Genomic DNA, 57,671 nt, shown 5'->3' on the forward strand with positions numbered 1-57,671 from the left:
CTCCAGCCGGCGCCAGTGCAGAGCGTACCCAGGCGGTCGTCGACCAGATGCGCGAATACCTGCTTACCGAAGAGACTGAAACGGTCAAGTCAGTGTTCACCGTCACCGGCTTCAACTTCGCCGGCCGCGGCCAGAGCTCGGGCATGGCCTTCATTATGCTCAAGCCGTGGGAAGAGCGTCAGGCTGAGGGTCAGAGCGTGTTCGACCTGGCCCAGCGCGCTCAGCAGCACTTCTTCAGCTTCCGCGATGCCATGGTCTTCGCCTTCGCTCCGCCGGCAGTGATGGAGCTGGGTAACGCCACCGGCTTCAACTTCTTCCTGCAAGACCGCGCCGGCGTCGGTCACGAAGCACTGAATGCCGCGCGTGATCAGTTCCTCGAGCTGGCAGCGAAGAACCCGGTGCTCACCCGCGTGCGCGCCAACGGCCTGCGCGACGAACCGCAGTACCAGTTGCTGATCGACGACGAGAAGGCCCGCGCCCATGGCGTGTCCCTTTCTGACATCAACAACACCGTGTCCATCGCCTGGGGCGCCAGCTACGTCAACGACTTCATCGACCGTGGCCGGGTGAAGAAGGTCTACCTGCAAGGTGAACCCGAAGCGCGCATGAACCCCGAGGACCTCAGCAAATGGTACGTGCGCAACGACCAGGGCCAGATGGTGCCATTCAGTGCCTTTGCCAGCGGCGAATGGATTTACGGCCCCCCCAAGCTGTCGCGCTACAACGGCGTGCCGGCAGTGGAAATCCTGGGTGAGGCTGCCCCAGGCTACAGCTCGGGTGAAGCCATGGCCGCGGTGGAAGAGATCGCCGCCGAACTTCCGGCTGGCGTCGGCTACTCCTGGACCGGCCTCTCGTACGAGGAACGCCTATCCGGCGCCCAGGCACCGGCGCTCTACGCACTGTCGCTGCTGGTGGTATTCCTTTGCCTGGCGGCGCTCTACGAGAGCTGGTCGATCCCGTTCTCGGTGATGCTGGTGGTTCCGCTCGGGGTGATCGGCGCGCTGCTGTTCACCAGCATGCGCGGCCTCTCCAATGACGTGTTTTTCCAGGTCGGACTGCTCACCACCATCGGCCTATCGGCGAAGAACGCGATCCTCATCGTCGAGTTCGCCAAGGAACTGCACGAACAGGGCAAAAGCCTGTTCGAAGCCGCCGTGGAAGCCTGCCGCATGCGCCTGCGCCCGATCATCATGACCTCGCTGGCGTTCATCCTCGGCGTGGTGCCCCTGGCCATTTCCAATGGCGCCGGCTCCGGTAGCCAGCATGCCATCGGCACAGGGGTGATCGGCGGCATGCTCACCGCCACCGTACTGGCGGTCTTCTGGGTGCCGTTGTTTTACGTGCTGGTCTGCTCGCTGTTCAAGGACAAGGCGAGCAAGGCCGCGATCAAGAAGGAGGTGCTGCAGTGAAGCAGTCCCTGTTGTCCCTCGCCATTGCCGCCACCCTGCTCGGCGGCTGCTCGATGATCCCCGAGTACCAGCGCCCCGAAGCGCCGGTGGATGCTGCCTGGCCGCAGGGCCAGGCCTATGAGATGGGCACTGCGCAAGTCACCACGCTCGCCGCCGACCTCGACTGGCGCGAATTCTTCCAGGACCCGGCCCTTCGCCAGCTGGTGCAAACCGCCCTGGAGAACAACCGCGATTTGCGCACTGCTGCGCTCAATGTCCAGGCTTATCAATCGCTGTATCGCATCCAGCGCTCCGAGCTGTTCCCGGGCATTTCCGCTGACGGTGGCGCCACCCGCCAGCGTATGCCGGGCATCATGAGCCAGAGCGGCCAGGCCGATACCAGCAGCACCTACAGCGCTACCCTCGGTACCAGTGCCTGGGAGCTGGACTTCTTCGGTCGACTGCGCAGCCTCAACCAGCATGCGCTGGAGCAGTATTTCGCCACCGAACAGGCCCGCCGCAGTACCCAGATCAGCCTGGTCGCCTCGGTCGCGACCGCCTATCTCGACTGGCAGGCTGACCAAGCCCTGCTGAAGCTGACCCAGGAGACTCTCAAGACCTACGAGCAAAGCTACGCCCTCACCCAGCGCAGCTTCGACGTCGGCGTCGCCGATGCGCTGGCCCTGAGCCAGGCCCGCACCGCAGTGGAAAGTGCCCAGGTCAGCCTGGCGCAATACACCCGCTTGGTGGCCCAGGACCGCAACGCGCTGGTCCAACTCATCGGAACCGGCCTGCCGGCCGACCTACCCAAGGGCCTGGCCCTGGATGCCGACTTGCTGGCGGAAGTGCCCGCCGGGCTGCCCTCTGACCTGCTGCAACGGCGGCCCGACCTGCTTCAGGCCGAACACCTGCTCAAGGGCGCCAATGCCAATATCGGTGCGGCGCGTGCAGCGTTCTTCCCCAGCGTCAGCCTGACCGCCAACGCCGGCAGTATGAGCAACGAGCTGTCCGGGCTGTTCGACGCCGGTTCCGGCAGCTGGTTGTTCCAGCCGCAGATCAGCCTGCCGATCTTCACCGCCGGCCGCCTCGAGGCGAACCTCGACTACGCGGAGCTGCAGAAGGACATCCAGGTGGCGCAGTACGAAAAGGCCATCCAGGTAGCCTTCCAGGAGGTCGCCGACGGCCTCGCCGCCCGTACCACCTACCAGCAGCAACTCGGCGCCCAGCGCGCGCTGGTCAGCACCACCGCCGAGTACTACCGCTTGGCCGAACGTCGCTATCGCACCGGCGTCGACAGCTACCTGACCCTGCTCGATGCCCAGCGCCAGCTGTTCAGCGCACGTCAGCAGCTGATCAGCGATCGACTCAACCAACTCGCCAGCGAAGTGAACCTGTACAAGGCACTGGGTGGCGGCTGGAAGGAGCCAGAGGGCAAGGCTCCGCAGGCTTGACTTGAAAAGCCTCGGCGTTAAGGCCGAGGCTCCTTTGTGGGTGCGAATTCATTCGCAAAGCAGGCCACTGGCCTGCCCTTGGACCCCATGGGGCAGCCACGCTGCCCTTTGCGAATGAATTCGCACCCACACCCCAATCAAAACTGTTCGCCCGGTCAGTTTTTTCACCCGACTCCGCGCAGCCTCCTGGCTCCAGCAATCGCTGAATTTCGGCAAAATTCGCATAAGCGCTTGAAAAACCTTGTCTTCCCCCGATAATCGCGCGCCCGTTCGAAGCGCTGCGAAACGTGGTGCCGTCATTGCCCCGGCAGAACATTCTGACCAAAAAGACAAGATCTGCACCGATAGACACCAAGACACTTGGAGCCCATTTGATGAACCGCCCCCTCTCCTCCCTGATGCTTGCTGGCAGCCTGCTGGTCAGCGGTCAGGCTGCGGCCGATGACCTGCTGCTGTGGCAGGACAACAGCCTCACCTACCTCTATGGCAAGGATTTCACGATCAATCCGGAAATCCAGCAGACCGTCACCTTCGAGCATGCCAGCGGTTGGAGTTTCGGCGACCTGTTCATCTTCGTTGACCAGATCAACTACAACGGCGAGGAGGACCCGAACCTCGGCAAGAACACCTATTACGGCGAAATCTCGCCGCGCCTGTCCTTCGGCAAGGTCTTCGATCAGAAGCTCGAATTCGGCCCCATCAGCGACGTGCTGCTGGCCGCCACTTACGAACGCGGCGAAAACCACAACCAGAATTACTTGCTCGGCCCGGGCTTCGACCTGAAGGTCCCTGGCTTCGACTACTTCCAGCTGAACTTCTACTACCGCAAGCCCGACGGCATCACCAACAACCCGTCCGGCCAGTGGCAGGTCACCCCGGCGTGGTCCTACACCATTCCGGTGGGCAACTCGGACCTGGTCGTCGACGGCTTCATGGACTGGGTGTGGAACAACAAGGACGCCACTTCCAGCCGTCCCAACGATCTTCATGCCAACCTGCACTTCAACCCGCAGATCAAGTACGACCTGGGCAAGGCCATGGGCTGGAGCGTGGTCAAACACTTCTACGTCGGCATCGAGTACGACTACTGGAAAAACAAGTACGCCATCGACGACAACAGCTTCCTCGGCGGCGAAATTCTCGGCGGCAGCGACCAGAACACCTTCAGCCTTCTGGCCAAGGTGCACTTCTGATCCAATCGGCCCGGCACCCGCCGGGCCCTCTGTCTTGCGCCTTTCGCGAGCGACGTGAAAAAATGCGCGCCAGCCCCCCTCCCTGCAAGACAAGGAACCGCCCGATGGCCCGCGTCGATCCCCAAGCCTCTCGGCGTCCTTTGGGTGAGCGCCTGGTATCTGCCGGCTGGGCCGCTATCGGCCTCGCCATCCTGGTGAGCTTTGCGCTCTCCGACGAGCCGTTCAATTTCTCCTACTTTCTCGCCCTGCTGTCCCTGTTGACGCTGTGCGCAGGCCTTGCCTGCTGGCCGAGACTGTTCCTATCCCCCATCAGGTACCGCAGCTTTGCCGACAGCATGCCCCGCCCCACTCTGATCGCCATGAGCACCTTCGTCGGCCTCACCGTGCTCCGCGCCATGGTCGAACTGGTGGCCTGAAGGGCCGACGCCCTCTTTGTGCGCACGAAAAAAAGGGCGGCCCCGACATTGCGGGCCGCCCTAAATCACGGAGTTGCTTACATCGCGTGGCCACGATGACTTGCAGCCACAGGTATTGGATTACTTTTCCAGGATCGCGGTCACACCTTGACCGCCTGCTGCGCAAATCGAGATCAGTCCGCGCCCTCTCCCCGCCACCGACAGCAGCTTGGCCAGGTTGGCGACAATGCGTCCGCCGGTGGCGGCGAAGGGATGGCCGGCAGCCAGCGAGCTACCCTTGACGTTCATCCGGCTGCGGTCGATTGCGCCCAGCGGCTTGTCCAGACCGAGGCCGGTCTTGCAGTACTCGGCGTCGTTCCATGCCTTGAGGGTACAGAGCACCTGGGCGGCGAAGGCCTCGTGAATCTCGTAATAATCGAAGTCCTGCAGGCTCAGGATGTTGCGCGCCAACAGCCGCGGCACGGCGTAGACCGGCGCCCTGCGCTGACCGCGTGCAGGACTGGACCCGCCCCCTGGCTGGCAAGCGCGCGCTGGTCGCCGGCGCTTCACGCGGGATCGGCGCCGCCCTCGCGGAAACCCTGGCACGCGACGGCGCCGACGTAGTGCTGCTGGACGTCCCCCAGGCCAAGGAGGCCCTGCCCGAGGGCGTAGACATCCTTTTGCACAAGCTGGCATCACCCGTGACAAGACCCTTGCCAAGATGAGCGACGACTTCTGGAACTCAGTGATCAACGTCAACCTGCGCGCCCCGCAGGTGCTCACCCAGTCACGACTGGACGCCGGCAAACTGCACGACAACAGCCGCGTGGTGCTGATCGCCTCGATCAGTGGCATCGCGGGCAACATGGGCCAGACCAACTACGCAGTCAGCAAGGCCGGAGTGATTGGCCTGGCCCAGGCCTGGGCGCCGGTCCTGGCCAAGCGAGGCATCAGCATCAACGCCGTCGCGCCGGATTTCATCGAAACTCAGATGACCGCCGTCATTCCCTTTACCATCCGCGAAGCCGGCCGCCGCATGAACTCCATGAACCAGGGTGGCCTGCCGCAGGACGTGGCCGAAGCCGTGGCCTTGTTCGCCCAGCCGAATTCCGGCGCCCTGACCGGCCAGGTGCTGCGGGTGTGTGGGCAGAGTCTCATCGTGGCTTAAATGGCCGCCTTCCCGCGCCGCCGAAACTCGACCGGCGTCTCCCCCACCCAGCGCTTGAACGCACGGTAGAAGGTGCTCGGCTCGGAAAAGCCGGTGCGTTCGACGATGACCTCGATGCGTTCGTCAGTCTTCAACAACAGCTCCTTGGCCAGGCGACAGCGGTAGTCGGTCACCAGGTCGTTGAAGCGCACGCCGGCCACGGTCAGGCGCTCGCGCAAGCGCCGCGCCGGCATGTTCAGGCGCGTCGCCACCTGTTCCAGGGTCGCGCCGCCATCCACCAGCAGCTCACCGATCAGCTCGCGCACCTGGCGCACCAGGTCCAGGCGCTCCACCTCCGCGAGTTGTCGCCGTGCCTGGGATTCGTGCATGCGCAGCAGGTCCGGCGCGGCGTGGCGGGAAGGTTCGTCGAGCACGGCAGCATCGAAGATCAGCGCAAAACGCTCAGCCCCCAGGCGCGCCGGGCAGCCATAGACGGCCTGATAACGCTCAGCAGGGGCGCCCTCGGCATGCATCAACTGCACCTCCTGCGGCTTGAAGGCACCTTCGGTCAGGGCATGGAACAGGCGGATAGCTGCACCGGCGAGCATCTCCGGAAAGTGTCGGTTGCTTCCCGGATGCTGGCCGAGAGCGAGCATGGCGCGGCCACCCTCGATTTCCAAGCCGGCATCGAGGGTGTCGGAAAGCAGGCGCACATAACGCAGTGCATGGCGCAGGCCTTCGCCGAAAGTACCGCTGGAGAGGAACAGGTATTCCAGCAGCAGGCCGTGGAAGGCAGGCAGATGGCTGGCCAGATACAGACCCACATGCTCTTCGCCGCACTCATCGGCTGCGGCCTTCCAGAACTGGGTTTGGGCAGCATGGGGGAAACGCCCGGCCGGCAAGCCGCCAGGCGGCAGGCCCACGCGCCCGAGCACTTTGTCAGGGTCAGTGCCGCTGGCACGCAGGGCGTCGATCACCGGGCGCATCAGCGCCACGTCGTCGGTCAGATCACGCATCATTTTCGTAGTTTTCTTGTTATCTGCGAGGCGCGGCCATCTTATGCAGCTTTCTCCCCGCCACTCAAGGCTGCAACGCAGGCGGCAGAGCGATTGACTGCCCTGCCAGGGTCTTGGGCCGGGCGGCCAATATGCCGCCCCTACTACTGGCTATGCTGGCTCCATTCGCTTACAGGAGACTGACCATGGCCACCGACTGGCTCAATCTGCCCGCGCGCCCTGCCCGCCGCCGGTTATGACGTGGAGGTGCGCTTCCAGAAACCCGTGCTGCTCCCCAGCGAAGTGACGTTGCTGGCCAGCGATCCAGCGGCCAGCTCGCCCTGTGCGGCAAGAATGACGTGCCACATATGACAGGCAGTTGGAAGCCGATCAGCTAAGGCTTGCGCCAGTACACCTTCAGCAGGAAGCTATGCGGTTCCAAGGAGAGCCGCATGAACCTCGACGAACTCACCGCCCGCCTGCACGCCATCCGCGATCGCAACGACTGGCGGCAATTCCACAGCCCGAAGAACCTGGCCATGGCCGCCAGCGTCGAAATGGCCGAGCTGGTGGAAATCTTCCAATGGCTGACTGAAGAGCAGTCCCGCCAACTGCCCCCGGAAAAGCTCGAACACGCCGGCCAGGAAGTGGGCGACATCGTTCTCTACCTGCTGCTGCTCTGCTCCGAACTCGGCCTGGACATGGAGCAAGTGGTACGCGCCAAACTGGCCGACAGCGAACGGCGATTCAGCTCATGACTGACAGGCACTTCGATGATTTGGCGACGCGTTTCGCCGAGAAAATCTACGGTGGGGCCAAAGGCGCCATTCGCCTCGCGGTGCTCCAGGCCGACCTGGCCGAAGCCCTGCCCGACCGTCCCCTGCGTGTGCTCGATGTAGGCGCCGGTCTCGGCCACATGTCGCTCTGGCTGGCCGAACGAGGTCATCAGGTAACCATCGCCGAACCCGCCGAACCAATGCTTGAAGGCGCCCGCCAGCGCTTTGCCGAGACGGCCCAGCCGGCCACCTTCCTCCAGGCCCCCTGGCAGGAACTGCTGGGCCAACTGACCGAGCCTTACGACCTGGTGCTGTGCCACGCCGTGCTGGAATGGCTGGCCGAGCCCCACGCGATCCTGCCCGTGCTGCACCAGCTCACAACAAAGGGCGGCATGCTATCTCTGGCCTTCTACAACAAGGACGCGCTGATCTACCGCAACCTGCTCAAGGGGCACTTCCGCAAGCTGCGCAAGGAGAAGTTTTCCGGCGAAGGCCAGAGCCTGACCCCGCAGCGGCCGCTCGACCCCCGTGAGCTGGCCACGCAACTCGACGGCCTCTGGCAGGTCGAACGACAGAGCGGTGTGCGCGTATTCCACGACTACATGCCGCAGGAATTCCAGGCCAAGGCCGAACTGGTGGATCTGTTGGAAATGGAACTCGCCTATCGGCGCCACCCCAGTTTCATAGGCGTGGGCCGCTACTTGCACTGGATCTGCCGGCCGCTTTGAAGGGAGGCCCCATGAAACGCCTCGGACTATTGGCCGCCACCGCCATCCTTGGTGCCTGCCAGAGCCCCAATCCGTACATCGCCGAATCCAACCCGCTGCCGCCCGCCCCACCGGGCGCGGCGACCATCTTCGATGCCAGCGCCTACCCCGCCGCACCGCGCGACTATGGCCGTTATCGCGACTGGACCTGGCTCGACGGCCGCCTGCCGGCCGGCAACAACTGGGCAACGCCCGAGCAAATGGCCGAGATGGTCAATTCCGGTCTCGACCAGCACGGCCTGCGCCAGGCCCGCAATGTCGCCGATGCCGACCTCCTGGTGGCCGCCGACCTGCGCTTCGAGCGGCGCCTGCGGCAGTACGATGACTACGGCGGCGCCTACTATGGCAGCGGCCCCTGGCGTGACCAGTACGGTGCCTGGGCCAGCTTGCCCATCGTGCGCACTTATGAACAGGAAGTCGCAGTGGTCTATCTGGAGTTCTTCGACGCCCACAACAACCAACGCGTATGGAGCGGCAGCGCGGAAACTGACGCCATCGGCAACCGCTCCGACTGGGCCAATGCGCTGCGTCAGGCGGTGCGGGAAGCGCTGGATGACTATCCACCGCGTTAAAGTCCGAGCCGGCTCGACCATCACTCATCTTCACTTCGGGGAGAGGGACGGGGGTGAGGGCAGCACCTCCTGACATTCCCCTTGCCCCCTGCCCAGCCTTGCGCTTCGATAAAGGCAATGGCACTGGAGAACGCACCATGATCCGCCATACGCTGCTGCTTCCCCTCCTCCTGTTGCTGGCCGCGTGCCAGACCTACCAGGTCAATCGCGACTACGACAGCAGCCGTGATTTCGCCGCCTACCGCACCTGGAGCTGGAAGGAGCCCGCGGTGCAATACAGCCCGGACGACCCTCGCATCAAGAGCGACCTCACCGGACAACGCATCCGCGAAGCCGTTGGCGAGCAACTGGACCAGCGCGGCCTCCGGCCCGCCACCGATAAACCTGATCTGATGGTGCAATCCTGGCTGATCGTCGACGAACGACAGCAACAATCCAACTACAACTATGGCGGTTACTGGGGCGGTGGATGGAATGGGTATTGGGGCGGACCGGCCTACACTGAAACCCGCATCTACACCTACAAGGTCGCCACCATTCAGGTAGATTTCTTCGACGGCAAGGACGGCAAACTGGTCTGGCGCGGTAGCGCAGAGCAGATCATGAAAGCCTCGCCGCCCAACCCTGCCGAGCGTGAAGCCGCGATCCGCGAGACGGTCGCCAAGGTGATCGCACAGTACCCGCCACAATGAGGACGTGATGACCCAGAACCCCCTGCAATTCCAGCACCGCCCCGCTAGCGCTCAGGACCTGGACGAGGTGGTGCGCTTCCCGCAGGACGCGGACGAGTTGTTCTTCGCCTACCCGAAAGCCAGCTGGCCGCTCACGGTCGGTCAACTCGCCGCTGCCATGGCCGAACGTCGTGGCAGCACAGTCGCGCTACTGGACGGCCGAGTGGCCGGCTTCGCCAACTTCTACCAATGGCAGCACAGCGACTACTGTGCCCTCGGCAACGTGATGGTGGCACCCTGGGCACGCGGCCAGGGCGTAGCCCAGTACCTGATCGAGGCCATGGAGCGCTTGGCCCGCGAACAGTACAAGGCCCGCCTGATGAAGGTTTCCTGCTTCAATGCCAATGCCGGCGGCCTGCTGCTCTACAGCCGGCTCGGCTACCAACCGAGCGGCATTGTCGAACGCCTGGGCCCGGATGGGCAGCGTGTAGCGCTGGTGCAACTGGACAAGTCCCTTGAGCCGGCCCAGTAAGGCACAGCGCGTCCTCATTGTGGTCAGCAGCGGCCCCAGCACGCCCGCCCGCTGCGCCGCGCCCTTCCATACCGCCACCTTGCTGGCCTGCATGGACGCCGAGGTAACCCTTTTCCTCAGCGGCGAAGCCACCCAATTGGCCCGCAGCGACGTGGCCGAACATCTCTGCGCCGTTCCGGGGGGTGAGCCGATACGCTACTTCATCCAGCAGGCCAAGCTGGCCGGCGCGCGCCTGCTGATGTGCCGCGCACCTGGGGTTTCGATCGACGAGGGCGCATTGATTCCCGAACTGGACGAGATCGCCAGCGGCGGCGAACTGGCGCGAATGATCCTGGAATACGACCGGGTGCTAACGCTATGAACATCCATGGACTCGACTTCCCCGACCACCTTCTTTATGCGCCCGACTACAACCTCTGGCTGCACGAGGAAGCCAATGGCAGCCTGACTCTCGGGCTTACAGCCTACGGCTGCGCCATATACGGGCAGATATTCGCCTTCACCCCCAAGCGGGATGGCCAGCATATCGACAAGGACCGCAGCTTCGGCGTGGTGGAGTTCGCCAAGGCTGCCTCTTCGGCACGCAGCCCCCTGGCGGGCGTCATTCAGGCGAGCAACGAAGCGGTAGTTCACCGCCCGGCCCTGATCAATCAGGACTGTTATGGCGCTGGCTGGATGGTACGGATTCAACCTGACGACTGGGCCAGCGCCAGAGCCGACTTTCTTAGCGGCGACGACGCTCTCGCAGCCTTCGCCGAACGCATGCGTCTGGACGGTTATGACCCGGAAGATGAAGGGGTGCAGGCGTTGGGGCGGGACTGAAACGGCGCCCTGGAGACAACACGCATCACGCCGATGCTGATGCTTGCCGAAGCCCGACGCGAGCGCGTGGGCTCCGGTTGCAAATGCACGATCGCTTAGTAGTCGTCGTGGTCGTTCCGGTCGTCGTTCTTCATCGAAGAAGTCGTGGCGTTACGCAAGCCCTTCTCATTGTGGTAACCGGGCGTCGAGGTCGAGATCGAACGCGCCTTGGAAAGACCGGTGGTATCCCGGGACTTGGCCAGGCCCGAAGTGACCGAGCCGTGGCCGTTATCATCGTCGCTGTCGCGACCATAGTGATGGCCGCCATCATCGCGACCGTCGCGACCGTAGTGGTTGCCACTCTCACCACGATCCCGCGACGCCTTGTCAGCGTGGTCGCCGCTCCGGCCATAACCATGACCGCTCCCCAGCCCGCCGCCGAAACCACCACCATGGCCACCGCCGTAACCGCCACCATGGCCGCCGCCGTGGCCACCACCACCGCCACCGCCACCACCACCGCCATTACCACGGGCATAGACGGAGCCAAAGAACGACAGCTCACTCGGCAGCATCGCAGCCGAGCCAAGCATGAACGCGCATGTGGCAAGGGCGATGAGAGACTTCTTGTGTTTGGACATGGTGCCTCCACAGGCAATACAACGAGACAGTCTTAGGACAAGTCCTACTGGCCTTGGTTCTCGATTAACCGACGAAACGACGCGAACTGAGCGACAGTTGGCAAAAGGGTGAAGGCGCTGGGGCCCTCAGCAGGACTGGCCATACTTGACAGGTGCGAAATCATTCGCAAAAGGCCGCAAAGGGACCTCAATCAATAGGCCAAGCAACAGACCTCCGGTCTGCTTGGCGGATGAATTCGACCCTACACTTACAAGAAGCATCGCCTTCGGCTGATGCCGGGCGGGGAGCGGGAGGCTCCTCCTTGTGTGCCGGAAACGCCGGCTGGCTGGGAGCGACAAACCGGCGCCCTGGCTGGAGGTGTCTCATGACCATGGTCACCCAGTTGCAAAGCTGCCTCACGCAGCATAATTCCCGCTATGACGTGCTGTCCCATGCCGCGTCCGTAACCACCCGCGAAGCCGCGCGCCGCGCCGGTGTACCGCCCCAGCAGATGGCCAAGCCGGTGATCCTCGACGACTTCCAGGGCCACTGGCTGATGGCAGTGGTGCCTGCTACGCGCCACGTCGATTTGGAGAAAGTCCACAAACTGACCCACCGCCACTGGCGACTGGCCCGTGAGGGCGATTTCAGCAAACGTTTCGGCGACTGCGAATTGGGCGCCATCCCTGCAGTCGGCAACATCTTCGGCCTGGAAACCCTGATCGACCAATCCCTGACCGAACAGCCGGACATCTACTTCGAGGCAGGCGATCACAACGAACTGGTGCACATGAGCGGACAGCAATATCTGGAGCTGATGCCCGAGGCCAAACGCGGCCGCTTCTGTGAGTGATTGAGGCCAGGTACGAAGGGGAAGCAGGCATTTGGCCTGGGGGGGTGGTTTGGCCCTGATGTCTGCTTCGCCTCTGAACCTACCCACAGGAACAAGTAGCTTGAAATGGACGGAAGGCAGTGGGAGTCGCCCCAGTAAATTGCCTGCCCGCTGCGTCGCAATCCTTGCTATTGCCGGGTTTCCAGCAAACCCGGCAAATTGTTTTAGGGGTATTCGTGTCTTTGATCTCGACACCTTTCCGACACGGGCTCAAGGGTTGTAACGGCTCTGGGCAACGCACCACTTGCTGGACTTGTCGTTCGACTGTTTGCAGTGATTGCGGAACATCACCTGGGCGTGCCGTTGGCAGTTGCGGAACTGCATTGACCCCTTCTCGTTCTTGCTGCAGACGCTGTCGAGGGCAATTTCACCGTTCCGTTCCTGCCAGTTCAGGTAGTAATTCTCGCTATCCGCGTGTGTGACATTGGATTTAGGTGTTGCGGCAAACGCCATGCTTGCCATGAGAACGAGTGCGCTGCCCAGTGCGAATCGGATGACCATATCAGCTCCTAACTAGATGCTCGTGCGTGATGGCGCCTTCTGGAGGGGCCTTTCTCATTTGGTCGGGCCAGGCTCCCTGGCGGGTACGCTCGGCGTAGTGACTCACTTCCCGAAAAACCGACGCGAATAGTGCGCAGCGGCCATAGACGCCGCAAGGGCTCGATACCCACTTGAGGTGACCGCCCGTCGCCACGGACGATTGAGCTCCCAGCGACCGGTCAGGCGACATAAGGGGCATGGGGATCGGAAGTCTTCGTCATCGCTTGCCTGACGTCCCTTCCTCCAGTCCCGGGGCAGGCAAATAAACTGCCCCCTGTTTCGCTCTTTTCTCTCCTCGGTCCCTCAAACGTGACTCAGCGTACGTTCCGACTCATCCACGTGCTCCAGCAGCACCGCCCTCGCCGCATTTCGCAGACTGATTGCCGCCGACCAGCCCGGCCCCTCCGCCACCAATGGCGCGCACAGGCTGACGTGGATCGCGCCCCGCAGCGGGAACCACTGACCATCACGCAACACCGTGCGCGTGCCGCGGATGGCGACTGGGACCAGGGGAACCCCGGCGTTCGAGGCGAGCACGAAGGCGCCCATGTGAAAGGCGCGCAGACCCTGCTCGCGACTGAAGGTCCCTTCCGGGAAGAACACCAGGGACTGGCCAGTCCGCAGCGCTTCGGCCAGGGCCTCGCTGTCCGCGACACTGCGTTGCAGGTCGAAGCGCTCGACGAACCGCGCGCCGAGCTTGCGCAGAAACAGACCAGCGAGCCATTGGCTGGCCAGCTCACGCTTGGCGACGAAGGCGAACCGCGGCGGCAGCGCCGCGCAGAGGATGACACCGTCGAGGTAGCTGGAATGGTTGGCGGCCAGCACGCTCGGCCCGCCCTTCCGCATATGCTCCACGCCCTCGACACTGAACGGCACCCCGGCCAGGCGAACGAACAGCCGCGCGGCCTGCCGGGCGAAGGCGCGGCACCAGCGCTGACGCGGCAGGATCGCCACGCCAAGCCAGGTCAACGGCGCGACCAGCCAGAAAAGCAGCCAGATATAGACGGCATAGAGCAGGCTGCAGACTGACCGCCAGCCGCGTCCGAGATAGCTGTGGATGGCCTGCCCCAACAGCCGCAGCACCTGACGCCATGGCGCCAGACCAGGCCGCCCCACTTCATCACGCTGGTACAGCTCGCGGCAGGCGGCCCGACGGATCTTGCCGCTGGAGGTCTTGAGCACGCTCCGGGGCGGCGCCAGAACGATGTCGTCGGGGGGCACACCGGTGATGTCGACCACGACTCGATTGATCGCCTGGCGCAAACCCTGCCGTGTGGACTTGTCCTTCTCCGCACTTTCCGCCATTACCACCAGGCGATCGGTGCCCGTGGCCGGGTCGGGGCTACCGAACACCGCGATGCATCCCTTGCGCAAGCCCGGGAGGCTGCCGATCGCTGCCTCGACGTCGTAGGGATAGATATTGCGCCCGGCTCGTATGATCAGGTCCTTGGCCCGACCGCTGATGTAGAGCTCACCAGCGGCCATGTAGGCGAGATCGAGCGAGTCCATCCAGCCGTCGCGCAACACCCGTCGGGTCTCCTCCGGGGCGCGGTAATAACCGGCGCTGGTGGACGGCCCGCTGAATTGCAGCCGGCCTTCCCGGCGCTCGGGCAGTTCGATGCCATTGCCGTCGACGATGCGCACCTGATGCCCCGGCAAGGGACGGCCGCAGGAAACGAAGCTCAGGGTGGCGCCGTCGTCAGCTTCAGCGGGAATGGCCTGGCCCCGGGCCTGGAAGGCCTCGCGCTGTACCCGGTCGATCAACAGCCCCCGGCCCAGCGGCGGAAATGCCACGCCCAGGGTACCCTCGGCCAGACCGTAGACCGGTGACAACGCACGGGGATCAAGGCCAAAACGGGCGAAACGCTCGGCGAACCGTTGCAGCGTATTCGGACTCACCGGCTCGGCACCATTGAAAGCCAGGCGCCAACTGCTCAGATCCAGGCCCTCTAGCTCAGCATCGGAGATTTTCCCCAAGCACAGTTCGTAGGCAAAATTGGGGGCCGCCGACAGGGTGCCGCGGAAGCGGTGGATCGCCCACAGCCAGCGTCCCGGCCTGGCCAGGAAGGCCAACGGCGACATCAGCACCAGGCTGAAGCCGTAGTACAGGCTGCCCAGCCAGGCGCCTATCAGCCCCATGTCGTGGTACATGGGCAACCAACTGACGAACACATCCCGAGGCTCCACCTGAAGCGTCGTCCCCATGGCGCGCAGGTTGGCCAGCAGGTTGGCATGGCTCACCATCACCCCTTTGGGTTGGCCGGTGCTGCCTGATGTGTACTGGAGGAAAGCGATATCCTCCGGCTGCCGCGTCGGCGTCATGCAGTCCTGTCCCTCGCCACCCAACTCAGCCACGCTGGCGATGCGCGCAAGGCTCGGGACCTGGGACCGGAGCAACTGGGCGAGAAACTTCGCCTCCGCCACCGTGATCAGTACCCTTGCCTCGGCATTGCACAGGATGCCGGCCTGGCGCCGCAGGTGATCCTCGACCTGTGACAGGCGCAGCGGCGGGTAGATGGGAACCGGGATGCCGCCAGCCAGCAGAATGCCGAAAAAGCCCCGCAGAAAGTCACGGCCGGTCGGCAACATCAGGGCCACGGTCTGTCCGGTGCGCAAACCACCCTTTTGCAACCCCGCCGCCACGCCCCGGGCTTCGCGCTGCAGATCGCCGTAGCTGATGTCCTCCGGCCGGTCGTCTTCACCCAACAGCCGCACGTGGGTATGCCCAGGCTGATAGTGCGCATGCCAGTTCAATACATCGACCAAAGTGCGTGCAGTATCCGGCACCTGCCGCTCCAAGCTGCCAGGCGCGACTGGATCTACCACCCAGGCAGGCTGTTCCGATCGGTCGGCGCCGTCGCCGCCGCGGAGCACGCGCAGCACATCAGCGGGTGTGCTGGCCGAAGCGAACAATTCTTGCGGCAAACGCACCCCGAACTCGCGCTCGATCTGCGACCAGAGTTCGACCCGAGCCAGACTGTCCACGCCCAGGTCCTGGTCCAGCACGCTTTGCAGGGTCACTCGCAATCCTGGCGCCGCCTGTGGACGCAATTCGGCCACAGAGCGCCGGACGACTCGGAGCAGTTTTTCCGCGTCCTCATCAAAGCCAGCAACGGTGCGGGTTTCCGGAGGCGGATGAGGCATCGCAAACCCTCGCCGGGGAAAATCCTCAACTGCTGCGATTATGCGCCCATACACGCGTTTTCGGACCTTCCACTATCGCCGGTTTTTGACACATGGCCGGCTCGGAAAAGCAAAATCCCCTGCAGCTACAGCGGCTGGGCTTGGATATGGCGGGAAGCTAGGAAGTCAAACTCTGAATAACGCAGTCTCGATTCGTCGCAAAGCCTGTCATTGCAAGGCCTCCAGCCAGACGACCAGTTCGTTTCGCGGCAGCCAGTCCCGGGATTTTCGACACTTCATCGACAACGAGGCCCAACCGACCTCGACTGAGACGCTGAAAGCTCCATAAACAGGGGCCTCCAGATCGCGAAATGGCGGAAGGCAGTGGGAGTCGAACCCACCCAGGAACGGCTGCCGTCCCCCACCGGGTTTGAAGCCCGGCCACGCCACCGGGCGTGCTTGCCTTCCTTATTCGGGGTGATCAGTTAGGTGGTCGTTGGGCCAGCGCCGAGTCCTCCCTGATCTTGCGTGCGTTGCCCATGCGGCGGGTGAAGCCGATGCGGTCGAAGTATTCCAGCAACTGGACGCTGCGCTTGCGGCCGATGCCAATGCAGTCGCGCCAGGCGGCAGCCGCGATCAGGCCGTTTTCATCCTGCAGCTGCTGGGCCAGTGTAGCCAGTTGTCTGATGGTCGCATCTGGATAGAACAGGTCTTTTACCACCTGGTGCAGCAGTCCGAGCCGGGCCAGTTTGCGCAGCAGCAGGCGTATTGCGCCTTCGTCCACCGCCAGTTCGCCGGCAAGGTCGCGTACCCAGGGTGGGTCGAATTGGCCGGCCAGCAACAGCGGCCAGAGGCGCGTGCGCATGGCTTCGTCCTGTTCGCTCAATTGCACCTGATGGTCGGGCAGGTGGAGCCAGGGGCCGCTGGCCTGCACGGTATCACCGGCCAGGGCCTGCTCCAGCAGGGTGATGAATACCGGGCGCTCCAGATCGGGCAGGGCGTAACGGCGCAGGCGGTCGCGGTCCGGCCCGAGTTCATCCGGCTGTTCAGCATGGAAGCGCGCCAATCCATCGAGCAGGGTCTGGCCGAGTGCCTGCCAACGAGCCTCATCGAACAGGCGCGGGCCGAGCTTGGTGGCGATTTCGACAATGCTGTCGGGCAGCGCCCAACCCGTACGCGGGCGGTTGAACTGGCGCTCCAGCACCTGCGGGTCGAGGCCGTTGCCGGCACTGGCGAGCAGGGTCCCCAAGGCGGTCTCCAGGCTGCTCCCGCGCAGGGCGTCGAGCTGGGCCAGGCGCTCGGGGGTGCGGCGGTTGCGTGCCGGGGCGAAGGGGTCGAGGACACGGCCGCCGCCGAGGGTGCGCTGGGCGGACTGGTCGCGCAGTACGAGATGGTCGCCGTGCACAGCGTGGGCCGGAGCGTTGAGCAGCAGTTGGGCGAACCCACGCTGGCCTGGCGCGAGACTGGTGCCTTCAAGCAATGCGACCCGGCCAGTGACGTCCTGAGCGCCGAGGTGAACGTGCACCGGTGTCCAGTGGGTCAATTCGTGTCGCTCGCTGGGCAGCAGCTGCAGGTCGATGTCGAGGCGGATACTGGGCGCAAACAATGCGCTCGACAGAAGCCAGTCGCCGCGATGCAGTTGATCCAGGGCCAAGCGTTCGCCGGCTATGTTGAGGGCGACGCGCTGACCAGCCCGGGCGATTTCCGCCTCTCGGTTACTCGCCTGCAGGCCACGCACGCGCACGGTGCGGCCGGAGGGGCTGAGGACCAGTTCATCCCCCACCCGCACGCGCCCGGCGAAAGCGGTGCCGGTGACCACCACGCCCGCGCCGGCCACGTTGAAGGCGCGGTCAATGGGCAGGCGGAAATAGCCTTCGCCGCTGCGCGCCGCCACCGCTGCCGATTCCGCCAGCAAGGCCTGGCGCAGGGCTGCGATGCCTTCCCCGCTTGGGCTGGCCACGGGGTAAATGGCTGCGCTGGCCAAAGGGCCGGACGCCAATAGTGCAGTTACTTCGGCGCGCGCCTCCTCGATGCGCTCAGGGAGCACCCGATCGATTTTGGTCAGGGCCACGATGGCGCGGCGGATGCCGAGGAGCTCGGCGATGGCGAGGTGTTCGCGGGTTTGCGGCATCACGCCATCGTCGACGGCTACCACCAGCAGCAGCAGGTCGATGCCGCAGGCGCCGGCGAGCATGTTGTGGACGAAGCGTTCGTGGCCCGGCACATCGATGAACGCGGTGGTTTGGCCATTGCCAAGATCGGCGTGCAGGTACCCCAGGTCGATGGTGATGCCGCGCTCGCGTTCGGCCGGCCGGCGGTCGCCCTGGAGCCCGGTCAAGGCTTGCAGCAGGGCGGTCTTGCCGTGGTCGATGTGGCCGGCGGTGCCTACGATCACTCGACCTCCGCACTCAGGTGGGACAGCTGGGCAAGGAATGCCGGCTCATCGTCGAGCTGGCGCAGGTCGAGCCAGAGGGCGTCATCGTCAAGCCGGCCGATCACCGGAATCGGCAGGGTACGCAGCGCTTCTTCAAGGGTGCGCAGGGCTCGTCCGCGCAGGCGTTTTGGCTGTTGTGGACGCAGGCACAGGGCAGCGCTGGGCAGACGCGCCACGGGTTGGGCGCCACTGCCGATCATGCCGAGAGCGGGCTCGGCGCGTACCTGCCAAGTAGCGCCGAGTTGCGCGGCCAGCAACGGCGCCAGTCGCTCGGCCTGGGACCGAATCTCGGCCTGCGGTCGGCTGAGCAGGCGCAGCGTAGTGAGTCGCTCGCCGAGGCGCTCCGGATCCCGGTAAAGGCCGAGTACGGCTTCCAGCGCGGCAAGCGTCAGCTTGTCCACGCGCAGGGCACGCTTGAGCGGGTTTTTCTTGATACGTGTGATGAGTTCGCGGCTGCCGACGATCAGGCCCGCCTGCGGTCCGCCGAGCAGTTTGTCGCCGCTGAAGGTGACAATGTCGGCGCCGTCGCGCAGCGCCTCCTGCACGGTCGGTTCCTTGGGCAGACCCCAGCGGGTCAGGTCCACCAACGTGCCGCTGCCGAGGTCCTCCAGCAACGGCAAGCCATGGTTGTGGGCAATGGCCGCCAACTCCGCCGTGGGTACGCTGGCGGTGAAGCCTTGGACGCTGTAATTGCTAGTGTGCACGCGCATGAGCAGGCCACTCCGCGGCCCGATGGCGGTTTCGTAGTCGCGGGGATGGGTGCGGTTGGTGGTGCCGACTTCAACGAGCTTGACGCCGGCGCGGGCCATGATATCGGGGATACGGAAAGCGCCGCCGATCTCGATCAGCTCGCCCCGGGAGATGATGCCTTCCTTGCGCGCGCCTAGGCTGTTCAAGGCCAGCAGCACAGCGGCGGCATTGTTGTTGACCACGGTGACGGCCTCGGCACCGGTGAGCTCGCGGATCACCCCGGTGATGAGATCGTCGCGGTCGCCGCGTTTGCCGCTGGCCAGGTCGAATTCAAGGTTGAGCGGGTAGCGCGCCGCGAGGGTGATGGCGTCGATGGCCTCTTCTGGCAGCAAGGCGCGGCCAAGGTTGGTGTGCAGCACGGTGCCGGTGAGGTTGAAGACGCGCCGCACGCGGCTGGAGTGCCAGGCCGCGAGGCGCTCACCGGCTCGGCCGGCGAGTACGGCGTCGGTCAGTTCGACGGCCGCAAGACGGCCCTCGCGGGCCGGCTCGCGGAGTTCATCGAGCAGGTCGCGCAGGGTTTTCAAAAGTGCGTCGCGGCCATAGCGCTGCTGCAACGGCGCGCAGGCACGGCTGCGCAGCAGCTTGTCGAGGGACGGCAGGCGAGCAGCCGACATGGGCAGTCCTTAGCACAAGGCAGTTCGATCCTTAGATGAGTCTAGGCGCTCATTCGCCTCCGGGGGCCAGTAGCAGGTTGGGCGCGCGTCGAAGGTAGCCTTCCTCGCTCAGGCGCAGGTCCAGGTCCAGGCTGGCCAGGTCGTCGGCCTGGGCTTCGGCCTCGGCGCCGTACTCCAGATAGCACTGCTTGAGGTAGCCCTGGCAATTGGGGCAGGCCTCGGCGCGGATGGCCGCCTGCTCGGCTTTGGCGTCATCGCGCTCCAGGGAGAGGTAGGCAAGATGCTTGCTCTCCTGGCAATGGCTGCATTTCACCCGCACGTAGTGCCACTCGCAGGAGCAGAGCGAGCAGGCCAGATAGCGCAGGCCGTTCTGCTTGCCCCGGTGGCGGATCATGCCAACTACCGGCGGCGAACCGCAGGCTGGGCAGAAGGTCTGGGTATCGGTTTCAACCACAGTGTCTTCCGGCAGGGCCAGTAGCCAGTGGCTGAAGGCGACTTGCAGGGCTGCACCGAGGAACGGCGCCAGCGCTGCCGGAAGCAAGTCGAACTGGCCATTGAGCAGACCGATGCCCCAGGCCTTGCGCTGGCCCTCGTCGGCTTCGGCAAGTTGCCGGAGGGCGACGGCTACGGAGGGGTTGGCCGGAGTTTTGAAATGGGCAAGCAGCGCGTCGAGAGCGGCCAACCAGCCGTCGGCGCGCACCAGGGTTTCGAAGGCCAGCGGCGGCATCCGGTGTTCGCGGCTGCGGGCCAGGGCCTCCGGTGTTGGGCCGGGCAGTTTGGGCGGGTTGTCCAACACCTGCTGCTGCGCCTCGCAGAGGCTGGCGATCAGCAGCAAATAGCCAGCCAGCGGGTGCCCCTCGGCAAGCCGGCGCAGGCGCTCCGCGCGATGCTGGAAGAGATCACGCTCGGGCAGGTTGAGGAAGGGTGGAATGTTCGCCGCGGCTTCGATCTGGCCCGGCTCAAGTATTTGGCCTGACACGCAGGACTCCTTCAGTGGATTGGTCTGGGCGTGTGTAGGGTGGGTGGAGCAACGCGATACCCGCCGTTTGCGCCGAATTGATGGGTATCGCTGCGCTCCACCCATCCTACAAACTGCCATTCACCGCCTTTAGTTCAGTGTTTACCGCCCTCCCCTTTGCTGACTTCCTTGAACCAGGCGGCGTGGTGTTTACGTGCCCAACCTTTGCTGACCCAGCCGGTGAGCATCGCGCTGACTGAGCCTTTGACCCAGATGCCCGCGTAGATGTGGACGATGATGCTGAGGATCAGCACCCAGGCGGCGAAGGCATGCAGCAGGACGGAGAGGCGGATCAGTCCGATGCCGAACAGCTGGCTGAAGTATTCGCGCCAGATGACGAACCCCGTAGCCAGCAGTACCAGCATGCACAGCAGCAGCACCCAAAACAGCAGCTTCTGCCCCGCGTTGTAGCGGCCGACTTCCGGCAGCTTGTCCTCGCGGTTGGCGACGACGTCGCGCCATTGCCGCAGCCATTGGCCATCGGCTTTATCGAGGCGGTTGTGGTGAGCGAAGCGCATGGCCAGCCAGATGAAGAAGACGAACATGGCAACGCCCAGGAAGGGGTGGAGGATGCGCGTCCACGGCCCTCCGCCGAAGAAACTGGTCAGCCAGAACAGCGCCGGGTGGAACAGCGCCAGGCCCGAGAGCCCGGCAAGCACGAAGAGGATGGCCACCATCCAGTGGTTGCTGCGTTCGGAGGGGGTGTAGCGTTCGATGTCTTTGTTCATGTCTGGGGCTCCTGGACGGGTCGGACTTCCCTCAACCCGGCCCTCTCTCGATGGGAGAGGGGGCGATCGGATCAACTCGGCGCCTTGGGGTCGAATTTGTGCACGGACGGGTCGACCTTTTGCACCGTTGCCTCGGCCGACGGCGCTTCGTCCTCCACCACTCGGTTGGGGCCCACGCGCACGTAGTGGAAGAAGCCGAACAGCGCCACTACGCCCATGGCCAGCAGGCCCAAGGGCTTGGTCACGCCTTTCCACAGGCTGACCATGGGGCTGATGCCCGGATCATCCGGCAAGCCGGCGTAGATCGAGGGCTTGTCGGCATGGTGCAGCACATACATGACGTGGGTGCCGCCAACGCCCGGCGGGTCGTAGAGACCAGCGTGCTCGAAGCCGCGGGACTTCAGGTCGACTATGCGTTCGGCCGCGTGCTCCTTCATGTCGTCCTTGGTGCCGAAGACGATGGCCCCGGTCGGGCAGGTTTTTACGCAGGCCGGCTCCAGGCCAACGGAAACGCGGTCGGAACAGAGCGTGCACTTGTAGGCCTTGTGGTCCTTTTGCGAGATGCGCGGGATGTCAAAGGGGCACCCGGTGATGCAGTAGCCGCAGCCGATGCACTTGTCCTGGTTGAAGTCGACGATGCCGTTGGCGTACTTCACGATGGCGCCGGGGCTCGGGCAGGCCGCGAGGCAACCCGGCTCGTCACAGTGCATGCAGCCGTCCTTGCGGATCAGCCACTCCAGCTTGCCGCTCTCGCCCTCATACTCGGTGAAGCGCATCAGGGTCCAGGATTCGGCCGTGAGGTCCGCGGGGTTGTCGTAGGTGCCGCGGTTCTGGCCGACCTCGTCACGCAGGTCGTTCCATTCCGAACAGGCCACCTGGCAGGCCTTGCAGCCGATGCACTTGGACACGTCGATGAGTTTTGCCACTTCATCCATCTGGCGCACGGACGGCATGGGCGTCGTGGTGGCGGAGCGGGCGATGATGTCTTGTGATGCCATGGCTCAGCTCCTCATGCCTTTTCCACCTTGACCAGGAACGACTTGAACTCCGGCGTCTGCGTATTACCGTCGCCGACGAAGGGGGTCAGTGTGTTGGTCAGGTAGCCATTGCGCGCCACGCCGGAAAAGCCCCAGTGCAGCGGGATGCCGACCTGGTGCACGGTCTTGCCGTCCACGGTCAGCGGTGTCAGGCGCTTGGTCACCACCGCCACCGCCTTGATGAAGCCACGGTTGGAGGAGACCTTGACCCGTTCGCCAGGAGCGATGCCCAGTTCCTTGGCCAGCACTTCGCCGATCTCGACGAACTGCTCCGGCTGCGTGATTGCGGCCAGGCGGCAGTGCTTGGTCCAGAAGTGGAAATGCTCGGTCAGGCGGTAGGTTGTTGCCGCGTAAGGGAACTCGTCTGCCGTGCCGAACACCTCCATGTCGTTCTTGAACACCCGCGCGGCCGGGTTGCTGGTGGCCTTCGGGTTTTCCGGATGCAGCGGGTTGCGCCCGATGGGTGTCTCGAAGGGTTCGTAGTGTTCCGGGAAGGGGCCCTCGTTCATCTTGTCCACGGCGAAGAACCGGGCAACGCCCTCGGGGTTCATGATGAACGGGCTCAGGCCCTGCTCCGGAGCGGCGTCGACCTTGTAGTCGGGCACGTCAGTGCCGGTCCAGGCCTTGCCGTTCCACCACACCAGGCGTTTCTTCGCCGGATCCCAAGGCTGGCCCATGGGGTCGGACGAAGCGCGGTTGTAAAGGATGCGCCGGTTCGCCGGCCAGGCCCAGGCCCAGCCGAGGGTCTGGCCCATGCCATAGGGGTCAGCGTTGTCGCGCCGAGCCATCTGGTTGCCCAGGGCCGTCCAGGAGCCGGCGAAGATCCAGCAACCGCTCGCCGTGCTGCCATCGTCACGCAGCAGACCAAAGCCCGGCAGTTGCTCGCCGGCCTTGAGCAGCACGGCGCCGGTCGCCGGGTCGGTGAGATCGGCCAGGGCCTTGCCGTTGAACTCGCGAGCAAGCTCATCCGGACCGGGCTCGTCGGGGCGCAGATAACTCCAGTCGAGGCCGAGGATGGGGTCGGGGAACGCCCCGCCTTCCTTCGCATACAGGTTGCGCAGGCGATGGTACAGGCCGGCCATGATGGCGATGTCGGTGCGCCCCTGACCGGGCGGCTCGGCGCCCTTCCAGTGCCATTGCAGCCAGCGTCCGCTGTTGACCAGCGAGCCGTCCTCCTCGGCGAAGCAGGTGGTCGGAAGCCGGAACACCGTGGTCTGGATACCGGCAGTGTCGACGTCGTTGAACTCACCAGCGTTACGCCAGAACTCGGAGGTGTCGGTGGCCAGCGGGTCCATGATCACCAGGAACTTCAACCGCGCCAGCGCAGCGCTGACCTTGGCCTTGTTGGGGAATGAGCCGATCGGGTTAAAGCCTTGGCAGAAGTAGCCGTTGACCTTGCCCTGGTACATCAGGTCGAAGTAACGCAGCACGTCGTAGGCGGGTACGTCGAGCTTGGGCAGCCAGTCGTAGCACCAGTTGTTCTCAGCGGTGGCCGACTTGCCGAACCAGGACTTCATCAGGCTCACGTGGAACTTGCCGTAGTTCTGCCAGTAGGACATCTGCCCCGGCCGCAATGGCTTGGACGCCCGCTTGTCGATGTAGGCGGCATAGTCCTGCTCGGCATCGCCCGCCAGGGTGAGATAGCCAGGCAGCGAGTTGGACAGCAGGCCGAGGTCGGTCAGGCCCTGGATGTTGGAGTGGCCGCGCAGGGCGTTCATGCCGCCTCCGGGCATGCCGATATTGCCCAGCAGCAACTGCACCATGGCACCGGTGCGGATCATCTGCGAGCCCACGGAGTGCTGTGTCCAGCCCAGGGCATACATGATGGTCATGGTCTTGCCGGGCGCCGAGGTTTCGGCAATCTGCTCCCAGACCTTGAGCATCTGGTCCCGCGGCGTGCCACAGATGCTGCTGACCAATTCCGGCGTATAGCGGCTGTAGTGCTGCTTCATCAGCTGGAAGACGCAGCGCGGGTCCTGCATCGTCGGGTCGACGCGCGCAAAGCCGTCTTCACCCTTGGCATAGGCCCAGGTCGCCTTGGCCATATAGCTGCGCTTCTGCTCGTCGTAGCCGTTGAACAACCCTTCGCTGAAAGCGAAAGCGTCGTCGACGATGAACGAGGCATCGGTGTAGTGACTCACGTATTCGTGCTGGATCTTGTCGTGGCTGATCAGGTAGTTGATCAAGCCGCCCAGGAAGGCGATGTCCGTACCGGCGCGGATGGGCGCGTAGTAATCCGCCACCGAGGCCGAGCGGGTGAAACGCGGATCGACCACGATCAGTCGGGCGTTGTTATGTGCCTTGGCTTCGGTAACCCACTTGAAGCCGCAGGGATGGGCTTCGGCGGCATTGCCACCCATGATAAGGACCAGATCGGCATTCTTGATGTCGGTCCAGTGGTTCGTCATGGCTCCACGGCCAAACGTCGGGGCAAGACCTGCCACCGTCGGGGCGTGTCAGACACGTGCCTGGTTATCGAACCCCAGCATGCCGAGGGAACGCACCACCTTGTGGGTGATGTAGCCGGCTTCGTTGCTCGATGCGGACGCCGCGAGGAAGCCCGTCGTCAGCCAGCGGTTCACCGTCTGGCCTTGGGCATTCGTCTGGATGAAGTTGGCGTCGCGGTCCGCCTTCATCAACTTGGCAATGCGGTCGAGGGCGTCATCCCATTCGATGCGCTTCCACTCGTTGGTGCCGGCTTCGCGCACTTCGGGATACTTCAGGCGATTGGGGCTGTGAATGAAGTCCAGCAGGCCCGCGCCTTTCGGGCAGAGGGTGCCGCGGTTGACCGGGTGGTCGGCGTCGCCCTCGATGTGGATGATGTTCTGCGCGACGTTCTTCGCAGCATCGCCCTGGCTGTACATGATCAGGCCGCAGCCGACCGAGCAGTATGGGCAGGTATTGCGCGTCTCGATGGTGCGCGCCAGCTTGAAGTGACGCACCTGGTCGGCAAAGGCCTTCGGGGGCGCTACCCCCAAGGCCGCCAGGCTCGATCCTCCAAGGCCCACTGCGCAGACCTTGAAGAATTGTCGACGGTTCATATCCATCGTGGTTATCCCTCGTGAGGCTATGCATACCGGGTACTTGGCCGGGCATATCCTTTATAAGGGTAGTCAGCTTCGGGGGATGTGCCAGCCAGGGCGGCTGCGGCCAGCCTCCACCAAGACCAGCACCAAATCCACGTATGGAGCGCTGACGCGTAAAGCGCCAAGGCTCGTCAAGTCTGGATCGCCTCGCTCGGCTAGCGAGACGCGCTGAAACCGGAAAAGCTGATGCCCGGCCATTACCCGGAGCGCAACCACCTGCGCGCCCTGAAGCAGGGAATGCCCAAGGCCGAGGACGCCAAAACGCTAGTCACCGCGTTGAAGCAACGTTACCTGCAGCTGGGCGATGTGGAGAGCCTGGAACTCAGAGCGCCAAGGTCCTCAAAGGGGAGATGCAGGGGCCATGAGCACCACCCAGCTGCTAGCCACGCAGGGGGTCGAGTTCGATCGTCGACGCTGACGCCTCCTGCGGTGGAGTGCGTGGCTCGCCGGAGTGCAGCGGCAAGCACGGGCCCAGCGACTCAGCCGGGACAGTTTCGATTAGTCCGAGAAAGAAAATACGGCATACTGGCGCCCCCTCGAAATTGCCATGGAGATCGCCATGCCACAGGCTTGGTGGCTGCTTGCCTTGCCCTTTGTCGCCGGTGCTTTCCTGCCCTTGCAGGCCGGCATCAATGGCCAGTTGGCCAAACAGATTTCAAGCGTGATGAGCGCGGCTCTGGTGTCCTTCGTGGTTGGCACCATCGCCTTGCTGGCCGTCGTGCTCGTCCAGCGTGAAATGCCCAGCCTCGCCGCCCTCAAGGGGCTGAGCTGGTGGCATTGGAGTGGTGGCCTGCTGGGTGCAGTATTCATCGCCACTGCCGCATTCGCAGGCCCGCGTATTGGCGCCCTGCTATTCATGGCGCTGGTCCTGGCGGGCCAGTTGGGCATGGCGCTGATGCTCGACCACTTCGGCTGGGCCGGCTACCGCGAAGCGCCGATCAGTATTGGCAAGCTGGCCGGCCTGGCACTGATCATCGGCGGGATCTGGCTGATTCGCAGAGGCTGAATGCCGACACAGTGGCGTGGAGACGCGGTGGCATGGCCGCAAGGCGCGACCATGCTGGGCGAGCAGTGGCGTCTCGAGAACTTATAGCCTGAAGCGCCCCACCTGCTGAGCCAGATCACCGGCCAGTCGACTCAGTGTCTGGCACTCTTCCCGACAACCACGCACCTCGTTGGCAGTGGCATGGGCCAGATCGGCAATGCCCTGGACGTTGCGGTTGATCTCCTCGGTCACCGACGACTGCTCCTCCGTGGCTGCAGCAACCTGATGGTTCATGTCACTGATGCGCTCCACCTGATCGGTGATTGCCCCCAACGACAAGCCCGTGCGCTGGCTGGCTTCCACTCCCGTGCCCGTGGCCGACTGGCCCGCATGCATGGAGTGGACAGCGGTTTCAGCGCCGTGCTTCAGGCGCTGGATCATCTGCTGGATTTCATCGGTAGAAGCCTGGGTGCGACTCGCCAGCGTCCGCACTTCATCGGCCACCACGGCGAAACCTCGGCCCATCTCGCCGGCCCGGGCCGCTTCGATAGCGGCGTTGAGAGCCAGCAGGTTGGTCTGTTCGGAGATACCGCGAATTACCGCCAGCACCTGGTCGATGGATGCCACCTGGCTGGCCAGTTCGCCGACAGCCGTGGCCGCCACACCAATCTCGTTGGACATGCGTTCGATATGCCCGACCGAATCGCCGACTACCTGACGCGCCTGCAAGGACTCATCGCGCGCTTGCTGCGAAGCCTGGGCGGCGGTGCCCGCATTGCGAGCGATCTCCTGCACCGTCAGCCCCATCTCGTGCACGGCGGTGGCCACCATGTCGGTCATTTCCTGTTGCTGCACCGCGCGCCCAGCGGTGTTGTCCACCACCTGCGTGACCTGACCCACCACCCTGTGCAGGCGCTGGCTGGTCTCCAGGACTTCGCCGATCAGACTTCGCTGACTCTCCAGGAAGCGGTTGAAGCCACGCGCCAGATCGCCCAGTTCGTCGGCGCGGCGTTCGTCGAGTCGACGAGTCAGGTCACCGCCACCGCCACCGATCTCGACCAGCGCCGAGGTCACCTGGCGAATCGGCCGCACCAGCCCACGCGCCAGCATCACCACCAGAAACAGGCACAGCAGCAGGACGCCCAGCCCCGCGAGGCTGCTGGTCAACGCCGCCTGCCGAGCCTCCGCATAGATCTCCGCTTCTGGTACCTCACTCACCAGTAACCAGCCCGCTGTCTCCAATGGGCGGGCCAACGCCAGGAAGGCCTCGCCCTCGCGACTGAAGTGCACCACCTTGCCATTGGATACCAGCAACTCGCCGGCCGGCCCGGCCCCCAGCACATCTGTCAGGCGTCCACTGCCATTCAACTCGGCTTGCGGGTGTACCTTGATGCTGCCCTTACGGTCGACCAGGAATACTCGACCACGCTCGCCGAATCTGAAGTCGCGAATCATCTCCGACATCGCCTGCAGGCTATAACCCAGGCCCGACACGCCCAGTGTCTTGCCGTCACGGGTAATGCGCTGGTTGATGAACAGCGTGGGCAGCCGCGTGCCCTTGTCGATGTCGATCTCCACCGCCCGATCACGATCGCTGTCCACCAGCCTGTAAAACCATTGGTTCTCCGGTTGGCTGCGGGAGAGGGTCCGGCTCAGGCCCTTGCCGGTGTGGTAATGCCCACTTTCAAGCACCGCAATCGAGGTGGTGAGGGCGTTTTGCTGGGCGCGCACGCCTTCCAGGTAGAGGGCGAAACTCTCCGCCCGGGCCGGGTCCTCGCCGGCGGCCAACCAGTCCTGTACCTGCACGTTCGTGGCGATGGCCGCGTTCGCCGTGATGGGCGCTGTCAGCGCACGTTCCAAGTCATTGCCAATGGCCTCTACCCGAGCCGGCAGGGCCTCATCGAGCAGGAAGCGCTCGGTCAGGCGGTTCATTAGCACCGAATAGATGCCGACCACGATGAGGATGCCAGCGAGCAGGGCTGCGCCCATGCTGAAAATCAGCTGCCACTGAATACTGCGTCGCCAGAGGCGCATGAGTGGTCTCCTTGGATACCCGGAAGCATGAGGAATCTGACCGAAAGGTCAGGGCCACGATGAATTGTATACAGAATGGTCGCTTTATGAATCATGAACTGCCGACAATCCGTATCGGCAGGCATGGGGCGAGGCTTTAAGAGGAATCAGTCGGTAATGCCGAACTCCAGACGAGCGGTCTGACCCGTCTCATCCAACACGCTCAATTGATGGCGCCCCGCTTGCCGAAACACCTGGCTGAAGCCGTCCTCGGCAGCCGTGGTAGCCACCGGCGCGCCATCCAGGAACCACCAGCGCCGGCCTCCGCCGCCTAGGGTCGACAGCCACAAACGCAGTGGCTCGGCGCTGCCCGCAGGCCGGCGTAGCTGGTCACCCTCGCGAACGCCGACGATGGACAGCGGCGCAGCAGCCGGCGGCAATGGCGGCGGGCAGGCCGGGTCGACCGCCGGCAGGCGCGCGCTGCGCCGCTCACGCTTCGGCAGCCAAGGCTCCAGAGGTGCTGGCCAAAACACCAGTTCCTGAGGGCTTGCGCCTGGGCAGCCGGGGGCGACCTGTCGTCCGTCCGGGCCAAGCCAGATTGTTTGCCGAAGCCCCAGCCCCAATGGTTGATCGCCCGCCAGCAGGGTCGGCGGCGTGGTGCCGTCCAGGGTCCAGGCGAAGCGTTGGCGACGGCAGTTGGGGTCGCCCTTGGTCATGATCTGGCCCAAGGGCCAGCAGATGGCGGCAACATCCACCTCCGCCGGCTGCGGCTCGACGGGCTGGGCGATACCACGCTGGGCGTCGCGGTTCACCAGCAGGTCATGCACCTGCAGCAATAGCGGTGCGGCCGATGCCAAGCCGAACTGGCCGGACACAGGCGTACCGTCCGGGCGGCCGATCCAGATGCCGATCAGGTGACGTGGCCCCACACCGATGGCCCAAGCGTCGCGGAAGCCGTAACTGGTACCGGTCTTCCAGGCCAGCACAGGACGCTCAGTCAGCCGTGCGCGCGGGGCACGGTCTGGCCGTGCCTGACCGGCCAGAATGCGCCGCACGACCCAGGCTGCGCCGGGCGACAGCAGACGGCGCTCCTGCAAGGCGTCCTGCGGTTGCAGGCGCAAGCGGGCGACACGCCCCTGCCGGGCAAAGACGCTGTAACCACTGACGAGCTCCTCCAGACGGCTGCCAGTACCTCCGAGTATCAGCGCCAGATTCGGCTCGGCCGCCGCCGGCAGTGCCAGCGGCACACCGACGTTGCGCAACTCCCCGGCGAAACGCTTCGGCCCGTAGGCTTCCAGCAACTGCACCGCTGGCAGATTGAGGGACAGGCCCAGGGCCTCGCTGGCCGACACGGGTCCGGTGAAACCAGCGGCAAAGTTACCTGGGCGGTAATCGCCATAACGCCTGGGCACGTCCTGCAGCAGCGATTCGGAATGAATCAGGCCGGCATCCAGCGCCAGGCCATAAAGAAAAGGTTTCAGGGTGGAGCCGGGCGAACGCAGCGAACTGATCATGTCGACGTGGCCAAAGCGGCGCTCGTCCGCGATATCCACCGAACCGAGATAAGCGCGCACCGCCATCGTCTCGTGCTCCACCACCAGGACCGCAGCGGAGGTGCGCTCCGGCAGGCGCGCACGCCAGCCGAGCAACAAGTCTTCCAGACGGCGCTGTAACGCGGCATCCAACGTAGTGCGGATCAGCGGCGGGCTGTCCGCACGATTCAACCGCCGCGCCAGCAACGGCGCCAAGCTCGGCTCCTGACGCGGAGCCAACAGCACCGGCTCCTCCAGGGCTTCGGCCACTGCACCCTGGGGCCAGACACCGAATTGCGCCAAGCGCCGCAGCACTTTGTCACGGGCAGCCTGAGCCTGCTCCGGGTGGCGGTCCGGGCGAAGCCGGCTCGGTGCCTGGGGCAGCACGGCAAGCAGCGCAGCCTCCGCCCGGGTCAACTGCGACGGTGGCTTGCCGAGGTAGGCCCAGCTCGCCGCTGCCACGCCCTGCAAGGTGCCGCCGAAGGGCGCGCGATTCAGATAGAGGCCGAGGATTTCTGCCTTCGACAGGTGCCACTCCAACTGCGCGGTGCGCCAGAGCTGGCGCAGCTTTCCCCCCAGGCTGCGCGGGTGCGGGTCGAGCAGGCGCGCCACCTGCATCGACAGGGTGCTGCCGCCGGAGAGCACACGCCCCCCGCGCAGGTTCATCCACGCGGCCCGCGCCAGGGCCAGCGGGTTGACCCCGGGGTGCTGGTAGAAATAGCGGTCTTCATAGGTAAGCAGGGCCTGCAGGTAATACGGCGATACTTCGTCCTCGCTTACCGGGTAACGCCAAACGCCTTCAGCATCGGCGAAACGCCAGAGCGGCGTGCCATCTTCGGCCAACACCACTCGCGCCAGATCGTCCTCCGGCAATGGCAGCGGCCAGAAGAGGTCGGCCACCCAGAGCAGCGCCACGAGCAGCAAGGGCACGGCGAGCCAGGCGTGACGCAAGCGGATGAGGATGGCGTGGGCGAGAGGCAATGCCATGGTCTCCGGGTAGGCAGAAACGCAGGATAAGCGGGACAAGGGAAAGTGGGGAGTGGCGCAGACCTACCATCCCCCGACTGCGGAGAAGCGAAGACAAGGAGCAGTCAATAATTCGACAGCCAAACAATTGACTAAAAAATAACCGTTCGTCGCGTTTTTTACCGCCGACTCGGCCCGACTGTTTCCCCACCTTTACAGGTCCTCCAGCCGCTCCTAAACGACTATCAAACTGACATGACAGTGCTTTGGCCGTCGCTGTAGTCAGTCCTTCCCGAACACACGGCCCCCGTCATCATTCCCAGGAGACCCACATGGGTACTCGCAGATTACTGCGTGCCACGCTCAGGCCGGCCACCGTCCAGGGCCCTCTCATGGCAATGACGACGCTCTAGTTCAGTCCCAATTCCAGAAACCTTTCTGCAAGAGGAATGCAGCATGGCCATATCTACTACCTCGTTCAGCAACACACCCCAGGCCACCGGGGACTCCTTTGTCTTTGACAGCCTGGTGTCCGAGGGAGTCGATTACGTCTACCTGGATGTAATGGCCAACGATCTGGGCGGCAAGGCCAAAACACTCTACGCGCTGAGCGACGGAACCAGCGCCGATGGCAGCACCGCGACCAGCGCTGAAATCCAGGCCGACCTGCTGGCCCATGCCACCTCGTGCTTGAGCGCCTACGGTGCTGAGATACGGATCGCCCAAGACTTGGATGGGAAAATCAAGGTCCTCTACGATGCCGGCCTCCTTTACCAGAGTGAGGCCTACCAGCGTCTGTCGGCGACTGAATACCTGACGGACACTTTTACCTACGCCATTCGCCTCGGCAACGGCACACTCAGCTGGGCCACTGCAACGGTCACGATCTTCGGCGCCAACGACGCGCCGGAGTCTTCGGAAGGCTATGGCACGACGGACGAGGACACACCGATCCTCGGCAAGGCCCTGCCCAGCGCCAGCGACGTCGATGGCGACAGCGTCAGCTATGCCCTCGGCGCGACCACCGCCGCCCACGGCAGCGTCACCGTGCATGCCGATGGCACCTTCGACTACACCCCCGACGCCAACTTCAACGGCACCGACAGCTTTTCCTTCATCGTCGACGATGGCCACGGCGGAACCAACGAATACACCTATGAGCTGACCGTCAACCCGGTCAACGATGCCCCGGAATCCGCCAACGGCAGCGGCGCCACCGACGAGGACACCCCGCTCACCGGCGCGCTCCTGCCCAGCGCCAGCGACGTCGATGGCGACAGCGTCAGCTATGCCCTCGGCGCGACCACCGCCGCCCATGGCAGCGTCACCGTGCATGCCGATGGCACCTTCGACTACACCCCCGACGCCAACTTCAACGGCACCGACAGCTTTTCCTTCATCGTCGACGATGGCCACGGCGGAACCAACGAATACACCTATGAGCTGACCGTCAACCCGGTCAACGATGCCCCAGAATCCGCCAACGGCAGCGGCGCCACCGACGAGGACACCCCACTCACCGGCGCGCTCCTGCCCAGCGCCAGCGACGTCGATGGTGACAGCGTCAGCTATGCCCTCGGCGCGACCACCGCCGCCCATGGCAGCGTCACCGTGCATGCCGATGGCACCTTCGACTACACCCCCGACGCCAACTTCAACGGCACCGACAGCTTTTCCTTCATCGTCGACGATGGCCACGGCGGAACCAACGAATACACCTATGAGCTGACCGTCAACCCGGTCAACGATGCCCCGGAATCCGCCAACGGCAGCGGCGCCACCGACGAGGACACCCCGCTCACCGGCGCGCTCCTGCCCAGCGCCAGCGACGTCGATGGCGACAGCGTCAGCTATGCCCTCGGCGCGACCACCGCCGCCCATGGCAGCGTCACCGTGCATGCCGATGGCACCTTCGACTACACCCCCGACGCCAACTTCAACGGCACCGACAGCTTTTCCTTCATCGTCGACGATGGCCACGGCGGAACCAACGAATACACCTATGAGCTGACCGTCAACCCGGTCAACGATGCCCCGGAATCCGCCAACGGCAGCGGCGCCACCGACGAGGACACCCCACTCACCGGCGCGCTCCTGCCCAGCGCCAGCGACGTCGATGGTGACAGCGTCAGCTATGCCCTCGGCGCGACCACCGCCGCCCACGGCAGCGTCACCGTGCATGCCGATGGCACCTTCGACTACACCCCCGACGCCAACTTCAACGGCACCGACAGCTTTTCCTTCATCGTCGACGATGGCCACGGCGGAACCAACGAATACACCTATGAGCTGACCGTCAACCCGGTCAACGATGCACCAACCAATTCACTCCCCGGCAAGCAGACCACCGCCGAGGGGAGTACCAAGACCATCAGCGGTCTGAGTATCGCTGACCCGGACGCCGGATCTGGCAACATGACGGTGAAGCTCCAGGTCGCCCATGGCACCTTGTCCGCACAGGCCCTTGCAGGAGGTGCAAGCATCACCGGCTCTGGCAGTGCCTTGCTCTCGCTGAGCGGCACCCTTGCCCAGATCAACGCAACACTCGCGGCTAACCTCAGCTACATGCCGAGCAGCAATTTCCACGGCGACGACACCCTGACCATGACCACCAGCGACGGTGTCGCCAGCGACACCGATACCCTGACTATCGAGGTAACCCCGGTCAACGATGCACCGGTAGCGGCCAGTGACACGCTTTACGTGTCCAGGAACACCAACGGCATCGTGATATCGGTGGCGGCACTGCTTGGCAACGATACGGATATCGATGGGTCATTCCTGTCGCTAACCGCCCTGGGTGGAGCAACGGGCGCGGTTTCCAATCTCCAGTTCGTCGCGGGATCGAACAACAGCCTGATCAGCTTCGATGCCGGCAACGCGGGCGTGGGCGCGTTCACCTACACACTCTCGGATGGTGCCGGGGGAACGGTCATGGGGAGTGTGACGGTTAACACCGTGTCCACTAACGGGGCTTCCGTCGTCGACCTGTCTACGTTCGCCACTTACCAGGCCTCCTATCTCGACGGTGGCAGCAACCAGGATGGCCTGACTGGCACCGGAGCGCCGGACGTCTTCATTGGTGGAGCTGCCAACGACACCCTCACCGGCGGCAACGGCGACGACCGCCTTCGCGGAGGCACAGGCGACGACACGCTGGACGGTGGCGCAGGTGTCGACCTGCTCGACTTCTCCGATGCGTCAGGCGCGCTCAACTTCACCCTGGTTCAGAGCAGCAGCAACACTGTCGTCAATCTTTCCTCCGTTGGATTGGGCAACGATACGTACAGGAACATGGAAGGCGTTATCGGTTCGGGCAACAACGACACCCTCACCGGCAGCAGCGGCAACGACATCATCCGTGGCGGAGCCGGCAGCGATACGCTGGATGGCGGTGCAGGCAACGACCTGCTGGACCTTTCCGATGCCTCGGCTGCGCTAAACCTCACCCTGGTACAGAGCAATGCCCTCACCGTTATTTCCGCCGGAGGCCTGGGCAGCGACAGCTACAGGAACATGGAAGGGATCATCGGCTCCGCATTCAATGACAGTCTCACCGGCTCCATCGGCAACGATGAACTCCGCGGCGGGGCCGGCAACGACACGCTCAATGGCGGGGACGGCGCCGACATACTGATTGGAGGCCTTGGCGCCGACTCGCTGACAGGGGGCAACGGGGCTGACCTGTTCAGGTTCGGCAACCTCAGCGAGGCCGTGGACAGCATCCTTGACTACAGCCTTGCGGAGGGAGACAAGCTCGATTTCTCGGCGCTGCTCGGCACCAGCGCCCCATCCGGTGGAGTGCTCTCGGAGTATGTCCAGGTGGTGCAGTCGGGTGCTGACATGGTGGTTCACGTGGATGTCGACGGCTTAGCTGGCGGGGTGAACTTCGTCGAGGTGGTCACCATCACCGGCGTCAATCAGATACAGGCCTCGTTCTGGGGCAGCGACCACATACTGCCGAGCTGACAACGCAGGCGGGGGCCTAGTCCCCCGCCCTCTCCCCACCCCACTCCATTTAGGGGAGAGGCGGAGGGCGGGCACCACGTAACAACGCTAGTCCCCTACTTTCCCTTCACCACTAAATCACCCGGCGTTTCGCCGATTGCCTGCCAGTTCGGCCGGTACATCGACTCCACCTGCGGCGGCGGCACGCGATAGCGGCCGGGCGTCACGGCACGGGCAAGGTACAGCAGATGAGTGGTGCCGTAGTCACCGACGTCCAGCGCCGCCACGTAGCGGTCGTCGCGGAACTCCTGGTGCTTGATGGCGGCGTTCTGCATCGACTTCTGCCACTCTTTCACCGCGCTGCTGGCGTTGTCCAGGCTGGCGGCGCTCTGGGCGAGGTTCTGGTTCTCTAGCTCCAGGCCGGCGGGCAGTAGATCCACCACCAGGGCATCGGGAACGCGTTGCTTGGCCTCGATGGCCAGGTGCACCAGCACCAGCTCGCCGCTTTCCAAACCGCCCAGGTTCAGGCGCTGGCCATCCAGGCCGAGGTATTCGCGACGGATGTTCAGGTTTTCACCACTGGCCGTCGGGGCCGCCAGCGGATAGCCGGACAAGGTCAGTTGCTGGTACAGCGGCTCGCTGCCGCTGGAAGCGATGCTCAACGGCTCACTGAGCAGGGCACCTTCCAGTTTGAGGCCGGGCTGCAGGTTGCTCAGCTCGCGCTGCTGCTCACCCACAGTCAGGTTCGCCAGCCAGTTCGGCTCAGGCTTGACCAGGTATCCGCGACCGGCGAGGTAGAGCGCATTGCGCTCCTGAGTCGAAAGCCAGCGTTCTCCCGCCACCAGATCGGCCAAGTCGAACAGTCTTTGCTCGCGGGCACCGGCAGCCAGGTCGTGCTCCTCCAGGAGGGCGAGAATCAGCGCCTGGTCGCGCAGCGGGCTGCCGTAGTCGGCCAGCCAGTCACGGCTCTGGCGCTGCTGGGTCAGGCCCAGTTGCAAGGCCTGCTCGGCGCGTGGGGAGTCGCCCATCAGCCTGAAGGCCACCGCCAGTTGCACCAGGGGTAGCCCCGAGCGGGCGTCGGCGCGGCGCTCCCACAGGCTGCGCAAGGCGCCCAGCGGGGCCTGCTGGCTGCGGGCCAACACGTAGCCGGCGTAGGCCTGCACCGCAAAGCGGGTGTGGTCGGCGTTCTGGCTGTAGCTGATCTCGATCAGGCTGCGCTCCTGCAGGTATCGCAGCAGGCGCTCGCTGGTCTTCTTCAGTGCCTCGGGCGGTACCGCGAAGCCCTGCTCGCGAGCGCGCAGGAGGAAGTCCGTGACGTAGGCGGTCAGCCAGTATTCCTCCTCACCCTCGGCGCCCCAGAGACCGAAGCTGCCGTTGTAGCGCTGCATGCTCAGCAGGCGCTCGATACCCAGCTCGATGGCCTTGCGCCGCTGTTCGTCCGGTTCACTTTCCAGCCCCAGGCGCTTGAGCGAGGCGGCATCGGCATAGAGCGACGGGTACAGGCCGCTGGTGGTCTGCTCGGCGCAGCCGTAGGGGTAAGCCTTGAGTGCGCGAATCTGTTCGCCCAGATTCAGCGGCGGGCGGCTGGAGAGCTGCAGCAATGCCTCGCGGCCATCCGGCTCGAAGGCATCCAGGCTCCCAACTGGCAGATTCCACGTATCGCCCTTGAGCACGGCACGGAACTGCTTGAGCTGGGCTGGATAAGCCGGGCGCATGCCGAGGGTCCATTCGCGGCTGAAGGGCGGCAGGTTCTCGCCGGGCAGTTCAAGGCCATTCACCGTCACCTTGAGCTTGCCCTGCCCGTAGCCGCCGATGGCGCGTACCGGAATGTGCAGGGTGGTGCGCTGGCCCTCGGCAAGCTGGATCGGCGCCGCCTGGCCGCCCGCACTTTGCCCAAGGTCCAGCTGGCCTTCGATACTCAGGTTCACGTCCAGGCGCTGTGGCCTGCCAGAGAGGTTGGTCAGGTCCAGTGCCAGGGTGGTCAGGTCACCGCCGGCGAGGAAGCGTGGTGCGGCTATCTCCGCCACCAGCGGCGCGGCGACCACCGTCTTGGCTTCGGCCATGCCGTAGCGCTCGTCGGTCCAGGCCTGGGCCATCAGGCGCAGCTCGCCATTGAAGTCGGGAATATCCAGGCTTACCTGGCCCCGCCCCTGTTCATCCAGTGTCACCGGGGCGCTTTGCAGGGCGACGATGGTGACGCTGGTCTGCGGCCGCTTGCCGCCACCGGCCAACGCTGCATCACCACCGAAGGCCAGGGAGGCCAAGCGGCCCTGCCCAGCTTCGATCAACTGGCCGTAGACGTCGAGCTGGTCGGCACCGTAGGCCTTGCGGCCGAACAACGCGGCGAATGGATCGGGCGTCGCGTAGCGGGTGATGTTGAGGATGCCCACATCCACCGCCGCCACCAGCACGCGCACCTGCTTGGGAATACTGCCGTCGGCGTTCTTCGCCTGCACCTGCACGCTGAGTGGTTGCTTGGGCCGCATCTTCTCCGGCGCGGTGAGGGTCAGCGCCAGCTTGCGCGGAGCACGCTCCAGCGGCAGGTGCAGCAGACCCACGGCACGCTTGGGCGTGACGCTGGCCTTACGCTCGCCGGGGCGGACCACCAGGGCGCTGACATACAGGTCATGCCGCGCCCAATCCTTGGCCAGCGGGATGTCGAAGGTCCTGCCTTCGACGGGCACGTCGATCGGCTGCCACCAGAGCGGCCCATCGGAAGATTCCACCAGCAGGTAGCCGCTGCCCGGCGCCGGTGGAGTGATGGTGACCTTGGCCATGTCACCCGCGGCATAGGCCGGTTTGTCCAGCGCCAGCTTGACCTGGTCCGGGCGTACCGCGCCGCCTTCGGCGTTGTCCTGCCAGCGGTAGCCGGCCCAGAAGCGCAGGCTACTGGTGATGCCAGTCTGCGAGTCTTCCACCTCCAGGCGATACGGGCCCCACTCCACCGGGAAGCTCACCTTGGCGGTGCCGCCGGCGGCGACCGAGACACTCTCTTCGGCGAGGTTCAGGTACTTCTCGTTGAAGTGGTAGGTCCAGCCATCGCTCTCGGAGTAGTTCCAGTAATAGTCGCGGCGCTCGCGCACCAGGCGCACCTTGAGGTCGTCGGCGGCCAGCTTGTTGCCGGCCGGGTCGGCCACCAGCAGTTCGAACTCGGCGACGCTGTCGGCATCGGTTTCCTCGCCCTCGAACAACGCACGCAGCCCCGGCAATCGCCCGGCCGGCCACACCGGCTGCACCAGCCGGCGGGTGATGGGGCGACCACCGGACTCTTGCAAGCTGGCCTGAAGAATGAGTTGCAGCGGCGACTTGGCATCGCCCCAGCGAGTCTCGATGTCCAGCTGGGTCTTGCCATTGGCATCGAGGGTGGTTTCGTCCAGCTCGATGTCCTGGCTCAGTTCACCCTCGGTCACGGAGCCGAACTGATAGCCGGGCAGCGCCTTCACCGCCTCGCGCAGCGGGCGCACGTAAAGCTGCCCGGTCAGACGGTTGCCGGAAGCTGGCGCGCCATAGAGGTAGCGCCCCTCGATGGCGAATCGGGCGTTGTCAGTGGGGGTGAAAGGTTGGTCGCTGCCCTTGAGGTCCAGCGCCAGGCGCTCGGGAAGGAAGTCCTCCACGAGGAACTCATAGAGCTGCGGCGTGCCGTCACCCAGGTCGAAGAGCAGCTGCCAGCGCCCGGTAGGGGCTTCGCCAGACAGTTGCAATTGGTATTGGTAGAGCCCGCCCTCCCCGGCTTCCCAGACGAAGCGGCGGCTGACCTGCTCGTCTGGGCGGCGCACTTCCACGGTAACCGGCTGGCCCTTCACCTCACGACCATCGGCGTCGCGCAGCAGGGCATTGAGCAGCACGGACTCGCCGGGGCGGTAGAGGTCGCGTGGGCCGAAGACGAAAAATTGCAGGGCATGGCTGGCCGGTCCGGCGATGTCGAACTCAGCCAGATCCAGCGCCGGGGCGGAGAGGCGCAGCAGGCTGGTCTGCTCACCCTGGCGGGCGATCAGTACTTCTGCCTTGGTCGACAGTGGCAATTGGGCATGCCCCTTGGCGTCGGTCTTGCCCTCGGCCAGCACGCGCCCGTCGCCATTCAGCAATTCCAGGGTGATATCGCCTTGGGCGGCGCCGCCCTCCAGGGCTTGGGCGAACACGTCCAGACGGTCGCGATAGCGGTGCGCGGAGAGGCCGATGTCGCTGAGGGTAAAGAGGGTCGCGGGGTTCGAATAGTTGTAGTTGCCGGCCGCCTTCATCACCGCCAGGTAGACACCCGGCTGCTTCATGGGCTCCAGCTCGGCAATGGGGAGCAGCAGGGTTTCGCGCGTATTACGCGCGGGGTTGAGGTCGAAGCGGCCGGTGTAGACCAGGTCGGCCAGCTTAAGCAGCTCGCGAGACTGCCAGATGTCGAGACTGCCGCGCTTGCCCCAGCGGGCAAGGAAGGCTGGTAGCGCCTCGGCCTTGACCCGAAAGAAGTCGACATCGACCTTGTCGACGTTCAGCGCAATCACCGGCAGGCCTTCGGCCAGGCGCGTCGGCAGCAGCGAACCGCGACTGGCGAAACCGACCGTGGCCTGTAGGTCGCGGGTTTCCAGGCGGGTGACGTGCTCCTCGGCGAGCAGCGCGTCATTCACCGCGCGCAGGCCCGGGTCGATGGTCAGCACCAGCTTGCGCTTGGGCTCCAGATGACGCAGGCGCAGCTCCATCAGGTTGTCGGAGAGCTCCCAGGCGCCATCCACCTTACCAATCGTGGTGTCCACCAGGTGCAAGCGGTCGGCGAATTTCTGCTCGGGGTCCAGCGGTACCGAGAAGGTCACCGACAGGGCACTGGCCCCGTCGAGCTGCACTTCGGAAACGTCAATGATCTTGAGCTCGCGGCCGGCATAACGCTTGGCCAGCGTGGCGGTATCGAGCACCGGACGCGCGGCCTGTTGCTCAGCCTGTTGCTCGGCCTGTTGCTCGGCAACGGCCGGAGCCTTACTCACCGGCTGCTCGGGGGTGGAGGAATCGCAGGCGCTGAGCAGGCTCAGCACCACGGCCAGAAGTGGTCCTTTCTTCCGCATGGCAGACTCTCGAATAGAGTGCATTCAAGCCGCGAACTATAGACCAGCGCGTCGCACTGTGGCGTGCGGATAGCACCCTGCCGAGCCCGCTATACTGCGCAGCCGTTCTGGAGCCTTGCATGAATTCGTTCCTCGATGCCTGGCGGCACAAGCCAACCCATCGCAGGGTGTGGTCGATGGCCGCCCCCATGATCCTTTCCAACATTTCCGTGCCGCTGGTGGCCCTGGTGGACAGCGCGGTGATCGGCCACCTGCCGCATGCCCATCAGCTGGGTGCAGCGGCAGTTGGCGGCAGCCTTTATACGCTGCTGGTCTGGGCCATGGGTTTCCTGCGCATGGGCTCCACCGGCTTCGCCGCCCAGGCCGCGGGCCGGGAAGATGGCGGCGCGCTGCGCCAGGTGTTGCTGCAAGGGCTGTTATTGGCCTTCGGCCTGGCGCTGGTGCTCGGTGTAATGGCGGTTCCCTTCACCGGCCTTGCGCTCGGGCTGATGCAGCCGTCTGTCGAGTTGGATGCGCTGGCCCGCGAGTATTTCCACACCCGGCTGTTCGGTCTGCCGGCCGCGCTGGCGAGCTATGCGCTGGTGGGCTGGTTCCTCGGTACGCAGAACGCCCGTGCGCCACTGGCGATCCTTTTGACCACCAACCTGATCAACCTGGTGCTCGACCTCTGGTTCGTGCTTGGGCTCGACTGGGGCGTGGCCGGCGCCGCGCGTGCCTCGGTGGTCGCTGAATGGTCTGGAGCCCTGCTCGGCTTGGCGCTGACCCGCAGGGCCCTACGCCGGCATCCCGGCCACCTCGACCCGACCAGGCTGATGCGCTGGCATAATTGGCGGCCTCTGCTGGCGGTGAATCGCGACATCTTCATCCGCACCCTGGCGCTGGAGTTGGTGTTCTTTCTGATCACGGTGCAGGGCACCCGTCTGGGCGATGCCACCGTGGCCGCCAATGCTCTGCTGCTCAACGGCCTGCTGCTCACCGCCCACGCCCTGGACGGTCTGGCACATGCGGTGGAGGCGCTGTGCGGTCATGCCATCGGCGCGCGCGATCGCCTTACCCTGCGCCGTTCCCTGATCGTCGCTGGGGCCTGGTCACTGCTGGCAAGCCTGTGCTTTGCCCTGTTCTTCATGGTCGGCGGCGGGCTGTTCATCGATTTGCAAAGCGATATCCCGGCGGTGCGCGACGTAGCGCACCGCTTCCTGCCCTACCTTGCAGTGCTGCCGATGGTGGCCGTCTGGAGCTACCTGCTCGATGGCCTGTTCATCGGCGCCACCCGCGCCCGAGAAATGCGTAACGCCATGCTGATTGCCGTGCTGCTGAGCCTGCCTGTCGGCTGGGCACTGCAGCCCTTGGGCAATCACGGCCTGTGGCTGGCCTTTCTGTGCTTTATGCTGATACGCGGCCTCAGCCTCGGCGCCATGGGTTGGCGACTGGGCAAGCGCGATGCCTGGTTCGGCGCGGTATGCTGACCCGGATGGAGAATGAGAAGAATCAGTCCGTGACGACCACAAGGAGATCCCATGGCCCAAGCGATTGCCGCGTACCTGCACTACCTTTCGATATTCGTGCTGTTCTCGCTGCTTACCCTGGAACACGTGCTGTTCCGGCAACCTCTTGATCTGGACCGGGCTCGCCGCCTGGTGCGGGTCGACATCTTCTACGGCATCAGCGCGGGCGTGGTACTGGCCACGGGCCTCGCGCGGGTCTTCTGGTATGGCAAGGGGCTGGACTACTACCTTAACAACAGCCTGTTCCACGCCAAGGTCGGGCTGTTCGTGCTGATCGGGTTGCTATCGAGCCTGCCGACCTTCGTTTTTCTCAACTGGCGCAACCCGCTGAAAGCCGGCCAGGTACCCGAGATCAGCGCGCGCATGGCGAAACTGGTGATCATGACCATCCGCTTGGAGCTGCTGCTGGCGCTGGTCCTGCCGTTGCTGGCGGCGCTGATGGCGCGGGGGTATGGGGTGATCGGGTGAGCTTGAGCACCCCGTCACCACCGACAGCAAAAGACCCGGCGCATGGCCGGGTTCCTTCACCCAATGCCCCGGCTCAGGACGACAGGTACGAAGACCGCGTCAGACCGAGGCGCAGGGCATCGACGAACTGGGTGCGCTCGCGCGGGCTCAGCTTGGCGCTGGAGACCTTGTCGCGGTAATGCGCCATCAGCTCCTCCGGCGATAGATGCACGTAGCGCAGCATGTCTTCGATGGTGTCGTGGGTCTCGATGCCGGCGTGGTACACGCTGCCATCTTCGCGCTGGTAGACGTTCACCGAGTCGGTGTCGCCGAACAGGTTGTGCATGTCGCCAAGGATTTCCTGGTAGGCGCCCACCAGGAACACGCCCAACAGGTAGTCCTCGCCCTCGCGCACTTCGTGGACCGGCAGGCTGGTCTCGATGCTCTGCTCGTCGACGTACTGCTTGATCTTGCCGTCGGAATCGCAGGTCAGGTCCTGCAGTACGGCGCGGCGCAGCGGCTCTTCGTCCAGGCGATGGAGCGGTAGTATCGGCAGCACCTGGCCGATGGCCCAGGTGTCCGGCAGGCTCTGGAACACCGAGAAGTTGCAGATGTACTTCTCTGCCAGCTTGTCGTTCAACTCATCGAGCACCTGGCGGTGAGAACGCTGGCGTGCCTTGAGTTGGTTGTGCAGGCGGCGGCAGATGGCGAAATAGGTCTGCTCGGCCAGGGCCTTCTCAGCGAGGGTCAGCTTGCCTTCAGCGTACTGCGCAGCGGCATCGCTCATGTAGTGGGTGGCGCGCCAGTAGGTCTCGGTGACCATTTCAGCATCCGTCGGGCCCAGCAGTTCGGCCAGCCAGCGGACGATCTCTGGCTGCTCTTCAAGATTGGCGAACTTAGGCACTTCATCGTTGTGGCGCTCGACATCGGTCACCTGCATTACCAGCACCGCGTGGTGCGCAGTCATGGCCCGACCGCTCTCGGAGAAGATGTGCGGGTGCGGCAGGCCCTGCGCGTCGCAGAACTCCTTGAGCATGCCCACTACGACGCCGGCATAGTCGTCCATGTCGTAGTTGATCGAACTGGCGTTGCGCGAGTGGGTGCCGTCGTAGTCCACGCCCAGGCCGCCGCCGACGTCGATGTGATCCACCGGCAGGCCAAGGCTGCGCAGCTCTGCGTAGTAGCGGATGGCTTCCTTGAAGCCGTGCTGGTAGTCCGCCAGGTTGGCGATCTGCGAGCCCATGTGGAAGTGCAGCAGGCGCACACCCTGATCCAGACCTGCCTTGCGGAAGCGCTCGACCACCGAGAGGATCTGCGCGGCGGAGAGGCCGAACTTGGATTTCTCGCCACCGGTGTCGGCCCACTTTGACGACGCCAGGGACGACAGGCGCACGCGCAGACCGACCTGCGGCGCGACCTTGAGTTCGGCGGCAACGTCGATGACGAATTCGACCTCGGCCTCCTTCTCGATGACGATGAAGACGTTGTGGCCGAGCTTCTGGCCCATCAGCGCCAGGCGGATGAATTCGCGGTCCTTGTAGCCGTTGCAGACGATGGTGCCGCCTTTCGGCGCCAGCGCCAGCACCGCCAGCAGCTCCGGCTTGGAGCCGGCCTCAAGGCCAATCGAGACGTTCTGGGTGGCGATGATGTTCTCCACCACCGCTTCCTGCTGGTTGACCTTGATCGGGTAGAGGGCGGTGTAGCGGCTCTGGTATTCCAGGCGCTCGATGTTGGCGTCGAAGGCGCCGGTCAACTGGCGCACGCGCTCCTGCAGAATGTCTGGAAATCGCACCAGCAGCGGCAGGCTGAGACCGGCCTCACGCAGGGCGTCGACCTGCTCGAAGAGGTCGATCGGCGCGCTGCCCGGGCCGCGCGGGCGCACTTCGACGCGCCCCGCCTGGTTGATCCCGAAAAAGCCAGCACCCCAGTGGCGAATGCCGTAGACACTGCGGCTGTCGGCTACGGTCCAGCTGCTGCCATCGTCCTTGCGCGTGCGTCGTGCAGACATCGGTTTCCCCCTGTGGGATAGAAAAGGGCCAGGCCCGCCGGATCTGGCCGGGCGGGCATGAGCAAGTTAATTCGGTCGTATGACGTTGGAGTGTTGACCGCACTGGTAGCGGTCAGTTTAGAAAGCCGTGGCTCAGCCGCCGGATTTCTTGGCCTTGAAGCCGCGCTTGGCGAGCTCTTCGAGCAGCAGGTCCACGTGGTCGCCCTGGATCTCGATCACGCCGTCCTTCAATGCTCCACCGGTACCACAGCGACGCTTGAGTGCGCTGGCCAGCTCCTTCAGGGCGTCTTCGGCCAGCGGCACGCCGCTGACGCTGGTGACGGTCTTGCCACCCCGCCCCTTGGTTTCCCGGCGTACGCGGGCAATGCCATCGCCAGCAGGCACGACTGCTTGCTTGCAGATACAGGCATCTATGGGCTGGCGGCATTCCGGGCAGTGCCGGCCGCTGTCTGTGGAGTACACCAGGCCGCTGAGGGCGGCAAAGGACGAAGCTTTCTTGACCACCGGCTTTCCTCGTAGGGGTCAGGATAGCGACTGGCCGGCAGGAGCCGACCGCGAAGCCCCACTCTGGCAGGGGCAGCGCAACCTGGCCGGGAAGCCAGGGTTGAAAGGCGGCGAAATTTAGCAGCAATCGCGGCAAATGCTAAGTACGAAAATGCGCCATTGATCGACAAAATGGCGACCCTGTGCAGCATTCCGCACGAAATCGCCGGGAATCCTGCACAAAGCCGCGCCCGGCGTGGGTTTGGCGGGATCATTGACCGATGAAAACAGCCCCGAACTGTAGGAGCGCGCTTGCTCGCGAAGGGCTTGCCTCCGTATTCGCCAGCAAGAGCTCGGCGTCCCTCTGACTCTCTACAGGGATGCCACTATGAGCACGAAGCCAGGTACAGCTTCAGCGCCTTGAGCGAATCCGGGCAGCAAGGCTGCTGCAGCTGCGCCTGATCGACCGTCATGAAGCGTGCTTCCAGCACTTCCTCCGGCTGCAGCCGCAACGGCGCGTCGGAAACCGCAGAGAACACTGCGCCCCATAGGCGGTTGCCCGGTTCGTCGAAGAAGAAGCGGCCATGCTCACTCAGGGGCACACCGGCAATGCCGAGCTCCTCTTCCAGCTCACGGGCAGCCGATTCGGCATAGTCCTCGCCTTCCTGCACCATGCCGCCGGCGGCCACATCCCAGTAACCCGGATAGAGCGCCTTGCTCAGGGTGCGCCGGTGCACGCAGAGTTCGCCGCGGCTGTTGAACAGGAGGATGAAGGTGCCACGGGAAATCAGCCCGCGCTCGCGCAACTCGGCACGTGGCAGGCCGCCGAGAGAGCGGTCCTGCTCGTCGACCCAGGCCACCTGCTCCGCGTCTGAGGCAGCCCGGTGGGCCGCCTCGCGGTCGTCCATCGCCATCAGCCCTGCTCCAGCAGCTGACGCAGGTCGATGACAGCTGCGTTGGCACGGGAGATGTAGTTGGCCATCACCAGCGAATGGTTGGCGAGGATGCCGTAGCCACTGCCGTTGAGCACCATCGGGCTCCACAGCGGTTCCTGGGCGGCTTCCAGCTCACGAATGATCTGGCGGACGCTGATGGTCGCGTTCTTCTTCGCCAGCACATCGGCGAAGTCGACCTCGATCGCACGCAGGATATGCGACAGCGCCCAGGCCTGGCCGCGTGCTTCGTAGAAGACGTTGTCGATCTGCAGCCAGGGCGTCTCGACGATCTCCTCGCTCACCGCCGGCACCTGACCCTCGGTGACAGGAGCGCCACCGGTGACGTCAGTGTTCAGGCGCACGCGACCAACGCTGGCGGACAGGCGCTGGGACAGCGAGCCCAGGCGGGTGGCGACATCGCCCAGCCAGTTGTTGAGGTTGTCGGCGCGGGTATAGAACTGCGCATTAGGCTGGCTCGGATCGGAAAGTCGGGCCAGGTAGCGATCCAGCGAGCGGATGCCGTCCTTGTACTCGGCCTCGGCAGCCGGCAGGGCCCAGCTCTTGTTGTCGAAGTTGAAGCGCGGCTCGGCCTTGGCCAGGTCCGGATCTTCGGTGGACTGCGACTGGGAACGGGCGAAGTCCTTGCGCAGGGCGCGGGACAGGTCACGCACCTGCACCAGCACGCCGTACTCCCAGCTCGGCATGTTGTCCAGCCAGAGGCCGGGCGGCGCCAGGTCGTTGGAGAGGTAGCCGCCGCTCTTGTCGAGCAGGGTCTGGGCCACGGTCTTCAGGGTCTCAACCGTGGTGTAGCCACTGACCATCTGGCGCTGGGCACGCTCAGCAGCGGCCTGGGCATTCTGCTGCACGGGGATCAGGTCGGGCTCCTGGCTCCAGTACCAACCCACCACCAGGGCCCCGATCAGGTAAAGCCCCAGCAGGCTGCCAAGGGCGCGGCTGACCCACAGGCCACCGAAGTAGCTGCGAGCATCATCCACCGAGTCATCGACGCGTTCGCGCGCCTCGCCCATCCGCTTCTTCCAGTCCAGCATGGCAGTGTCCTTCAATAATCATTCAGCACGGAAAGATAAGACCACAATCGCCGGCGCAGGTTGTGATCGAGCACAGCACTATAAGGGAAGCGCGAGCGCTGCGCAGTGGCTCAAAGCCAAACCATAGGCCGGTCGGGTGACAGGGCCAAGTCCCAAGGCGGTGGGTTGTCGCATTGGAATTATTCAGCGTCGCAGGCACTGGCGTCGTCGACCCCAGGTGATAGCATGAGGCCATCATTCGATCGCTATCGAAGCGACGCCTAAAAAGAAGCCAGGCCATGACCGAGCACGACGATCCCAGCCGCGACCGCCTCAAGCATCATTTCGCCCAACGCGTCATCCATCAGGCGCGGCATGTGCTGGAGATCTGGCAACGTCTGCAGCGCAGCGAGTGGAGCAGCGCCTGCATGACCGAGCTGGCCGAGGCCAGCCTCAACCTGCAGCGCCATGCCGAACGCTTCGAGCAGGCCGAACACGTCCGGCTGGCGTTGGCTATCGGCAACTGCCTCAAGGGGATCGAAGCGAACCGGAGTCGACTCTCCAGCGACCTGATTACCGAGCTCAGCCTGCTGATCCAGCGTCTTTCACGCACGGGCCTGCGACAGGGCGACCATTTCGAGCAGACCTTCCTTCCCCCGCTGCGCAAACCCATCTACCTGGCGCTCCAGGACCAGGAACGCGCGGAACGCCTGATCCAGCAGCTGGAATTCTTCGGCCTCAGCGCGCAGCTCTGCGACAGTGCCAACGCCTTTCGCTCAGCCATGTCCGAACGCCATCCGGCCGCGATCGTCCTGGAAGTGGATTTCGCCGGCTCCGGCACCGGGCTGACCTTGGCCCGAGAAGCACAGCAGGGCTTGGGGCAGAAACTGCCGATCATCTTCTTCTGTGAGAAGGAAACCGACGCCTCGGCGCGCTTGGCGGCCGTGCGTGCCGGCGGCCAAGAGTTCTTCACTGGTACGCTGGACGCCTCGATCCTGCTGGAAAAGCTCGAAGCGCTGACCCGTACCGTCCATTACGAACCGTACAAGGTACTGGTCGTCGACGACTCCCTGGCCCAGGCGAGCCACACCGAGATGCTGCTGAACGCCTCGAGCATTGTCACCCGGGCGATCACCGAACCGGTACGGGCCTTGGCTGAGTTGGCCGAATTCCAGCCGGACCTGATCATCCTCGACATGTACATGCCGGACTGCCAGGGGCCTGAGCTGGCCAAGGTGATCCGCCAGCATGAGCGCTACGTCAGCGTGCCGATCATTTACCTGTCAGCCGAAGACGACCTGGACAAGCAACTCGGCGCTATGAGCGAAGCCGGCGATGACTTCCTCACCAAGCCGATCAAGCCGCGCCACCTGGTCGCCACGGTGCGCAACCGCGCCGCTCGGGCGCGGAGCCTGAAAGCCCGCATGGTCCGCGACAGCCTCACCGGGCTGTTCAACCACACCCACACGCTGCAGTTGCTGGAAGACGCCGCCTCACGCGCGCGCCGCGACGGCAAGCCGCTCAGCTTCGCCATGCTCGACATCGACCATTTCAAGAGGGTCAACGATACCTTTGGCCACCCCGTGGGCGACCGGGTGATCAAGAGCCTGGCACTGTTTCTCAAGCAAAGACTGCGCAAGACCGACCATATCGGCCGCTACGGCGGAGAAGAGTTCGCCGTGATCCTGCCGGATACCGACCTTGCAGCGGCGCACCAGGTGCTGGAGGATATCCGCCGGCGCTTCGCTGAAATCCGCTACCCGGCACAACCCATCGATCTCTCCTGCACCTTCAGCTGCGGGATCGCCGAACTGCGCGAAGACACCGACATCAACAACCTGTCGAAACTGGCGGACGAAGCGCTGTACCGGGCCAAGCATAGTGGCCGCAATCGCATAGCCCTCCATCAGGACTGATGAAGAAGGGCGGCCTGCCCCATCCATCAAGCGCGTCTGCTCTTCCTATCACGGGCGATGGCGCTGGTTTCTGCAGCGCCAGACCAGGTAGCGCGTCACAGGACTGTCATTAAACAGCAATATCATTTGGCCATCCCTCAGTTGCTTGTCGAGTCCAGGATGCGCCTGAAGTTGCTCACCAATCTCATCACCCTGCTGCTGGTCACGGTGTGTCTCGCCCTCGGCGCCACCCTGTGGTGGTCGCAGCGTGCCCTTGAGCGCCCTTACCAGTTGATGGAGCAGTACCTCGACTTGGCTCAGCGCTTTCGTGGCGAAGTGGCGGACAACATCCAGGCCTACCTCTCGAGCGGCGATGCCTTGCGCCACAGCAGCGCCAGCCAGGGTATCGACAGTCTGGAGCAGAGCCTCGGCAATCTGCCGAGCGGGTTCAGCGACTCGCTTCGACCCAGCCTCAACGAATTGCGCGAATTCACCCGCGACGAACTGCTCGCGGCCGGCAAGCTGGCAGGCGACCCGCAGGGACTGCTGATCCAGGCGGAGCGAGAAATTGGCGAATCCCTCGACCGACTCGCCCAGTACACCGATAGTGCCAGCAACACCTCCGCACCCGAGTATCGCCCGCTGCTGTTCCGTGCCGCCCAGCACCTCAGCCGCCTCAGCCAGGCACGCAACAAGCTGGTGACTAGCGGCCGCGACGAGCTGGCTGCCGATGTCGAGCGCGAACTGGCCGCCCTGGAACGCCTGCACGGGCAGCTGGAGCAATTGCCGCTCCTCGGCATAACCGACAGCACCAGCTCGGCCTCCGACGATTTTGCCGCCCTGATGGGGCTGAGCAACGGCAGCGATGCCGGTCAGGCAGAAGACCGTGGCATTGCCCTCAAGCGCGAATTCGCAAGCCTGCTCAAACGCTACCCAGCCGAACTGGCGAGCACCCGCGATCTGATCCAGAGACGCGCAGAGCTCGCCACCAGTACCTCCGCCCGCGTCGATGCCTTGCAACGGGCGCTGGCGGAACTGGAGCCGCAGGTGCGCGCAGAACATGGCCGCATCCAGGCCGAAGTCCGCGTGATGCAAGGCCTGATGATCGGCCTGATCCTGCTCATCGCCCTGTGCATCGACCGCATCCAACGTCGTCTGACCCACATGCTCGGCCGCCTCGTAGGCGCCCTCACGGCCTGGGCCGCCGGCGACTTCAGCCACCCGATCCAGCTCGACTCGCGTACAGCCGACCTGCGCCGCATCGAGGAATCGCTGAACCGCCTGCGCGCCTACCTCGGCGAGCTGGTCGGCACCATCCGCCAACACGCCGAACAGGTCGCGGGCAGCAGCAACGTCCTGGCCGAATTGAGTAACGGCCTGCATGCCGGCGCCGAACGCCAGGCCGGCGGCACCGCGCAGATCCGCGATGCCCTCGGCGAACTGGAGACAACCATCCAACAAGTAGCTGGCGACGCCAGCCACGCCGCCGACGCCACCCGCGATGCCGGCCGCGCCATCCTTCAGGGCCAGAGCGTGATCGATCAGAGCCTGGCCGGGCTGCGCCAACTAGTGGGCGAAGTGCAGAACAACGCCCAGGCAGTAGAAAACCTGGCGCAGGAAACCGAGACCATCGATAAGGTGCTGACAGTGATCCGTGGCATCGCCGAACAGACCAACCTGCTGGCGCTGAATGCTGCCATCGAAGCCGCCCGAGCCGGCGAAATGGGTCGGGGCTTTGCCGTGGTAGCCGAGGAAGTCCGCTCCCTAGCGCTACGTACCAGCGGCGCCACCGCAGAAATCCAGCAGTTGATCGCGCGCCTGCAACAGGCCGCCCGTCAGTCTGTGGAGGCCATGCGCGTCCAGGTCGAACACGCCGAAGCCAGCGCCGAGCAGGCTGCTGCTGCCGATGGCGCGCTGGTGGAGGTAGTGGCCTCGATCCGCACCATCGCCAACATGGCCGAACGCATCGCCGACGCCACCGCCCAACAAAGCGGCGCGGTCAGCGAAATACGCGACTACAGCGAGCAGATCCACCAACTCGGCGGTGATAATCTGGAACGCATTGGTGAGAGCCGCAGCCAGGGCGAGCACCTGCAAAAGCTGGGTGGCCAGTTGCATACGGCGGTACAGGCGTTCCGCGTCTGAAGACGATCAATCGCACTTTGTACCCCTGTAGGAGTCAGCGTGCTGGCGAGCGGAGCACAACGCTTCGCGAGCAAACTCGCTCCTACAGAGGGGCGGTAATCTTGTAGGAGCCAGCTTGCTGGCGAATGCGCGGCAATGCGCGGCTGGGCTTCGCGAGCTCGCTCCTACAGAACAACCTTACGCCTTGAGGACAAAACATCTTACAGCCTTGAACCTGCAGGAAAGGTCCAAGGTCCGCTATGATGCGAACGTTTTCTGATCAAGAGACCTCCATGCGCCGTCTGCTGAGCCTGATCCTGCTGCTGGTGGCCCTGCCCGCTGCCGCAGGGTTGCTGGACAAACGCCCCGACTCGACCCTGGGCGCCCCGCTGAACAACAGTGCCGACTTCCTGCCCGTGCGCGAAGCCTTCCGCCTGAGCCTGGTGGAAAGCACGCCCAGGTCGGTGAAGTTGCGATTCACCAATGCCGAGGGCTATTACCTCTACCGCCACCGTTTCCAGTTCCGCAGCGAGCCGTCCGACATCGGTCTGGGCCAGCCCACGCTGCCGCCTGGTACGCACAAGACCGACGAATACTTCGGCGACGTCGAGGTCTACTACGGCGTGCTCGACATCGACCTGCCGCTCAACCAGCCGCAGCCGAAGCCATTCGATCTGAAGGTCACCTATCAGGGCTGCGCCGACAAAGGCCTGTGCTACCCGCCGGAAACCGAAATCATCAAGGTCGGCGGCGGCCTGCCCAGCGACAGTTCCGATACAGCAGGCGGCTCGGGCTCGAATGCCTGGAGCTGGCACGAACTGGCCCTGTTCTTCCTGGCCGGCCTCGGCCTGACCTTCACCCCCTGCGTGTTGCCGATGCTGCCGATCCTCTCCGGCGTGGTGCTGCGCGGCCAGACGGGTGGCAGCCGAGGCCTCGTGCTCTCGCTGGCCTACGTATTGCCGATGGCCGCCTGCTTTGCGGTGCTCGGCGCGCTGATGGGCCTCTTCGGGGCCGAACTCAACCTCCAGGCCCGCCTGCAGTCACCCTGGGTGCTGGTTCCCTTCGCCGCGTTCTTCACCGCATTCGCCCTGGCGATGTTCGGCCTCTTCGAGTTGCGTCTGCCACATGCCATCAGCGGCCCATTAGGCACCCTGGCCGGCAGCACCAAGGGCGGCTCGATCTGGAGCGCTGCGCTGCTGGGCGTGATTTCCAGCCTGTTGGTATCGCCATGCGTCTCCGCACCACTGGCGGGCGCCCTGCTCTATATCAGTGCGAGCGGCGATGCCTTGGGCGGCGGCCTCAAGCTGTTCGCCCTGGGATTGGGCATGGGGGCACCACTGGTGCTCTTCGCCACCGGCGGCGGAGCGCTGCTGCCGAAAGCCGGCCCCTGGATGCTGGCCGTCCGCAACGCCTTCGGTGTCCTGTTGCTGGCCGTGGCCGCCTGGATGCTGGAACGGGTCCTGCCGGGACCTTTGGCTCTGGCCCTGTGGGGCCTGCTGGCGGGTGGCGTGGCGCTGTTCCTCGGCGCGCTGGAGTTCACCGTCAAGGCTCCAAGTGGACGTCTCGCACAACTGGCCGGGCTAGTTCTGCTGGTGTATGCCGTCGCCGCCTGGACCGGAGCCCTGCGCGGCGAATCCGACCCACTCAGACCGCTGGGCCGTCCTGTAATGGTTGGCGCGCAGTCCAGTGCGCCGATAGCCAATCGCTGGCAGACCGTCACGACGCCCCTGCAGCTGGAGGCCGCCCTGCTGGACGCCCGCAATGCTGGCCAGCCGGTGCTGCTCGACTGGTACGCCGACTGGTGCATTAGTTGCAAGGTGATCGAGCGAGAAGTCCTGACGGCGCCGGAGGTCACCGCCCTGCTGACTGGCCATCGACTGATCCGTTTCGACATGACCGAAAGCAACGCCGAGCAGCGTGCCCTGCTCGATCGCTACAAGCTGTTCGGCCCGCCCGCCATCCTGTTCTTCGATGCTCGGGGTGACGAATTGGTCGAAGCGCGTGTCGTAGGGGAAGTCGATGCCGCGACCTTCGCCACCCGTCTGCAACGGGTAAATGCATCACGCTGAGGTCATGACGTCACATATTTGCCGCAAACACCGGGCATCTTGTCGACTATTGTTGACATCTGGACAGCCTACTGGCTCTCCGGCATAGTTTCGCCCGGCCTCAAATAAGGAAGACATCGCATGGCCACTCTCCTCGTGCTGCACGGCCCCAACCTCAACCTGCTGGGTACTCGCGAGCCCGGCACCTACGGCGCCACCACCCTGGCCGAGATCAACCAGGATCTCGAGCGCCGTGCGCGTGAGGCCGGACACCACCTTCAGTACCTGCAGAGCAACGCCGAGTACGAATTGATCGATCGAATCCACGCTGCGCGCAGCGAGGGAGTGGACTTCATCATCATCAATCCTGCTGCTTTCACGCATACAAGTGTCGCCCTACGTGACGCGTTGCTCGCAGTGAGCATCCCATTCATCGAAGTGCACCTGTCCAACGTGCACAAGAGAGAACCTTTTCGCCATCACTCCTACTTCTCCGACGTTGCGGTGGGAGTGATCTGCGGTCTGGGTGCCACCGGCTACCGCCTGGCCCTGGACGCGGCGCTTGAACAACTTGAACGCCCCTGACCTCACCCCTGGGAGTTGATGATTAATGGATATCCGAAAAGTCAAAAAACTGATTGAGCTGCTGGAAGAGTCCGGTATCGACGAACTGGAGATCCGCGAGGGCGAAGAGTCCGTGCGCATCAGCCGTCACAGCAAGCAGGCCTTCGCTCACCAGCCGATCTACGCCGCCGCACCTGCTCCGGCCGCCGCCCCGGTTGCCGCCGCAGTCCCGGCCGCCGCTGAAGCCGCTGCCCCGGCCGCGCCCAAGCTGAATGGCAACGTCGTTCGCTCGCCGATGGTCGGCACTTTCTACCGCTCGCCGTCCCCGACCACGGCGGCCTTCGTCGAAGTCGGCCAGAGCGTGAAGAAAGGCGACATCCTCTGCATCGTCGAAGCCATGAAGATGATGAACCACATCGAGGCCGAGGCCAGCGGCGTGATCGAATCCATCCTGGTGGAAAACGGTCAGCCGGTTGAATACGACCAGCCGCTGTTCACCATCGTTTGAACCGCGGAGAGCCTGCGATGTTGGAAAAAGTCCTGATCGCCAACCGTGGCGAGATTGCCCTGCGCATCCTGCGCGCCTGCAAGGAGCTGGGCATCAAGACGGTGGCAGTGCATTCCACAGCCGACCGTGAGCTGATGCACCTGTCGCTGGCCGACGAGACCGTCTGCATCGGCCCGGCCTCGGCAGCCCAGTCCTACCTGAGCATCCCGGCGATCATCAGCGCCGCCGAACTCACCGGCGCTACCGCGATCCACCCGGGCTACGGCTTCCTCGCCGAAAACGCCGACTTCGCCGAACAGGTGGAGAAGTCCGGCTTTGCCTTCATCGGCCCGAAAGCCGACACCATTCGCCTGATGGGCGACAAGGTATCGGCCAAGGACGCCATGAAGCGCTCCGGTGTCCCGACGGTTCCGGGCTCCGACGGCCCGCTGCCGGAAGACGAAGAAACAGCTCTGGCCATTGCCCGCGAAGTGGGCTATCCGGTGATCATCAAAGCCGCAGGCGGCGGCGGTGGTCGCGGCATGCGCGTGGTCTTCGAGGAAGAAGAGCTGATCAAGTCGGCCAAGCTGACCCGTACCGAAGCGGGTGCCGCTTTCGGCAACTCCATGGTCTACCTGGAGAAGTTCCTCACCAACCCGCGCCACGTGGAAGTGCAGGTACTCTCCGACGGCCAGGGCAATGCCATCCACCTCGGCGACCGCGACTGCTCCCTGCAGCGCCGTCACCAGAAGGTCCTGGAAGAAGCACCAGCCCCGGGCATCGACGAGAAGGCCCGAGCCGAAGTGCTGGATCGCTGCGTCCAGGCCTGCATCGAGATCGGCTACCGTGGCGCCGGCACCTTCGAATTCCTCTACGAGAACGGTCGCTTCTACTTCATCGAGATGAACACCCGCGTGCAGGTCGAACACCCTGTCACCGAGATGGTCACTGGTATCGACATCGTCAAGGAGATGCTCAGCATCGCCGCTGGCAACAAGCTGTCGATCAAGCAGGACGATGTGGTCATCCGCGGTCACGCACTGGAATGCCGTATCAACGCTGAAGACCCGGACAACTTCATGCCCTGCCCGGGCAAGGTGGCCTACTTCCACGCGCCAGGCGGTAACGGCGTCCGCGTCGACTCGCACCTGTACAGTGGCTATACGGTTCCGCCGAACTACGACTCGCTGATCGGCAAGCTGATCACCTACGGCAGCAGCCGCGACGAGGCCATGGCGCGCATGCGCAACGCCCTCGACGAGATCGTGGTCGACGGGATCAAGACCAACATCCCACTGCACCGCGACCTCACTCGCGACAAGGGTTTCTGCAAAGGTGGTGTGAACATCCACTACCTGGAGAAGAAACTCGGTATGGATAAGCACTGATACCCTTCAGGGCTGACTCCACCACACAGGGGCTGCCATATGGCGGCCCTTGTGTTTTTCCGGCGTGGCCTCAAGTAAGCTTGCGCGCCTGCCGGAAGCGCCATTACGAATCGATCAAGAGGTTCCCGCCATGCCCTGGTTACAAGTCCGTCTCGCCATCACCCCGGAACAGGCGGAAACCTATGAAGATGCCCTCCTGGAAGTTGGCGCGGTTTCCGTAACCTTCATGGACGCCGAGGATCAGCCGATTTTCGAACCCGACCTCGGCACCACGCCCCTGTGGACGCATACCCACCTGCTGGCGCTGTTCGAGGCCGACACCGACGAAGCCAACCTGGTCGCGCACCTGGAGCTGCTCACTGGCGCCGCGCTGCCAGAGCACCAGATCGAGCGAATCGAGGACCAGGACTGGGAACGCAGCTGGATGGACAACTTCAAACCGATGCGCTTCGGCCGTCGCCTATGGATTGTCCCCAGTTGGTACGACGCCCCGGAACCGGATGCGGTAAACCTGCTGCTGGACCCGGGCCTCGCGTTCGGCACCGGCACCCATCCGACCACCGCACTCTGCCTGGAATGGCTGGATGGCCAAGACCTGACCGGCCGCGACGTCCTGGACTTCGGCTGCGGCTCGGGCATCCTCGCCATCGCTGCGCTGCTGCTGGGCGCTCGCGAAGCCGTGGGCACCGACATCGACCCGCAGGCCCTGGAAGCCTCCCGCGACAACGCCTTGCGCAATGGCATCGAACCCACCCGCTTCCCGGTCTACCTGCCCGCAGACCTGCCGGCCAATCCCGCCGAAGTGGTGGTTGCCAATATCCTCGCCGGCCCGCTGGTCTCCCTCGCACCTCAGATCACCGCCCTGGTGGCGCCTGGCGGCCACCTGGCACTGTCCGGCATCCTCGCCGAGCAGGCCGAGGAAGTCCGCGCAGCCTATGCCGATGCCTTCGAACTCGACCCGACGGCGGAAAAGGAAGGCTGGGTACGCATCAGCGGCATACGCCGCTAGCGAGAACAGCGCCAGAACAGTGCCGGATTGAGTAAAATAACCCTTCGTTTCCACCGGATCACCGCATGACTGACAGCTTCGTCACCCAGTGCCCACATTGCCAGACCAGCTTCCGCGTAAGCCGTGCGCAGCTGGCAGTGGCCAACGGCGCCGTGCGCTGCGGTGCCTGCCTGCATGTGTTCAACGCTGCGCAGCAGTTGCTGGCGGCAGCCGGCCAAGCGGTACCGCCCCAAAAGCCCGAGTCGCACCAGGAAACCCCTCGTCCAGCGTCGACGCAGACCAAACCGGCCCCGCCCCCAACGACACCCCCGCTGCCGGCCAGCGCGGTTCCCAGCGTCGCCGCCGTCCTCAACCAGGCTATCCAGTCTCCGGCCGACAGTCCCAGCGACTCGTCGACCAGCGATACCCAGTGGATCCACGACGATCTCGACCTGGACAGCCTCGACCTCGACGAAGAGCTTGCCAAGCTGGAGCAGGAGGAGCGCCGGCTGTCCCGTGACCTCCTCGGCCACGAACCACCACTGCGCTCCGGCCTGGAAGTGCCAGAACCTGCCCCCACACCAGCACCTGCGCCAGCCCCCGAAGAAGCAGCCGAGCAGCCTGCCGACGAAGGCTGGGCTGAGGCCCTGATCCGCGAAGTCGAAGAGCGCGGGACCGAGCCCCCCCAACCGCCTCTCGCCCCGGAACCCGTCGCCGTCACCCCAGCAACCCTCAGCAGCCCGGCCGCCCCGACCCGCACCGAGCCCAGCCTGTCACTGGATATGGTGGAGGACGAACCGGGCCCGGACTTCAGCCTGGGTGGCGCCCGTGACGACGAGCCAGAGATTCTTGCCGACGACGATCACGACGACGAGCCGGAAGCAGAACCCCGGGAGTCCGCACGCGCACAGCGCAGCGAACCCGGATTGCGTGATGACGGCCTGCTCAACCTCAACGACGAACCCTTGCAACTCGACTGGCAGCAGCCGAAGCGCCCATGGGGTCGGTGGATCGGCTGGGGCCTGCTGAACCTGCTAGGCGCTGGCGCCCTGGCCACTCAGTACGTGTGGTACCACTTCGACGAACTGGCCCGACAGGACCAGTACCGCCCCTGGTTCGCGCAGATCTGCCCGGAAATCGGCTGCCAGCTGCCCTCCAAGGTCGATATCGATCTGATCAAGAGCAGCAACCTGGTGGTACGCAGCCATCCGGACTTCTCCGGCGCGCTGGTCGTCGACGCGATCCTCTACAACCGCGCGTCCTTCTCCCAACCCTTCCCGCTGCTGGAACTGCGCTTCGCCGACATGAGCGGCCAATTGCTGGCCAGCCGTCGCTTCAAGCCCGGCGAATACCTCTCCGGCGAACTGGCGGGCCAGGGAGAAATGCCGCCGCAGACGCCCATCCACATTTCCCTGGATATCCTCGACCCGGGCGCCAAGGCCGTTAACTACAGTCTCAGCTTCCATTCCCCCGAATAGCCTGCAAGTGCCGGAATTCCGGCGCTGCAGCGTTTTCCAAACGCTTGGTGATAAGAGCTTGGCTGCTCAGAATTTGTTCAAAACAGCCTTTATCCAGTCATCGAGAGCGGGTATCATGCCCACCCTTTTTCGAACTCCCCAGATATCACCAAGAGCCTGTTTTTGAATCCGCATGGCCGACGTGCCGCAGATCGAGTACAGGCTCCTAGCAGGCCCCAAAACAGGGAAGACTTATGTCGGCGGTACGCATTGGCCCTTACGCCTTGCCCAACC

42 protein-coding genes, 1 tRNA gene and 4 pseudogenes (2 of these 47 cut by a window edge) are annotated in these 57,671 nt (G+C 64.5%); 27 read left to right on the top strand and 20 right to left on the bottom strand.

All coding sequences use genetic code 11. The annotated features are described in order from the left end of the window. From OXH74_RS05075 to OXH74_RS05090, 4 genes are all read left to right on the top strand, one after another. A protein-coding gene (locus tag OXH74_RS05075) for an efflux RND transporter permease subunit (RefSeq protein WP_375740327.1) crosses the window boundary here: on the top strand, positions 1-1,409 show its final stretch. Its footprint begins 1,729 nt before the window's first position; only the last 1,409 of its 3,138 coding nucleotides appear in the window; its start codon lies beyond the left edge, outside the window; its stop codon occupies positions 1,407-1,409. After that, complete coding sequence (gene adeC / locus OXH74_RS05080) at positions 1,406-2,839, top strand: AdeC/AdeK/OprM family multidrug efflux complex outer membrane factor (protein WP_375740328.1); 1,434 nt, start codon at positions 1,406-1,408, stop codon at positions 2,837-2,839. Before OXH74_RS05075 ends, adeC begins: the two co-directional genes overlap by 4 nt. 374 nt (positions 2,840-3,213) lie before the next feature. Then, positions 3,214-4,032: an outer membrane protein OmpK gene (locus tag OXH74_RS05085; RefSeq protein ID WP_375740329.1), complete on the top strand. Its 819-nt coding sequence runs from the start codon at positions 3,214-3,216 to the stop codon at positions 4,030-4,032. Between the two features lie 104 nt (positions 4,033-4,136). Beyond that, a complete protein-coding gene (locus OXH74_RS05090) occupies positions 4,137-4,448 on the top strand; it encodes a hypothetical protein (RefSeq protein ID WP_375740330.1) in 312 nt (103 codons plus the stop codon). Between the two features lie 120 nt (positions 4,449-4,568). Here OXH74_RS05090 and OXH74_RS05095 read toward each other — a convergent pair. Continuing rightward, positions 4,569-4,937 (bottom strand): annotated as a pseudogene (locus OXH74_RS05095) (acetyl-CoA C-acyltransferase); the annotation flags it as partial. Between the two features lie 2 nt (positions 4,938-4,939). On the opposite strand from OXH74_RS05095, the pseudogene OXH74_RS05100 reads away from it, so the two are divergent. Then, positions 4,940-5,595 (top strand): annotated as a pseudogene (locus OXH74_RS05100) (SDR family oxidoreductase); the annotation flags it as partial. Here the strand turns inward: OXH74_RS05100 and OXH74_RS05105 are convergent. Continuing rightward, positions 5,592-6,590 (bottom strand): AraC family transcriptional regulator, encoded by a 999-nt coding sequence (locus OXH74_RS05105; protein WP_375741563.1) that lies wholly within the window; start codon positions 6,588-6,590, stop codon positions 5,592-5,594. The pseudogene OXH74_RS05100 and the gene OXH74_RS05105 overlap by 4 nt on opposite strands. Before the next feature lie 219 nt (positions 6,591-6,809). Between OXH74_RS05105 and OXH74_RS05110 the strand changes: the two are divergent. The 8 genes and pseudogenes from OXH74_RS05110 to OXH74_RS05145 all read left to right on the top strand — a co-directional run. Continuing rightward, positions 6,810-6,967: pseudogene (locus tag OXH74_RS05110) on the top strand (acyl dehydratase); the annotation flags it as partial. 54 nt (positions 6,968-7,021) lie between these two features. Then, positions 7,022-7,327: a MazG-like family protein gene (locus tag OXH74_RS05115; RefSeq protein WP_375740331.1), complete on the top strand. Its 306-nt coding sequence runs from the start codon at positions 7,022-7,024 to the stop codon at positions 7,325-7,327. Beyond that, complete coding sequence (locus OXH74_RS05120) at positions 7,324-8,073, top strand: methyltransferase (RefSeq protein ID WP_375740332.1); 750 nt, start codon at positions 7,324-7,326, stop codon at positions 8,071-8,073. The genes OXH74_RS05115 and OXH74_RS05120 overlap by 4 nt, the downstream gene beginning before the upstream one ends. Positions 8,074-8,084: 11 nt before the next feature. Beyond that, positions 8,085-8,684 carry a DUF4136 domain-containing protein gene (locus tag OXH74_RS05125; protein WP_375740333.1) on the top strand — a complete coding sequence of 200 codons (600 nt, stop codon included), beginning with the start codon at positions 8,085-8,087 and terminating at the stop codon, positions 8,682-8,684. A gap of 137 nt (positions 8,685-8,821) precedes the next feature. Then, positions 8,822-9,376 carry a DUF4136 domain-containing protein gene (locus OXH74_RS05130; protein WP_375740334.1) on the top strand — a complete coding sequence of 185 codons (555 nt, stop codon included), beginning with the start codon at positions 8,822-8,824 and terminating at the stop codon, positions 9,374-9,376. Between the two features lie 22 nt (positions 9,377-9,398). Continuing rightward, the gene (locus OXH74_RS05135; protein WP_375741564.1) at positions 9,399-9,887 is read left to right on the top strand and encodes a GNAT family N-acetyltransferase; all 489 of its coding nucleotides are present in this window, start codon (positions 9,399-9,401) and stop codon (positions 9,885-9,887) included. Continuing rightward, complete coding sequence (locus OXH74_RS05140) at positions 9,871-10,248, top strand: DsrE family protein (RefSeq protein WP_375740335.1); 378 nt, start codon at positions 9,871-9,873, stop codon at positions 10,246-10,248. Before OXH74_RS05135 ends, OXH74_RS05140 begins: the two co-directional genes overlap by 17 nt. Continuing rightward, positions 10,245-10,709, top strand: coding sequence for a glycine cleavage system protein H (locus tag OXH74_RS05145; protein ID WP_375740336.1), 465 nt, complete (start codon positions 10,245-10,247; stop codon positions 10,707-10,709). The genes OXH74_RS05140 and OXH74_RS05145 overlap by 4 nt, the downstream gene beginning before the upstream one ends. 95 nt (positions 10,710-10,804) lie before the next feature. Here the strand turns inward: OXH74_RS05145 and OXH74_RS05150 are convergent, their stop codons facing one another. Then, positions 10,805-11,329 (bottom strand): hypothetical protein, encoded by a 525-nt coding sequence (locus tag OXH74_RS05150; RefSeq protein ID WP_375740337.1) that lies wholly within the window; start codon positions 11,327-11,329, stop codon positions 10,805-10,807. Between the two features lie 365 nt (positions 11,330-11,694). Between OXH74_RS05150 and OXH74_RS05155 the strand changes: the two genes are divergently transcribed. Then, positions 11,695-12,162 carry an aminoacyl-tRNA deacylase gene (locus OXH74_RS05155; RefSeq protein ID WP_215371286.1) on the top strand — a complete coding sequence of 156 codons (468 nt, stop codon included), beginning with the start codon at positions 11,695-11,697 and terminating at the stop codon, positions 12,160-12,162. Between the two features lie 249 nt (positions 12,163-12,411). On the opposite strand, the gene OXH74_RS05160 is transcribed toward OXH74_RS05155, so the two are convergent. From OXH74_RS05160 to fdnG, 9 genes are all read right to left on the bottom strand, one after another. Continuing rightward, a complete protein-coding gene (locus OXH74_RS05160) occupies positions 12,412-12,702 on the bottom strand; it encodes a hypothetical protein (protein WP_375740338.1) in 291 nt (96 codons plus the stop codon). Positions 12,703-13,044: 342 nt separating this feature from the next. Continuing rightward, the gene (locus OXH74_RS05165) at positions 13,045-15,762 is read right to left on the bottom strand and encodes an AMP-binding protein (protein WP_375740339.1); all 2,718 of its coding nucleotides are present in this window, start codon (positions 15,760-15,762) and stop codon (positions 13,045-13,047) included. A 474-nt stretch (positions 15,763-16,236) separates the two neighbouring features. Next, positions 16,237-16,332, bottom strand: a tRNA-Sec gene (locus OXH74_RS05170). 13 nt (positions 16,333-16,345) lie between these two features. Next, the gene (selB, locus tag OXH74_RS05175; RefSeq protein WP_375740340.1) at positions 16,346-18,259 is read right to left on the bottom strand and encodes a selenocysteine-specific translation elongation factor; all 1,914 of its coding nucleotides are present in this window, start codon (positions 18,257-18,259) and stop codon (positions 16,346-16,348) included. Then, positions 18,256-19,662, bottom strand: a complete 1,407-nt coding sequence (gene selA / locus OXH74_RS05180; RefSeq protein WP_375740341.1) for an L-seryl-tRNA(Sec) selenium transferase — start codon at positions 19,660-19,662, stop codon at positions 18,256-18,258. Before selA ends, selB begins: the two co-directional genes overlap by 4 nt. 49 nt (positions 19,663-19,711) lie before the next feature. Next, the gene (gene fdhE, locus OXH74_RS05185; protein WP_375740342.1) at positions 19,712-20,641 is read right to left on the bottom strand and encodes a formate dehydrogenase accessory protein FdhE; all 930 of its coding nucleotides are present in this window, start codon (positions 20,639-20,641) and stop codon (positions 19,712-19,714) included. 134 nt (positions 20,642-20,775) lie between these two features. Next, positions 20,776-21,408 (bottom strand): formate dehydrogenase subunit gamma, encoded by a 633-nt coding sequence (locus tag OXH74_RS05190; protein WP_375740343.1) that lies wholly within the window; start codon positions 21,406-21,408, stop codon positions 20,776-20,778. 71 nt (positions 21,409-21,479) lie between these two features. Continuing rightward, a complete protein-coding gene (gene fdxH, locus OXH74_RS05195) occupies positions 21,480-22,406 on the bottom strand; it encodes a formate dehydrogenase subunit beta (protein ID WP_375740344.1) in 927 nt (308 codons plus the stop codon). Positions 22,407-22,417: 11 nt separating this feature from the next. Continuing rightward, entirely contained in the window at positions 22,418-25,492 is a 3,075-nt protein-coding gene (gene fdnG, locus OXH74_RS05200) for a formate dehydrogenase-N subunit alpha (protein WP_375740345.1), read from the bottom strand. 598 nt (positions 25,493-26,090) lie between these two features. Here fdnG and OXH74_RS05205 point away from each other — a divergent pair. Beyond that, on the top strand, positions 26,091-26,537 hold the full coding sequence (locus OXH74_RS05205; RefSeq protein ID WP_215371308.1) for a DMT family transporter: 447 nt from the start codon (positions 26,091-26,093) through the stop codon (positions 26,535-26,537). An 81-nt stretch (positions 26,538-26,618) separates the two neighbouring features. Here OXH74_RS05205 and OXH74_RS05210 read toward each other — a convergent pair whose 3' ends face one another. The 3 genes and pseudogenes from OXH74_RS05210 to pbpC form a co-directional block, all read right to left on the bottom strand. Next, a complete protein-coding gene (locus OXH74_RS05210) occupies positions 26,619-27,356 on the bottom strand; it encodes a methyl-accepting chemotaxis protein (protein WP_375741565.1) in 738 nt (245 codons plus the stop codon). A 126-nt stretch (positions 27,357-27,482) separates the two neighbouring features. Next, positions 27,483-28,550 (bottom strand): annotated as a pseudogene (locus OXH74_RS05215) (cache domain-containing protein); the annotation flags it as partial. Between the two features lie 146 nt (positions 28,551-28,696). Continuing rightward, the gene (pbpC, locus tag OXH74_RS05220; protein WP_375740346.1) at positions 28,697-31,048 is read right to left on the bottom strand and encodes a peptidoglycan glycosyltransferase PbpC; all 2,352 of its coding nucleotides are present in this window, start codon (positions 31,046-31,048) and stop codon (positions 28,697-28,699) included. 435 nt (positions 31,049-31,483) lie between these two features. Between pbpC and OXH74_RS05225 the strand changes: the two genes are divergently transcribed. Beyond that, the gene (locus OXH74_RS05225) at positions 31,484-34,996 is read left to right on the top strand and encodes a tandem-95 repeat protein (protein WP_375740347.1); all 3,513 of its coding nucleotides are present in this window, start codon (positions 31,484-31,486) and stop codon (positions 34,994-34,996) included. 95 nt (positions 34,997-35,091) lie between these two features. Here the strand turns inward: OXH74_RS05225 and OXH74_RS05230 are convergent, their stop codons facing one another. Continuing rightward, entirely contained in the window at positions 35,092-40,020 is a 4,929-nt protein-coding gene (locus OXH74_RS05230; protein WP_375740348.1) for an alpha-2-macroglobulin, read from the bottom strand. A 119-nt stretch (positions 40,021-40,139) separates the two neighbouring features. On the opposite strand from OXH74_RS05230, the gene OXH74_RS05235 reads away from it, so the two are divergent. Together OXH74_RS05235 and OXH74_RS05240 are read left to right on the top strand one after the other, a co-directional pair. Continuing rightward, on the top strand, positions 40,140-41,486 hold the full coding sequence (locus tag OXH74_RS05235; protein ID WP_375740349.1) for an MATE family efflux transporter: 1,347 nt from the start codon (positions 40,140-40,142) through the stop codon (positions 41,484-41,486). Positions 41,487-41,537: 51 nt separating this feature from the next. Continuing rightward, positions 41,538-41,993 (top strand): DUF2214 family protein, encoded by a 456-nt coding sequence (locus OXH74_RS05240; RefSeq protein WP_375740350.1) that lies wholly within the window; start codon positions 41,538-41,540, stop codon positions 41,991-41,993. Between the two features lie 73 nt (positions 41,994-42,066). On the opposite strand, the gene speA is transcribed toward OXH74_RS05240, so the two are convergent. The 4 genes from speA to OXH74_RS05260 form a co-directional block, all read right to left on the bottom strand. Next, the gene (speA, locus tag OXH74_RS05245; protein WP_215371323.1) at positions 42,067-43,980 is read right to left on the bottom strand and encodes an arginine decarboxylase; all 1,914 of its coding nucleotides are present in this window, start codon (positions 43,978-43,980) and stop codon (positions 42,067-42,069) included. A gap of 132 nt (positions 43,981-44,112) precedes the next feature. Then, positions 44,113-44,484 (bottom strand): translation initiation factor Sui1, encoded by a 372-nt coding sequence (locus OXH74_RS05250; protein WP_215371325.1) that lies wholly within the window; start codon positions 44,482-44,484, stop codon positions 44,113-44,115. A gap of 365 nt (positions 44,485-44,849) precedes the next feature. Further along, positions 44,850-45,377 (bottom strand): NUDIX hydrolase, encoded by a 528-nt coding sequence (locus OXH74_RS05255; RefSeq protein WP_375740351.1) that lies wholly within the window; start codon positions 45,375-45,377, stop codon positions 44,850-44,852. Further along, positions 45,377-46,447, bottom strand: coding sequence for a DUF2333 family protein (locus OXH74_RS05260; protein WP_375740352.1), 1,071 nt, complete (start codon positions 46,445-46,447; stop codon positions 45,377-45,379). Before OXH74_RS05260 ends, OXH74_RS05255 begins: the two co-directional genes overlap by 1 nt. A 278-nt stretch (positions 46,448-46,725) precedes the next feature. On the opposite strand from OXH74_RS05260, the gene OXH74_RS05265 reads away from it, so the two are divergent. The 9 genes from OXH74_RS05265 to dusB form a co-directional block, all read left to right on the top strand. Next, entirely contained in the window at positions 46,726-48,342 is a 1,617-nt protein-coding gene (locus OXH74_RS05265; protein ID WP_375740353.1) for a diguanylate cyclase, read from the top strand. Positions 48,343-49,485: 1,143 nt separating this feature from the next. Continuing rightward, entirely contained in the window at positions 49,486-50,466 is a 981-nt protein-coding gene (locus OXH74_RS05270; RefSeq protein WP_375741566.1) for a methyl-accepting chemotaxis protein, read from the top strand. A gap of 272 nt (positions 50,467-50,738) precedes the next feature. After that, positions 50,739-52,514 (top strand): protein-disulfide reductase DsbD, encoded by a 1,776-nt coding sequence (locus OXH74_RS05275; RefSeq protein ID WP_375740354.1) that lies wholly within the window; start codon positions 50,739-50,741, stop codon positions 52,512-52,514. Positions 52,515-52,634: 120 nt separating this feature from the next. Beyond that, the gene (gene aroQ, locus OXH74_RS05280; RefSeq protein WP_215371337.1) at positions 52,635-53,078 is read left to right on the top strand and encodes a type II 3-dehydroquinate dehydratase; all 444 of its coding nucleotides are present in this window, start codon (positions 52,635-52,637) and stop codon (positions 53,076-53,078) included. Between the two features lie 25 nt (positions 53,079-53,103). Next, the gene (accB, locus tag OXH74_RS05285; RefSeq protein ID WP_375740355.1) at positions 53,104-53,565 is read left to right on the top strand and encodes an acetyl-CoA carboxylase biotin carboxyl carrier protein; all 462 of its coding nucleotides are present in this window, start codon (positions 53,104-53,106) and stop codon (positions 53,563-53,565) included. Between the two features lie 17 nt (positions 53,566-53,582). Then, entirely contained in the window at positions 53,583-54,932 is a 1,350-nt protein-coding gene (gene accC, locus OXH74_RS05290) for an acetyl-CoA carboxylase biotin carboxylase subunit (protein WP_375740356.1), read from the top strand. Positions 54,933-55,062: 130 nt separating this feature from the next. Continuing rightward, on the top strand, positions 55,063-55,941 hold the full coding sequence (prmA, locus tag OXH74_RS05295; protein ID WP_375740357.1) for a 50S ribosomal protein L11 methyltransferase: 879 nt from the start codon (positions 55,063-55,065) through the stop codon (positions 55,939-55,941). Between the two features lie 65 nt (positions 55,942-56,006). Then, positions 56,007-57,398, top strand: a complete 1,392-nt coding sequence (locus OXH74_RS05300; protein WP_375740358.1) for a DUF3426 domain-containing protein — start codon at positions 56,007-56,009, stop codon at positions 57,396-57,398. 233 nt (positions 57,399-57,631) lie between these two features. Continuing rightward, positions 57,632-57,671, top strand: the beginning of a protein-coding gene (gene dusB / locus OXH74_RS05305; protein ID WP_375740359.1) for a tRNA dihydrouridine synthase DusB. The gene runs 959 nt beyond the window's last position; 40 of the gene's 999 nt are visible here — the first part of the coding sequence; it begins with the start codon at positions 57,632-57,634; its stop codon lies off the right edge, out of view.

This window comes from Metapseudomonas boanensis (genome assembly GCF_042232855.1).
Lineage (GTDB): Bacteria > Pseudomonadota > Gammaproteobacteria > Pseudomonadales > Pseudomonadaceae > Metapseudomonas > Metapseudomonas boanensis.

Coding starts and splice junctions, on each gene's coding strand:
- OXH74_RS05085 (WP_375740329.1), top strand. CDS start 3,214: ATGAACCGCCCCCTCTCCTCCCTGATGCTTGCTGGCAGCCTGCTGGTC.
- OXH74_RS05090 (WP_375740330.1), top strand. CDS start 4,137: ATGGCCCGCGTCGATCCCCAAGCCTCTCGGCGTCCTTTGGGTGAGCGC.
- OXH74_RS05105 (WP_375741563.1), bottom strand. CDS start 6,590: ATGCGTGATCTGACCGACGACGTGGCGCTGATGCGCCCGGTGATCGAC.
- OXH74_RS05115 (WP_375740331.1), top strand. CDS start 7,022: ATGAACCTCGACGAACTCACCGCCCGCCTGCACGCCATCCGCGATCGC.
- OXH74_RS05120 (WP_375740332.1), top strand. CDS start 7,324: ATGACTGACAGGCACTTCGATGATTTGGCGACGCGTTTCGCCGAGAAA.
- OXH74_RS05125 (WP_375740333.1), top strand. CDS start 8,085: ATGAAACGCCTCGGACTATTGGCCGCCACCGCCATCCTTGGTGCCTGC.
- OXH74_RS05130 (WP_375740334.1), top strand. CDS start 8,822: ATGATCCGCCATACGCTGCTGCTTCCCCTCCTCCTGTTGCTGGCCGCG.
- OXH74_RS05145 (WP_375740336.1), top strand. CDS start 10,245: ATGAACATCCATGGACTCGACTTCCCCGACCACCTTCTTTATGCGCCC.
- OXH74_RS05150 (WP_375740337.1), bottom strand. CDS start 11,329: ATGTCCAAACACAAGAAGTCTCTCATCGCCCTTGCCACATGCGCGTTC.
- OXH74_RS05155 (WP_215371286.1), top strand. CDS start 11,695: ATGACCATGGTCACCCAGTTGCAAAGCTGCCTCACGCAGCATAATTCC.
- OXH74_RS05160 (WP_375740338.1), bottom strand. CDS start 12,702: ATGGTCATCCGATTCGCACTGGGCAGCGCACTCGTTCTCATGGCAAGC.
- selA (WP_375740341.1), bottom strand. CDS start 19,662: ATGTCGGCTGCTCGCCTGCCGTCCCTCGACAAGCTGCTGCGCAGCCGT.
- OXH74_RS05190 (WP_375740343.1), bottom strand. CDS start 21,408: ATGAACAAAGACATCGAACGCTACACCCCCTCCGAACGCAGCAACCAC.
- fdxH (WP_375740344.1), bottom strand. CDS start 22,406: ATGGCATCACAAGACATCATCGCCCGCTCCGCCACCACGACGCCCATG.
- OXH74_RS05205 (WP_215371308.1), top strand. CDS start 26,091: ATGCCACAGGCTTGGTGGCTGCTTGCCTTGCCCTTTGTCGCCGGTGCT.
- OXH74_RS05210 (WP_375741565.1), bottom strand. CDS start 27,356: ATGACCGACATGGTGGCCACCGCCGTGCACGAGATGGGGCTGACGGTG.
- pbpC (WP_375740346.1), bottom strand. CDS start 31,048: ATGGCATTGCCTCTCGCCCACGCCATCCTCATCCGCTTGCGTCACGCC.
- OXH74_RS05225 (WP_375740347.1), top strand. CDS start 31,484: ATGGCCATATCTACTACCTCGTTCAGCAACACACCCCAGGCCACCGGG.
- OXH74_RS05230 (WP_375740348.1), bottom strand. CDS start 40,020: ATGCGGAAGAAAGGACCACTTCTGGCCGTGGTGCTGAGCCTGCTCAGC.
- OXH74_RS05235 (WP_375740349.1), top strand. CDS start 40,140: ATGAATTCGTTCCTCGATGCCTGGCGGCACAAGCCAACCCATCGCAGG.
- OXH74_RS05240 (WP_375740350.1), top strand. CDS start 41,538: ATGGCCCAAGCGATTGCCGCGTACCTGCACTACCTTTCGATATTCGTG.
- speA (WP_215371323.1), bottom strand. CDS start 43,980: ATGTCTGCACGACGCACGCGCAAGGACGATGGCAGCAGCTGGACCGTA.
- OXH74_RS05255 (WP_375740351.1), bottom strand. CDS start 45,377: ATGGCGATGGACGACCGCGAGGCGGCCCACCGGGCTGCCTCAGACGCG.
- OXH74_RS05260 (WP_375740352.1), bottom strand. CDS start 46,447: ATGCTGGACTGGAAGAAGCGGATGGGCGAGGCGCGCGAACGCGTCGAT.
- OXH74_RS05265 (WP_375740353.1), top strand. CDS start 46,726: ATGACCGAGCACGACGATCCCAGCCGCGACCGCCTCAAGCATCATTTC.
- OXH74_RS05270 (WP_375741566.1), top strand. CDS start 49,486: ATGCTCGGCCGCCTCGTAGGCGCCCTCACGGCCTGGGCCGCCGGCGAC.
- OXH74_RS05275 (WP_375740354.1), top strand. CDS start 50,739: ATGCGCCGTCTGCTGAGCCTGATCCTGCTGCTGGTGGCCCTGCCCGCT.
- aroQ (WP_215371337.1), top strand. CDS start 52,635: ATGGCCACTCTCCTCGTGCTGCACGGCCCCAACCTCAACCTGCTGGGT.
- accB (WP_375740355.1), top strand. CDS start 53,104: ATGGATATCCGAAAAGTCAAAAAACTGATTGAGCTGCTGGAAGAGTCC.
- accC (WP_375740356.1), top strand. CDS start 53,583: ATGTTGGAAAAAGTCCTGATCGCCAACCGTGGCGAGATTGCCCTGCGC.
- prmA (WP_375740357.1), top strand. CDS start 55,063: ATGCCCTGGTTACAAGTCCGTCTCGCCATCACCCCGGAACAGGCGGAA.
- OXH74_RS05300 (WP_375740358.1), top strand. CDS start 56,007: ATGACTGACAGCTTCGTCACCCAGTGCCCACATTGCCAGACCAGCTTC.